This window comes from Aeromonas sp. S16(2024) (genome assembly GCF_041403065.1).
GTDB lineage: Bacteria > Pseudomonadota > Gammaproteobacteria > Enterobacterales > Aeromonadaceae > Aeromonas.
This window is the reverse complement of record NZ_JBGLQX010000005.1, coordinates 1-57,671: the sequence shown is the minus strand read 5'-3', so window position 1 is coordinate 57,671 and position 57,671 is coordinate 1. Positions and strand designations below refer to the sequence as shown.

Here is a 57,671-nt window from a genome sequence, read left to right as displayed (position 1 = left end):
ATGGTGCTGACGATAAGCGGGATCAGGGCCCCGCCCACGTTGTGGGCCGTGTTCCAGGCCGACCACCAGAAGCCGCGCTCGGTCCTCGAGTACCAGCTGGTGAGCAGCTTGGAGCAGGGGGGCCAGCCCCAGCCCTGGAAGAAGGCGTTGGCAATCCAGAGTGCCACAAACATCCAGAGCGCCGACGAGAGGCCGAACAGTATGTTGATGACCCCGGTCGCCATCAGCCCCAGCCCCATGAAGTAACGGGGGTTGGCTCTGTCGCTGATGATGCCGGAGACGAACTTGGAGCAGCCATAGGTGAGGTAGAAGAGGGTCCACATCATGCCGATGTCGGCCTTGTCCAGGATGCCGCTCGCCAGCATGTCCGGCATGGCGAAGTTGAAGCTCTTGCGGGTGAAGTAGAAGACCGCATAGCCCAGGTACATGGTCAGCAGTATGTGGAGGCGCCAATGGCGATAGCTGGCGTCTATCTCCTCTTTATCCCGCATCGGTGGCGCCAGCTGGCGGCTCTTCATAAAGCTCAGCATGGGGCGATCTGCCTTCTGGATCCTGGATCAGTCATGGGACTCCTCCCGTTTGCGGCTGGGGAGGTTGACAGTCAGCTGAGTCCCCTGGGCACAGGAGAGCCGCAGCGTGCCCCCCAGCGCCTGCACCCGCTCGCGAATGCCGAGCAGGCCATAGCCCTGGGGCGTCTGCTCGGGCAGGCCGCAGCCGTCGTCGTCCAGTTGCAGCAGCACCCGATCGGCCTGCTGGCGGGCCAGTATGGTGACAGCGCTGGCATTGGCGTGTTTGACCACGTTGTTGAGCCCCTCCTGACAGACCCTAAACAGGGTGACTCGCTGGGCGTCCGAGAGCGCCTCATCCGCGAGCCCCCACTCCAGCCGGGTGACGATGCCGCGCCGCTCCAGCTCCAGCTCCCGCAGCAGGCCGCGCACCGCCTGCTCCAGGCTCATGTCGTCGAGCTGGCGCGGGCGCAGGCGACCGAGCAGGCCGCGCACCGCATCGTAGATCCCGAGCGACAGGGTCTCGATAAGGGCGCTGCTCTGGCCGACATGGGTGTTGTCCGGCGCGAGGCGGCGCACTATGCCCGCCTGGGTGCGGATGGCGGTGATGGTCTGGCCTATGTCGTCGTGCAGCTCCCGGGCCACCTCCTTGCGGATGCTCTCCTCTGTCTCCAGCAGCCGCTCGGTGAGCTGGCGGTTGTGGGCGAGCTGGCGGGTCAGCGCCTGGTTGAGCTCGCGCTGGCGCTGTATGCCGGCGCCCAGCAGCAGGCCGGTCAGGCTCTGGGCCAGCAGGGAGAGCAGCAGATCCAGGGGATGTTCGTGCCAGGCCTGGCCCGCCATCAGAGCCACCGTATTCATCAGGGTGGCGAGCAGGGCCCCCTGCCAGCCGTAGCGCCAGGCCATGGCCATGATGGGAATGGCGAGGCAAAAGGGGGTGAAGCGCACCAAAGAGTCCGGCAGGCCGAGCTGCAGCCCCAGGCTCAGCACGAACAGCAGTAGATACCAGACCAGATGGCGAAAGCGCCAGTCCACCGGCTGATCCACCAGCGCAGGGCCGAGCGGCACCCAGGTGGCGCGGGTCAGATAGTGCCAGATCAGCATGCAGGTAGAGGTGAGGGTCAGGCCGCCGGTCAGGGTGAGCAGCAGGGCGGTGAGGCCATCTTCCCCGGCCAGATGCCAGAGCAGGGATTGCAGGGCCGCCGCCACAGTGACGGTGGCGAGCAGCACCAGCAGTTGCTGCCAGTCGTCTCGCACCCGTTGGCGGCGGGCGATGAGCAGCGGCAGCAGGGTGAGCAGGCTGCCAGCCAGGATGAGGGGCCACAGGGGCATGCCCACCTCCCGATCGAGCCAGTGGAGCAGCAGGGCTTCACAGAGCAGCAGGGGCGGCCAGTAGGGGAGGGGGCTCTGCAGCAACAGGCCGAGCCGCAGCCCGAAGGGGAACAGCAACACCGCCAGCACCGGGCTCTCCACCAGATGCAGGCCGATGCTCCAGAGGCAGAACCAGCCGGCGGCGAAGATGAAGCAGGCCGCCAGCGAGATGGCGACATAGCTGGCAAGGCGGGAGATCACCAGCTGTCCAGCATGCGGTGGGCCAGCTCCACGTTGTTGTTGACGTTGAGCTTGTCCATCAGGTTGGCGCGGTGCACGTGCACCGTCTTGGGGGAGAGGCCGAGGCGCTCGGCGATGGCCTTCACCTCCATGCCGCCGGCCAGCAGCTGCGCCACCTCCCGCTCCCTGTTGGTGAGGGGATCTCTGTGGCTGCTGGCGAGCTTGTGGGCTATGTCAGGGGTCAGGTAGCAGCCACCCTGGGCGGCGGTGCGCACCGCGGCGATCAGCTCCTCCGGGCTGCAGCGCTTGGAGAGAAACCCCTTGGCGCCGGCCTGCAGAGCCTGCTCGATGAGGGCCGGGCTGTCGTGCACCGACAGCATCACCACGGCGAGGCCGGCGGGCAGTTGCCTGAGCAGATCCAGACCGGATTGATCCGGCATTGAGATGTCGCACACGCACAGCTGTACACCGCTGCCCGGCAAGCCGGCGAGGGCGTCGGCGGCGCTGCCAAATTCGGCGACGACCCGCAGATCGGGTTCGAGATTGAGCAACTGGGCAAAGCCGGAGCGGACTATCTGGTGATCGTCGATGAGGGCAATTTTTATCATGGTGTCAGCCTGAGATCTGCGGCCAGGGCGCTGGCGCGGCCAACAAGATACTCCCGCTCGCCCCCTGGCTCAAGGGGGAGGAGAGCCCCTGCGCAGGAGACGCGGCTATGGGTGCTTCACCTGAGTGCGTGATCCAGGGCGGCAATATAAGGAGAGGCACGCTCTGCTCACCGGGGCGGCAGAGCGTGCCCGGCCCTGTCAGCGGTGCAGCTCGCCCGCCCGCTCCGGCTGATAGACCACTTCCAGTATCTCCACCTGTATGGTGCGCCCGGCCGGGCCGGGCCAGGCGATGCTGTCACCCACCTTCAAGCCCAGCAGGGCGCTGCCGACCGGCGCCAGCACGGAGATCTTCGACTCGTCCCCCTGCACGTCCTTCGGGTAGACCAGGGTCAGGCAGAAGTCATTGCCGCTGTTTTGCATCTTGAAGCGCACAGTGCTGTTCATGGTCACCACGTCAGGCGGCATGTCGGCGGGGTCGCGGATCTCGGCGCGGTTCAGCTCCTCCTGCAGGGCCAGGTGTTGCGGGTGGTTGCCGAGCAGTTGCTCGATGCGATCCAGATCCAGATTGGAGATGACGAGATGTGGCTGTTGCATGGGGTATTCCTTATCAATGGCTGAAAGGACCAGGATGACGGACAAGCTGGTCGAAAAATGGTTCGGATTGTGAGAATAGATCGCAAGCGCGATGCCCCCGAGCGACTCGCTGTCAGGGGCGAGGGCGGGGGCTCAACGGGGTGTGAGCAGACTGGAAAAAATCATGAGCGCTTTCATGGGGATACCATAACCATTCTGAATGGCTTTGGCAAATGCCCGGCCGGGGGTCAGGGCGCCTGGTAATCGTACTGCCGCAGGATGCGCGCCAGGCTGCCATCCTCGCGCATCTCCTCAATCGCCTTGCGCCAGCGCAGCGCCTCGGCCGCAGGAAACTGCGGGCTGGCGGCCAGGTAGAGGGCGCTCTCTTGCAAGGTGTCGCCGCGCACCAGATCCGCCAGGGGCAAGCCGGCCCGTTGCTGGTTGTAGCGGGCCGTGTTCCAGGCCACGGCCCAGCCCTGGATGCGGCCCAGCGCCAGCTTGCTGGCATTGTTGACCTCCTCGGTGACCAGCTCCCGGGTCACTCCCTTGAGGGGCTGGATCAGGCTCTGACCATGAGAGCCGCGCATCGCCCCCAGGGTCAGGCCGGACAGCGCCTTGACCGAGAGGGGAGCCGGGTGGTGCTGGCGGTGGCTGACCAGCACGAAGGCCTCCTCCAGCAGGGGGGCAATCCAGAGGAACAGGGGCTCGCGCTGTGGACTCCTGGCCGGTGGCAGCAGCAGGACGTCCGCCCGATGGCGGGTCTGGCTGAGGGCGCGGGCCAGCGGCATCAGCTCTATCTCAAGCGGCTCCCGAAGGCGGCGGGCAGCCTCCTCCAGCACCTCGATTGCCATGCCGCTCGGGGCCCCCTGTTGGGAGCGAATCACATAAGGGGGAACGTCTGCGGCCAGGACCACCACGGCGTGGGCGCCTGGGCCTGGGAAGAGGAGGGCGCAGCAGAATAGAAGCAATAGGGGAAGACGCATAGAAGACCGGGTCAGGGATGAGTACACAGAGTGTAACATCCCGTAACCCCAAGTCAGTCAACCCATTGGGGGGAGCGGGCCGTCAGTCGAAGAAGTCCCGCAGATCCAGGGTCTGGTAGCTATCGAGCTGCTGCCAGGGCAACTGCCTTGGCAAGGGCTTGAGGGTCACCTCCATCCGGTAGCTGCGATAGCCGTCCAGGCTCGCGGACTCCACCACCAGGGGCAACTGCCATTGGCTCGACCAAAGGATGCGAGTGCGTTGCTTGCCCTCGCGTTTTTCGTACCAGCGGGCCTGCTCGGGAGCCGCCTCGTCGAGGGCGGTCATACCCTGCAGCAGGGCCGGATCCACGAGATGGCGAAGGCGCGCCCAGTCGGGCTTGAAGGCGACCTGGCCATACTCCTCCGACGGCACCTCCACCAGCTGGTTGTGCCAGGCGTCGGCGTAGCGCAGTTGCAGCTCCCCCTCATCACTGCGGCTGACCCAGCGGGCCGCCATCTGGTGGGTGAAGTGCTTGTGGCCCGGAGTGGCATCGTGGCTGGCGTGATAGGCGCGGGCGAGCGGCAGGGGGATGAGCCGCTGGCTCCACACCTGGTTGCCGACCCGGATCCATTTCTCCTGCCAGTGGTTCTCCCGGGCTATGCCGTCGCTGCTGGTGATCCTGTCCTGATAGCGGATGCGGGCGGCCAGATCGGGCGCCTCGTCGGCCAGCAGGGGGAAGCTGAGGGTGCTGCCGAGGAGCCATAACGGAAGTAACAATCGCATCATGGATGATCGCTCGAAAGAAGGGGGCCCGGCGTGACACCGGGCCCTCTTTCTTACAGGCCGAGCGCCTCCCTGAGCTTGCCGAACACCAGGGTGTTGTCGAGGGTGCCCTTGAAGCGGCCGCTGCCGGCCCCGCCGGCAAACAGCATCACATCGCCGCCGCCGTGGGTCTCTGAGCCCAGCTTGACCCCGGTCTCCTGCAGGTAGTCATCCCCCATCACCTGGTTGCTGGTGAGGGTGGGGCGCAGGTCCGCGCGGTTCGGGCCGTTGCCGAACACCAGCGTGGTGAAGGGCTTGCCATCCACGTCGTTCTGGGTGGAGCCGTCGCCATTCTTGACCAGATCCAGCACAGGGTTGCCCTTGGCGGAGTAGCCGTTGATGGTCATGGTGTGGTCGTGATCGGCGGTGACCACTATCAGGGTATCGGTCAAGTCCACCTTGCCGAGCGCCGTCTTGACCGCCTCGTCCAGCGCCACCGCATCGGTCAGCGACCGTTTGGCGTTGGTGGCGTGCAGGGCGTGATCGATGCGGCCCCCTTCCACCATCAGGAAGTAACCCTGGCTGTTCTGGCTCAAGAGATCGATCGCCTTGGCGGTCATCTCGGAGAGGGACGGTTGGGTATTGGCCGCCCCCTTGGCGACGCGGTCCAGCTCGTAGTCGAGGTGGGACTTGGCACTGAACAGACCCAGCACCTTGCCGCTCTCAATCTTGGCGAGATCGCTCTGGGTGGTGACGTACTGATAGCCCTGGGCACTCAGCTCGGCGGTGAGATCCCGGCCATCGACCCGGCCACCCTTGTTGCTGGCGCTGTAGGGGGTCCAGTGATTGGCTCCGCCCCCCATCAGCACGTCGACCCCGTCCCCGAGCGCGGCGTTGAAGCCGGCGCCGCCCGGCACCGCTTGCTCGGCGATGGCGTAGGCCGCATCCCGGTGGCAGATGTGGGAGTAGGTGGCCGCCGGGGTGGCATGGGTCAGCTCGGTGGTGGTGACGGCGCCGACGGATTTACCCGCCGCCTTGGCCAGCTCCAGTATGGTGGGCACAGGCGTGCCGTTGTCGCTGGCGCAGTTGTTGACACCCTTGTTGCCGTTGATGTCCTTGGCCGGCGCCACGGCCTGGGTGTCGCTGCTCATGGCGATCACCTCGTTGTTCATCTTGACGCCCGTGGTGTAGGCCGCCATTGAGGGGGCCGAATCCGTGGTCTGGGCGTCGTTGGAGAAGGTCTTGATGCGCGCGCTCTGGGGCAGCGTCATGATCTCCAGATCCCCCTCTTCCCCCACCTTGAACAGGCGGGTGGCGGTGAGGACGGTGGGGCCCATGCCGTCACCGATAAACAGGATCACGTTCTTGGCGTCGCTTGCCTGAGCCTGGGAAAGCCCACTCAGGGCGCCGAGCAGGGCGGTGCAGACCAGCGTCTTTTTCATGATGATTTTCATCCTATAGTCCCTCACAGCTTGGCCGCAGCCTTGACCTTGCCGAAGACGGCGGTGTTATCGAGTGAGCCGTGGAAGCTGTCAGCCCCCTGGCCTATGGCGCCGAGGAAGACGTCGGTGCCGCCGTGGGTCTCGTTGCCTAGCTCGCCCACCTTGACCACCACCTCCTGGTGATAGTCGTCGGCCGAGACGGTGGCGTCGTCGAGCGGTGCCACGCTGCTGCGCGGGCCATCCACCCGGTTGTAGCCGTTGCCAAAGCCGATGATGGTGTAGGGCATGCCGTCGCTGTCCTTGCTCGGCTCGCCTGTCTCGTAGTTCTTCACCAGCCCGAGCACCCCGGGGTTGCCAGCCGTGGTCTTGCCGGTGCGCTTGGCGTAGCCGTTCAGCACCAGCGTATGGTCATGGTCGGCGGTGACCACTATCAGGGTGTTTTTCAGCTCGGGGTCGGTCTTCTTCACCTCGTCGATGGTGGCCTTGATGGCGTCGTCGAAGGCGAGGGTATCTTGCAGGGCGCGCTTGGCGTTGGTGTCGTGCAGGGCGTGATCGATGCGGCCCCCTTCCACCATCAGGAAGTAACCCTTCTCCTTGTCCTTGAGCTGCTTGATGGCAGCCAGGGTCATCTGGGCAAGGGAGGGCTCGCTGGCGGGCCTGTCCAGGTCATATTTCATGTGGCTGGCGCCAAACAGCCCCAGCAGCGGCTTGCCCGTCTCGGCCTGGTTCAGCTCGTCCAGGTTGCTGGCAAACTGGTAGCCCTTGGCCTGCATCTCGCTGATGAGGTTGCGGCCATCCTCCCGCTTGCCCTTGTCGGCGGTGGGCAGGAAGAAGCTGCTGCCGCCACCGAGCACCACGTCCAGCCCCTCTTTCAGGGCGCCGTTGTAACCGGCACCGCCCGGCACCAGCTGGGCGGCGATGTCGGCTTCCAGATCCCGGTTGCAGATGTGGGCATAGGTGGCGGCCGGGGTGGCATGGGTCACCCGGGTGCTGGTGACCACGCCGGTGCCGCGGCCGTCGGCCTTGGCCAGCTCCAGCAGGGTGGTGACCGGCTTGCCGGCGCTTTGGCTGCAGTCGCTCTCATAGGTGGCGTCGCTGTCCATGCTGATGACGCCGTTGTTGCTCTTGACCCCTGTCATGTAGGCCGCCATGGAGGGGGCCGAGTCGGTGACCTGGGCGTCGTGGGAGAAGGTCTTGATGAAGGCCGTCTCCGGCAGTGTGTCTATGGTGAGGCTGCCCTCTTCCCCCACGCCGTAGATGCGGGCGGCGGTCAGGGTGTTGAGGCCCATGCCGTCGCCGAGGAAGAAGATGACGTTTTTGGCGCTGGGCTCCGGGGTGCTGCTGTCATTGTTGGAGTTGCAGCCGGCGACCAGGGTGGCGCCTATCATCACTGCAAGTCCTGCCATGTTTCTCATTGGGGTTCGCTCCTTGTAAAACCTGAGCGCAGCCTAGAGGGGGCAGATGACACTTTTAGTGAGTCTGGATGACAATACGGTGAAGGCACCGTATAAATGTTATGTTGTATCAACCACTTATTGATTGCTGTCTGCCCTTCTGCCCCAGGCAGTTGCGGTGGCACCGGCGCCGCGGCCGTGCACGCCTGTGGCCACAATGGCCTGTCAAATCGGGGCCGCAGCAGGTAAAATGCGCCCCCTTGCGATGAGTGCCAGCGGTTTGGCGCATCACCAGGCGCCCGCAGCCCCCAGCGGGGGCCAGCATCCCCAATGAGAGAGTAACGGATATGTCCATCAACTGGTTCCCCGGCCACATGCACAAGGCCCGCAAAGAAATTGCCGAGGTCATGCCCCAGGTCGATGTCATCATCGAAATGCTCGATGCCCGCATCCCCTTCTCCAGCGAGAACCCCCTGGTGCCCGAGCTGCGTGGGGATACCCCTGTCATCAAGGTGCTGAACAAGGCGGATCTGGCCGATCCGGCGATCACCGAGCTGTGGGTGGCGCACATGGAACAAGAGAAGGGGATCAAGGCGTTGCCCCTGACCCAGCAGGAGCCGGAGAAGATCAAGGCGCTGCTGACCCTGTGCCACGAGATGCTGCCGGAGCGCAATTTCGACCTGCGCGGGGTGCGGGCCATGATCATGGGCATCCCCAACGTGGGCAAGTCCACCCTGATCAACACACTGGCGGGGCGCATCATAGCCCGGACCGGCAACGAGGCGGGGGTGACCAAGTCCCAGCAGCGGATCAAGCTGGACAACAACGTCATCCTGACCGATACCCCGGGGTTCCTCTGGCCCAAGCTCAACCCGCCCTCCTGCGGCTACCGGCTGGCCATCACCGCGGCCATCAAGGACACCGTTTTTGACTACGCCGACATCGCCATGTTCGCCGCCGATTACTTCATCAAGGCCTACCCCGAGCGCATCAAGGCCCGCTACCAGATAACCGAGCTGCCCGAGACCGAGATCGAGCTGCTGGAGATGATCGCCCGTCAGCGCGCCTTCGTGCGCAAAGGGGGCCTGGCGGATCTGCACAAGGCCTCCGAGATCCTGGTCAACGAGTTCCGCTCAGGTATGCTGGGGCGCATCTCCCTGGAGACCCCTGAGATGGTGAGCGCCGAGATCATACTGGCGGCAGAAGAGGCTGAGGAGAAGGCCAAGGAGAAGGCCGAACGGGAAGAGGAGCGCCAGGCGCGGGCCCGTCGCAAGTACGCCAAAAAGCGTCAGAAATAGCCGATGTTGTGGCAGCTATAACGAAGAGGCGACCCCGGGGTCGCCTCTTCTGTTATGACGCCAATGGCCGGGCCGGGGCAAAACCTGGCTGTGGCTCGTTCAGTGCCGATTGACAATGGCATTGGCGGTGGCATGATGCGCTCGCATTTTGCCTCTCCCCAGAGTTTTATCCATGACCACATACTCCCGGCCAGTGCAGTTATTGCTCTTTGGCCTGCTGCTGTTGACCCTGGCCATAGCAGTGTTGAATACCCTGGTGCCGCTCTGGCTCGCCCATGAGCATCTGCCGACCTGGCAGGTGGGCATGGTCGGCTCCGCCTATTTTTGCGGCAACCTGCTGGGGACTTTGCTGGCGGGGGCGCTGATCAAAGGCGCCGGGTTCAACCGCAGCTACTACCTGGCCTCCGCCCTCTTTGCCGCAGCCTGTGTCGGGCTTGGGCTCACCCTGGGGTTCTGGAGCTGGCTTATCTGGCGATTCATCGCCGGCATCGGCTGCGCCATGATCTGGGTGGTGGTTGAGAGTGCGCTGATGTGCAGCGGCAACGCGCGCAACCGTGGGCGCCTGCTCGCCGCCTACATGATGGTCTATTACATGGGGACTGTGCTCGGGCAACTGCTGGTCAGCACGCTGCCGACCGGTCTGATGGATGTGCTGCCCTGGGTGACTGGCCTGGTACTGGCCGCCATCCTGCCGCTGCTCTTTACCCACATTGTCAACGAGCAGGGCGAGCAGCAGGGGGCAACCCGGGTGTGGCCCATGCTGCGCCTGCGTCAGGCGCGCCTTGGGGTCAATGGCTGCATCATCTCCGGCATAGTGTTGGGGTCGCTCTATGGCCTGATGCCGCTCTATCTGAACCATCAGGGGGTGAGTGATGCCGGTATCGGCTACTGGATGGCGGTCATGGTGAGCGCCGGCATCCTGGGACAGTGGCCTGCCGGCCGTCTGGCAGACAGGTTCGGTCGCTTGCCGGTACTGCGGCTGCAGGTGCTGGTGGTCATCCTGGGCGCCTTGGCAATGCTCGGCAACCTGGCGATGGGCCCGGCGCTCTTCATCCTGGGCGCAGCCGGTTTTACCCTCTATCCGGTGGCCATGGCCTGGGCCTGCGAGAAGGTCGAGCAGCACCAGCTGGTGGCGATGAATCAGGCGCTGCTGCTGAGCTACACCATAGGCAGCCTGCTCGGCCCGGCCTATACCTCGCTCTTGATGCAGCACCTTTCGGACAAGCTGCTGTTTATCATGATCGCCAGCGTGTCCTTTATCTATCTGCTGATGCTGCTGCGCCCCGTGGGTGAGCATCCGACCCCGGTGGCACATGCCTGATGACGAGTGTCTGATGGAAAAGAAGCGCAGAGAGCCATGGATGACGCCCTGCCCTGTCTCTGGTGACAGGCGCTGCAAAACGCAGCTGTGCCCTATATAAGAAGAGGCGGCCCCGGGGCCGCCTTGTTGTTATCAGGGGTTGGCAAAGGGGCTGTGGCGCTAGCCATAGCGCTTTTTCGCCTCTTCGAACAGGGAGAGGTGCAGCGGGATCAACTGCCGCCAGTCGCGCCTATAACCGCCCCCAGGTACGGCGGCGATGGGCAGGCCGTGGCTTATCGCACAGTCAAACACCATGGCGTCCCGCTGGCGCACCCCGGCGTCGCTCAGGGAGAGATAGCCGAGCTCATCGGCCTGGTGCACGTCGACCCCGGCCTGGTAGAGGATGAGGTCGGGGCGGTAGAGGCGCAGCGCCAGTGACAGCGCCTGGGTCAGGGTCTCGAGGTAGGCGTCGTCCTGCATGCCGCTTGGCAGGGCAAAGTCCAGATGGGAGGCAGGTTTGTGGTGGGGAAAATTGTGCTCGCCATGCAGGGAGAGGGTGATGATGTCCCGGCTCCCCGCGCACAGGGCGGCGCTGCCATCCCCTTGATGGACATCGAGATCCACGATCAGCACCTGCTCGCAGTGCCCCTCGTCGAGGCAGGCTCTGGCCGCTATCACCAGATCGTTGAACAGGCAGAAGCCGCTGCCAAAGTCCCTGTGGGCGTGATGATAGCCGCCGGAGACCTGCAGGCCGCAGCCCTGCTCGAGGGCGTGGCGGCTGGCGGCTATGGTGGCCCCGACCGAGCGCAGGGTGCGTTCAATCAGCATGGGTGACCAGGGAAAGCCGAGTCTGCGGATGGCGCCGTCATCCAGGGTGCCGGCAAGGGCCGCCGCCACATAGTCGGCGTCGTGGACCCGGGTTATCTGCTCGCGGCTCGCGGCGGGCGCTTCTGCCAGCGGATAGCCCTGTGTTGCCAGGATCTGGTAGAGCGCCTGGTACTTGGCCAGGGGAAAGCGGTGGCGCTCGGGCAGCGTCAGGGAGGAGTAATGGGGGTGATAGAAGATGCGCAGGGACATGGCAATTGGCCTGAACTGATATGAAAAAGGGGAGCCAGGCTCCCCTCTATGCATAAAGCGACGCGCTGCGCCTTATTGCTGCTGGATCACCCAGATCTGGAAGGCTTTGCGGGTTTCCGCATCGGCCTTGTTGTACCAGTTTTGCAGCTGGGTCAGGGCTTCCGGATTGCTCTGGGCTTTGCTCGGCGCCACTTCGACCGGCGCGCTGGCGGCGGCCATCACGGCAGCGGTGGAGACGGCAACGGTCGCTGGCTGGTTGAAGGCCTTGCCCATCTTGAGCAGCTCCTGCTGGTAGTCACGGGTCAGCTGGAAGCCACCCACTTTCGGCATGACGAACTGCTCGCTGGCCAGGGCCTGACCGCTGACCTTGTCCTTGAGAACGACCTTCTGCTCTTTCACGAACGCCTTGGCTTCGTCTTCGTTACGGGGCTTCTTGAAATCCAGCACCAGGGTCTGGTTGTCGGCGGCGGTGAAGTTGATCACCAGAGGCTCGGCGGTCACCAGCTTGATGTCGTTGCGGTTGGAGTAGTTGCCCTCGAAGGCCACCACCAGCTGGTGCTTGCCGGCGCTGATGGGGAAGCTGCTGGTCTTCTCCAGCAGCTTGGGATTGATGGACTCGCCATCGATCAACTGCACCACATAGGGATTGTGTATTTCCAGTTGGCTATCAGCCAGGGCGCTACCTGCCCACAACAGACCAGCCAGAGCCGGCACCAGAACAGTCAGTTTCATTTCATCTCCTTGAACAGTCAGGCGATTGCCCACTGAAAAATAGGGGCTCATTTTTACAGGTTTGCCCCAGAGCGGCAATAGCCGTTTGTGGCGCCGCCCGGCAGGCAGCTTGCTGACTTATCTGTCAAATAAACCCGGCATGGCTCACTCGATACGCCGGGTGAAGGGGGGGAGGGCGTCGAGCAAGCCCTTGCCGTAGCGTTTGGTAAGAAGGCGCCGATCGAGAATGGTTACTCGGCCCCGATCGGCCTCCTTGCGGATCAGACGACCACAGGCCTGAATGAGTTTTCGGGACGCTTCTGGCACCGTCAGCTGCAGGAAGGGGTTGCCACCCCGTTTCTCGACCCACTCGGCGGTCGCCTCTTCCACCGGGGAGTTTGGCACCGCGAAGGGGAGCTTGGTGATCACCAGGTTGGTGAGGTAGTGACCGGGCAGGTCCAGCCCCTCGGAGAAGCTGCCGGTACCAAAGAGGATGCTGGCCTGGCCGCCGTCGCACTTCTGTTTGTGCAAGGTCAGCAGGGCGTTGCGCGACGCTTCCCCCTGCACCAGCAGGGAGAGCCCCTTGGCCCGCAGCCCCACCGCCACCTCGTTCATCTGCCGGTAGGAGGAGAAGAGCACCAGGCTCGCCTCCTTGCCCGCCAGCAGCCGGGGCAGGGCATCGACCAGCTCCTGGGTAAAGCCGGGAGCGCTGGGTTCATGGGCCATCTTGGGCAGATAGAGCTCGGCCTTGTGATATTCAAAAGGAGAGCGCAGACGCAGATAGCGGGTGCCGTCATGCTCCTTGAGCCCCACCTGGTGGCGGAAATAGCTGAAAGAGGAGAGGGCGGTCAGGGTGGCCGAGACCAGCACGGCGCCCAGGCACCTAGACCAGAGCCACTCCTCCAGCAGATAACCCACCTCTATGGGGGAGGCGTGCAGCCAGATGTCTCCATCCTCGCTCCTGGCCATCCAGCGGGCCAGCGGTGTCTTGCCCGTCGGCACGTGGCGACTCAGCATCTCCCACAGGGCGCAGAAACTCTCCAGCCGCTGCAGGTGAAAACCGCTCTCCGCCAGCAGGGGCTCGGCCTCCTTGCGACGGATTTCGCCGTCTTTGAGCGCCTCGCCGATGGCGCCCTGCATCCTGTCCAGCGCCCGCAGCGCCTTCTTGCTCGCCTCCTTCAGGTTCTCCGCCAGCATGGGCAGGGGATCGGGCAGCACCCCCTCGGCAAACCTGTGGTGCTGCTCGGTGCCAAACAGCTGATCGTTGCCGGCGAGCCACTGCTCCAGCGCCTTGAGATCCGGTTGCAGGGAGGCCAGGGCATCCTGCAGCTTGAGTTGGGGGTCGAGCAGGCTCTCCTTGTTCAGCGCCCTGGCCAGCTTGCCTGCGCTCTGCACCAGTTTTTCCAGCCAGCGGCGAGAGCCCTTGACGCTGGCAGAGGCGGCGCCGTGATCCCGGGCTATGGTCGGCAGGTGGTGAGCCTCATCCAGCACATAGATACACTCGTCCGGTGGCGGCAATATGATGCCGCCGCCCATGGTGAGATCGGAGAGCAGCAGGGCATGGTTGACCACCAGCACATCGGCGGCGTCCATGTCATTCCTGGCACGGTGGAAGGGGCAGTGCTGGTGGTGGCTCAGCGCCTTGTTGCAGCTGTGGCGATCGGCGGCGATGCGATCCCAGCACAGATCCGGAATCGGCTTGGACCAGTTGTCCCTGTCCCCGTCCCACTTCCCCTCGGTGTAGGCCTGCCACAGCGCCTGATAGCGCTCCTTGTCAGAATCTGACGGCTTGTGTTTGCTCAAGCTGCCGAAATCGAGTTCGAAATTGGCCATATCGGCGCCGCTTGCCGCTTGTTCAAGCAGATGTTCGCAGCAGTAACGCTGGCGCCCCTTGACCAGCATGAAGCGAAACGGCAGCTCGCTGTGGCGATGGTAGAAGGGCAGGTCCTTGTGGATCAACTGCTCCTGCAGGGCGACGGTGGCGGTGGAGATCACCAGCTTCTTCTGGGTGAGCCGCGCCACCGGGATGGCGCCCTGGGCATAGGAGAGGGACTTGCCGATGCCGGTGCCCGCCTCGGCCACCAGGATGCGGCGACTCTTTTCATACTCTCCGGTGAGGGTCTTGGCGATTTCGGCCACCAGAAAATTCTGCTCCTTGCGCGGCACAAAACCGGGTAAACCATCGGCAATCTGTCGATAGGTATTGCGAATGGTGGCTTTGAGGCGAGTCGATAGCATGAATGGGGCGTGACCGTGTCTGGAATGAATGGTCACAGGATACCCGCAACAGGCGGCCTGGGTCGAGGCAAGGTGAGGCAGGGGTTATGGGCCGGGATCCGCACTTATGTCATCGGGTGGATTGTGCGTGCAATAAACCACCAAAAAAGGGCGTTTCAGGCAGCGCGTATCGCTGTAAACGTTTTCCCTGAGAGGGCAAACAATATGGGATTCAGCTCACAATTTTTTCCCTATGACTATGGTTTTCTCAAAAAGTTCCAAGTTTTTTCGTTGCGGATCGGAAAACCCGGTGATAGTCTCGGCGGCATAGTGATGCAAAGAACATCGCTAACACAGGGAATAACAAGGACTTAGTGTTTAATTACAGTAGGCATTGGAAACAACTATGAAAAAGACAATTCTGGCTATCGCTATCCCGGCTCTGTTCGCATCTGCCGCTAACGCCGCAGTCGTTTATGACAAAGACGGTACCTCTTTTGATATCTACGGCCGTGTTCAGGCTAACTACTATGCTGACGCTGACGACGCCAGCCCCATCACTGCCAGCAACGCTGGTGATGCCGAGCTGATCGGTTCCTCCCGTCTGGGCTGGTCCGGTAAAGTTGCGCTGAACAACACCTGGTCCGGTATTGCCAAGACTGAGTGGCAGGTTTCCGCCGAAAACTCCGACAACAAGTTCAACTCCCGTCACATCTGGGTTGGCTTCGACGGTACCCAGTACGGCAAGATCATCTTCGGCCAGACCGACACTGCGTTCTACGACGTGCTGGAGCCGACCGATATCTTCAACGAGTGGGGTGATTACGGTAACTTCTACGACGGTCGTCAAGAAGGCCAGATCATCTACTCCAACACCTACGGTGGTTTCAAGGGCAAAGTGTCCTACCAGACCAACGACGACGAAGCCGTCAAGGTTTCTGACATGGGTGGCCAAACCGTCACTACCGTATTCCCGGACCTGAAGCGTAACTACGGCTACGCAGCTGCCATCGGTTATGACTTCGACTTCGGTCTGGGCCTGAACGGCGGTTACGCTTATTCCGACCTGGAAAGCACCACCAGCACCAACACTGGTGACAAGTCCGAGTGGGCCCTGGGCGCACACTACGCCATCAACGGCTTCTACTTCGCCGGTGTCTACACCGAAGGCGACCTGAAGAACGACACCACCGGTTACAAGGGTGAAGGTCGTGGCTACGAGCTGGCTGCTTCCTACAACGTTGATGCCTGGACCTTCCTGGCTGGCTACAACTTCAAGGAAGGCAAGGACAACTCTGCCGGTTCTTCCTACGAAGACATGGTTGACGAAACCCTGCTGGGTGTTCAGTACAACTTCACTTCCAAGCTGAAGGCGTACACCGAGTACAAGATCCAGGGTATCGATGACATGGACGACGAGTTCACTGTTGCCCTGCAATACAACTTCTAATCCAGTCTTAGTACGGATTTAGTTGATAAACGGCCAAGCTTGCTTGGCCGTTTTGTTTTATCTGCCTTTCACCTTCCTCATTCCCCGCCGTTTGGCCCTGCGCCAGGTCACGTTGTCTCTTTTCCGCCCTTGGCTCCTTAGTCGTAAATCGCTAGATTATTCAATTCGTTGAAAGATGGTCTGCCGACAGGGAAGGATGCGTGTGATCGATTTCAGTCACCCCGAGTGGCGAGCGCTGGCTCAGCAGTTGCTGGACGAGGCGCCCCAGGTTATCCGCGGTCGCCAGTGGCAGCCCCTTATCGGCATGCTCAGGGACAATCAACTGCTGCTCCCCCTTGGCAATCACCGCTATGAGCTGACCCCGGCCGGACGGCGCTATCTCACCCGTGAGCTAATGCTGGCCGAGCTGGCCTGTGCCCCCCCCGAGCCCGAGGAGTGGCTCCATGCCCAGGGTTGGCAACTGGGGGAGCGGGTCAACGAGCGGGTGCTGGCGGCGCTCTATCGCAAGGGGGAGGCGAGCTTCAGTCCGGTCGAGCAGATCAACTTCGAAGACAAGGGGATACGGCTGTGCAGCGATCTGCCGCTGCGCCTACGGGCCGCTCGCCCGTTCAGCCTGTTCTTCAGCGGCGGCACCCTGCTCGATGCGGCCCCCTGGCTGCACACCCTGGGAGAGGTGGCGCTGCCCGCCCGCACCCTGGCGGGGCTTGGCAAGATCCTCTGGGGCGAGGGGGAGATCCAGCGGGTGATCAGCACCGACTCCGTCGGCGTCTTCGCCGAGTTGAGTCTCCCGGACGACGCCTTGCTGGTCTGGCTTCCTGCCCAGGATCCCGGCGCCCTGCAACCCCTGATTGCGGCCTTGCCGCCCCAGACCCTCTGGAGCCACCTCACAGCCCTGGATCCGGCCGGTGTCGACAGGGTCCTGGTATTGGCCCAGAGGCTGGGACGCCCGGCCAGCTGGTGGCTGCCCCGGGACCTGGCTCCCATCAAGGAGGCCTATGCCGCCCCTATGCAGGACGCTCGCCCCTGGGAGCCGAGCCGGATCCCTCGTCCATTGCGGGCCCTGTGCAGCGATCTGGTGGAGTCCAACCGCGGCCTGTCGGCCGAGGTATGCGCCCTGGCATCGGGCTGGCATGCCATCGGCTGAAGGGGCCCGTCATCACCCTTGAGAAAGCGGTTTTCCCCTATGGAAGGCAGTGGTATAAAGAGTTGACGGAGCGCTCGCCAAAGGAGCGCTTTTGTTTGCCAACCTGCTTTGCCAGCCAACGAACTCAACGGAATACAGGGAATACCATGTTTGAAAAGGTTGTTGCCGCCCCAGCGGATCCGATCCTGGGCCTGACCGAAGCCTTCCGTGCCGACTCTCGCAGCCACAAGATCAATCTGGGGGTCGGGATCTACAAGGATGAGACCGGTGCCACTCCTATCCTTCATTGCGTCAAGAAAGCCGAGCAGAAGCTGCTCACCGACGAGAAGACCAAGAACTACCTCGGTATTGAAGGCAATATCGAATATGGCCGCATAGTGCAGCAACTGCTGTTCGGGCAGGATTCCACCCTGATTGCCAGCGGCCGCGCCAAGACAGCCCAGGCGCCGGGCGGTACAGGTGCCCTGCGCATCGCCGCCGAGTTCGTGGTGCGCAACGGTCTGGCCAAGACCATCTGGATCTCCGATCCCACCTGGGCCAACCACGTCAGCGTGTTCCAGGCCGCCGGCCTCACCGTCAAGTGGTACAAATACTACGATGCGGCGACCAAGGGTCTCGACTTTGCCGCCATGCAGGCCTCGCTCTGCGAAGCGCAGGCCGGCGATCTGGTGCTGCTGCACGGTTGCTGCCACAACCCGACCGGTATTGACCCCACAGCTGATCAGTGGCGCGCCCTGGCCAAACAGAGTGCCGCCGCCGGCTGGTTGCCGCTGTTTGACTTCGCCTATCAGGGTTTTGCCCGTGGTATAGAGGAAGATGCCGAGGGGTTGCGCATCTTCGCCGAGTGCCATGACGAACTGCTGGTGGCGAGCTCCTTCTCCAAGAACTTCGGCCTCTACAACGAGCGGGTCGGTGCCTTCACCCTGGTCAGCGCGACCAAGGCGATTGCCGATGTGGCCTTCACCCAGGTCAAGACCGTCATCCGAGCCAACTACTCCAACCCGCCGTCACACGGCGCCGCCGTGGTGACCACTATCGTCAGCGATCCGGCCCTCTATGCCGAGTGGGTGGAAGAGGTGGCGGCCATGCGGGTGCGCATTCGCGAGATGCGCGAACTGCTGGTAGAGAAGTTGGCTGCCCTCGGTGTGAGCCAGGACTTCAGCTTCATCCGCGAGCAGAACGGCATGTTCTCCTTCTCCGGTCTCTCCAAGGATCAGGTGGAGCGTCTCAAGAGCGAGTTTGCCATCTACATCGTCGGCTCCGGCCGGATCAGCGTGGCCGGTATTACCCGCGCCAACATAGATCCCCTGTGCGATGCCATCGCCAAGGTGCTGTAAGCACAACCATCGGCATCCGCTCAGTAAAAAGCCCGCCATGTCGGCGCAATGCTGTTCACTTAAGCGGAGCCGCATTGCGATTTACCGGAAAACGGGTCTTTGATATCTTCACCGCCCTGGGTCTCGATGGCCTGGGGCGTTTTTCTATGAACATGACGCCTATGCAGCCCCGCAACTCCGCCAACCTCCGTGGCGTATGGGCTGGCGATAACGCGCCCGCCATCACTGCCATCTGGTTCGCGATGAACTGACAGGCAAACTTAAAGCTCACCTCATTGGGCGCTCGCTGATGGGCTACGGCGGCCTGGCTGGCCTCCCGCCTGACCAGATTGTATCCAAGCAGCAATCCCCACAGCTCCTGATAGACCAAGTCCACTTTCTTGCTTCTCAGCGTGATGGCGTTGTGCTGCATCGCGCTTTTGATATCCCGGTATCCCAGCTCGATTTCCCAGCGCTCGTGGTACAGGGTCGCCACCTGAGCTGCGCTGAATCGCGCCACGGGCAGGGAGGTAAAGACCGTTTTCTCCTTGCCTGCCACCTCATAGGTCACTGCGCGAACTTGCCAGTGTGTCGGCAACGCCGGGTTTTTCTTGCGAGCCTGAGGCGAGACCGTCATTTGCAACAGACGGTCACCGTCGCCATAGCGCTCAAGTTCCGTGTATACCAGCCCCTTGCGTTCCGGGATGAGCCAGTGACGGTCGGTGTCTTCGGCCTGAATACGCAGCAACAGGTCGGCACCGAAGAAGCCTTTATCCAGCAGGGTCACTGACTTGTCCGGCAATGAGTGAATGAACTCGCTGGCCAGGGGGATTTCCCCTTTGCGGTACGGGCTGATGGCCGCGTTGGCAATGACATGCGAGCGGACATTCATGAGCGTGACCAACCGCAGCATCGGGTAGGGTGTCTGCCGGTTGGTTGAGGTGTTACCCGAGCCGAAATGTGCTCTGAGTTCAGGCATATCCTGGGTTCGGAACAGGGCCCCATCGATGGCAAAGACCTGTAAACCGTGCCAATGGTCTTCAGGATAACGTTCCCGCCCCCACACATCGGCGCACTGTTTGAACAGCCACTCGAGCGGCTGTTTGCCGAGTCGCTGACGGGCCTGAGACAGGGCACTGTCCGCGAGCAAGGCATCATTGGCCAACCCTTCTGCACAGATGTTGAGGCGCCGAGCGACCTCGGAGATGGGCTCATTGCGGAAAAAGGCCATCCCCACGACGAGCCACAAGACCATATCAGAAGGTAAGCGGCGTCGGCGGATAGTGGCCTTTTCAGACAAGGCGGCAGCGGCAGTAATCCATTCGTCGGGAATATGGTCGGCAAAAATGGCCAGCCGAGCCAGCATGTCGCCAGATGCCTCAACAACATCGTTCAGATCGTTTGCAATAGACATAAAAAATCCGGAACCAGTGATTGGTTCCGGATTGTCCTACAGCAGAAGGATCGGTCAATGGATCCTTAACTGATCAGCATTGCGCCATGTCGGCGGGCTTTTTCATGCCTGTTTTCCGGCATCAGCGGCGCCGTTTGCTGCCCCCCAACAGGGAGCCGAGTACGCCCCGTACCAGCTGGCGCCCCACCTCGTTGCCCAGGGTACGGGCCACGCTCTTGGCGGCGGTCTGCACCACGCCGTCATGCTGGCCACCGCGCGGGCCTGTGCGACCGAACAGGATACCGTTGAGGGCATCGAGCAATCCGCCCCCCTGCTCCGACGGGGTCTGGGAGACATCATCCGAGGCGGCTGGTGCCCCGCCATTGAGGCGCTCGAAGGCGGATTCGCGATCCTCGCGGGTCTCGTATCGGCCGTGGAGCACGGATCCCTGGATCAGGGCCTGCCGCTCGGCGTCGCTCAGGGGACCTATGCGACTGGCGGGCGGGGCGATAAAGGCGCGCTCCACCACGCTTGGGCGCCCCTTCTCATCGAGCAGGGAGACCAGGGCCTCGCCCACCCCGAGCTCGGTGATGACGCCGGCCGCGTCGAAGGTCGGGTTGGCCCTCAGGGTGTTGGCGGCGATGCGCACCGCTTTTTGGTCGCTCGGAGTAAAGGCGCGCAGGGCGTGCTGCACCCGGTTGCCGAGCTGCCCCAGCACGCTGTCAGGAATATCGGCCGGGCTCTGGGTCACGAAATAGACGCCCACTCCTTTCGAGCGGATGAGGCGCACCACCAGCTCTATCTTTTCCAGCAGCGCCTTGGGGGCGTCGTTGAACAGCAGATGGGCCTCGTCGAAGAAGAACACCAGCACGGGTTTATCGGGATCCCCCACCTCGGGCAGCTGCTCGAACAGCTCAGACAACAGCCAGAGCAGGAAGCAGGCATAGAGGCGGCTGGACTGGGTGAGCTTGCCGGCCGCCAGCACATTGATGTGGCCGTGGCCGGCCCCGTCGGTCTGCAGCAGATCCTGAATGTCCAGCATGGGCTCGCCGAAGAAGTGGTCCCCTCCGGCGCTCTCCAGGGTGAGCAGGTTGCGCAGTATGGCGCCGATGGAGGCGGTGGACACATTGCCATAGCGGGTGGTGAGGGATTTGGCGTTGTCCCCGGCAAACTGCACCATGGCGCGCAAATCTTTCAGATCGAGCAGCAGCAAGCCCTCGTCGTCCGCCACCTTGAACACCAGCTCCAGCACCCCGCTCTGGGTGTCGTTGAGGCCGAGCAGGCGGGCCAGCAGCAGGGGGCCTATGTCGGAGACGGTGGCCCGCACCGGGTGTCCATGCTCCTCAAACAGGTCCCAGAGCAGGGTCGGACTGGGGGCGAAGGCGGGGGCCGGGATGCCGAGCTGGGTCAGCCGGGCATCCAGCTTGCTCGACGGGGTGCCGGCAGCGCCAAGGCCGCTGAGATCCCCCTTCACATCCGCCAGAAAGACCGGCACCCCGAGGCGGGAGAACCCCTCTGCCAGCACCTGCAGGGTGACTGTCTTGCCGGTCCCCGTGGCACCTGTGATGAGGCCGTGGCGGTTGGCCATGGCGGGCAGCAGTGAGATGGGTTGGCCATTGGCATAGGCCAGCGTCAGGGGGTGGGCCATGGTGAACTCCTTGTCTTTGCAGGTAGCGGCAAGCTGAGGACTACAAGGAGTGTGGTGGCAGAGCCAAACGATGGCAAGGCGGCGCGAATTGCGCCCTGTGGCTAAGCCGAAGGACGGGCAGGAGGCTCAGCGGGCGCCGGTCAGTCTGCCCAGTTGCAGCATCATGAGGGTGAGCAGGGCCCCAGTGGCGGCGGTCAGCACCGCCAGCAACAGGCTGCCGAGCAGGAAGGGGGCACCAGGGTCGCCGCCTCGTGCTCCAGCCAGTGCAATGACCAGGTGAGGTGGAAGGGCTCGGGCGTCTGGTGCAGCACCAGGCAGCCGGTGCGATAGGCATAGAGGTACATGAAGGGCAGCGTCAGCGGGTTGTTGAACCAGACCGCCAGCAGGGCCAGCGGCAGGTTGAGGCGAAACGCCAGCGCCAGTCCGACCGCGACGAGGGAGTGCATGGGGATGGGGATCCAGCTGGCGAAGAGGCCGGCCGCCACGGCGCCGCTGAGCGCCCGGGTGCCGCCCTGCCAGAGGGCGGGGGTCAGCAGGCGCTCACCAAAGAGGGCGAACCACTTCTGCTGGCGCAGGGTGTCCGGGTCTATCTTGATACGGGCCAGCCAGCGGCTCAGCATGCCCGCGCCTCCTTGCGCTTCTGCCATTGGCGCACTGTGTTGATGCGCCAGAAGGTGCGGATGAAGGCGTAACCCATCAAGGAACTCAGCAGCGCGAGCACCAAGGAGCCCAGCAGCAGCGGCGGGGCCAGGGTTTCAAATACCGAGACAAGCCACTCCCAGGTGAACTGGATATCGATGTGCTGGGCGGGGTGCCCGAGCAGCTGGCAGCCCACCAGGTAGGCGCCATAGAACAGCGGCGGCATGGTGAAGGGGTTGGAGAGCCAGACCAGGGCGACCGAGAGGGGCAGATTGACCCGAAAGAGGATGGCGCCACCGGCCGCCAGCAGCATCTGACAGGGGAGCGGGATCCAGGCCATGAACAGGCCGACCGCGAAGGCACCGGCGGCGGAGCGGCGGTTGAGGTGCCAGAGGTTGGCATCGAGCAGCAGCTTGCCGAACAGCCGCAAGTGCTTGTGTTCCTTGAGCTTGTCCTGATCGGGCAGCCAGCGTTTTATGAGTCGTTTGGGCATGTTTGAAACCTTGCTAAATACTTGCTCCATGGATCTGCGTCTGTTGTCGTTTGCCCTGGGGGCAAGCTCCTCACTGCTCTGGCCCTGGTTACCCTCTACTGCATGGGGCGGCGCGCTGCTGGCCCTCGCCATCCTGCTCGCCCATGGCCGTCACTGGCGGCTCTTGTTTCTGGTGCTCGGCGTGCTCTGGATGCAGCTGAACCTGCAGTATCGGTTGGCCTGGCTGGACAAGCTGGAGACACAGACCAGCCACATCATAACCGCACGGGTGCAAAGTACGGAGTCCTCGGGCGATAAACCGCGAGATAAATTTGCCCGCCTGCTGCTGCGGGCCGAGACGCTTGACGAGCAGTCCCTCGCGATATCCCCCCTGGTCAGGATCAATGCCTACCAAGGGTTGCCCCCTTTGCCGGCCGGTAGTCGCATCACCCTGGTGAGCTCCCTGAAGCCCGCCCATGGGCTGGCCAACGAGGCGGGCATGGATGGGCGGCGCCTGCTGCTTGGCAAGGGGATCACGGCGACCGGCAACCTGCTCCGTCTCATCGAGGTCCAGGAGGCGGCCCCCGGGATACGGGAGCGCTGGCTGGCCGCAGCCAGCAGCGCCTGGCAGGGGCTGGAGCAGGCCCCCTTGCTGGCGGCGCTCAGCTTCGGGGAGCAGGGGGGGATCACGGATGCCCAGTGGGATCTGTTTCGCGGCAGCGGCCTGACCCACATCATCGCCATCTCGGGTCAGCATATCGCCCTGGTGGCGGTGCTCGGCTGGTGGCTGGGGCGGCTGCTGGGGTTGCGGGGGGCCATTGTGGTCTCCCTCTTGTTTGCCGCCGTCTACAGCTGGCTGGCGGGATTTGCGGTGGCGACCGAGCGGGCCCTCATCATGGTGCTGGTGTGGAGCCTGCTGCGCTGGCGCAAACGGGACTGGCCCAGCCACCGCATCTGGCTGTGGGCCTTCGTGGTGATCGTGCTCTGGGATCCCCTAGCCCTCTACTCGGCCGGTTTCTGGCTCTCCTTCATGGCGGTGGCCCTGCTGTTGCTGGCGAGCCTGCTGCACGCGCGCCCCGGGCTGGTGCGGCTGCAGATCCTGCTGCTGCTCGGCCTGCTGCCCCTGCAACTGCTGCTGTTCGAGGGCATGGCCCCATTGGCGCTTTTGCTCAATCTGCTGGCGTTGCCGCTGTTCTGTCTTGGCATCATTCCGCTGGCGCTGATCGGCGTGCTGTTGGTGCCGCTCTCCACCGCCCTGGCTCATGCTCTCTTCTGGCTGTCCGATCTGGGGCTGACCTGGGTGTTGTGGGGACTCGGCCTGCTGGCGGACCATCTGCAGCTCTGGTGGCCTGTTCCCGGCTGGCTGATGCCCGTCAGCGCCTTGCTGGTGCTGCTGTGGGCGGCCTGGCAACTGCCGGGAGGGCGCGGCTTGCTGCTCCCTGTGGGGGCCGCCCTGCTGCTGGGAGTCTGGCCTGCTCCCACTCCCTGGCAGGTGCGGGTGCTGGATGTGGGGCAGGGCTTGTCGGTGCTCGTCACCCGGGGCGAGCGCGGCATCCTCTATGACACCGGGAATAGCTACCCCGGCGGTTACAACATGGCGGAGGCCGCCATACTGCCCGTGCTGAGCCGCCTCGATGTGCGGGTGCTCGATGCCCTCATCATCAGCCACAAGGACAGGGATCATGCGGGCAACAGGCGCGCCATGCTGCAGGCGATGCCGGTGCGCCGCGAGCTTTCCTCGTTCGGCTTCGCCCGCAGCACTGCGCTGTGTCGCCGCGGTCAGCGCTGGCACTGGCAGGGGCTGGAGGTGCGCGTGCTCTGGCCCGAGCGGCCGGGGGCGGGGCGCAACAACGACAGTTGCGTGGTGCAGATAAGCGACGGCCGGCATCGCATCCTGCTCAGCGGTGACATAGAGCAGGGGGCGGAGCGCCGCCTGCTGGCCCTGGAGAGTCAGGGAGGGGGAGAGGAGCTCGTCAGCACGTTTTCCAGCATTTACCTCAGCACCCTCTCCAGCACTGTGCTGGTGAGCCCTCACCATGGCAGCCGCACCTCCTCGACCCCGGGCTTCGTGGCGGCGGTGAACCCGGATGTCGTCATCCACAGCGCCGGCGACAGAAACCAGTGGCAGTTTCCCCGCCCCGAAGTGGTGGCAAGATACCAGGGGGCCCGTCAGTGGGTGACGGGGCAGGATGGCGCCATCCTGATCGAGGCGGGGGAGGGGGGGCTCAAGATCCGGGCCGAACGCGAGCAGGGCCCCTGGTACAGGCGCAATGGCCACTGGTGGCAGCCCAGGTTATGGCGCTAGGGCCACCCCCTTAGCCGTCATTTCGCTTTGGGATTGGGCCGGGGCTATGGCAACGCCTGGTGTAATCCTGCGCTTTGGCCAGGGCAATAATCCGTCATTTCCCTTTGAGGAAGGGGTAGGGAGATGGTCAGGCTATGGCAACGCTTGGTGTAATCCTGCGCTTTGGCCAGGGCAATAATCCGTCATTTCCCTATGAGTAAGGGGTTGGGAGATGGTCAGGCTATGGCAACGTTTGGTGTAATCCTGCGCTTTGGCCAGGGCAATAATCCGTCATTTCCCTATGAGGAAGGGGTAGGGAGATGGTCAGGCTATGGCAACGCTTGGTGTAATCCTGCGCTTTGGCTAGAATACCCCGTCATTTCCCTTATTAACGGCTATTCATGCAACAAGAAACCTCACAAGAGAGCTGGCCCGTCTTCAAACGCCTGCTCGGTTATGTCCGGGATCGCAAACTGGGGCTGGTGGGCGGCATCATCGGCATGCTGGGTTATGCGGCCGTGGATACCACCTTCGTCTACTCCATCAAGCCGCTCATCGATCAGGGCCTCAACGGCAACGACAGCAGCGTGCTCAAGTGGATGCCCTTCTTCGTGCTCGGCATCGTCGCCCTGCGCGGTTGCGCCGCCTTCCTCTCCAACTACTGCATGGCCTGGGTCGGCAACCATGTGGTGATGCGGCTGCAGCAGCAGGTGTTCAGCCACCTGATGGCCATGCCCATGAGCTTCTTCGACCGCCAGAATACCGGCAACCTGCTCTCCAAGGTGACCTATGACGCCGGTCAGGTGTCGTCCGCCGCAAGCTCGACCCTGGTGTCGCTGGTGCGCGAAGGGGCCACCGTCATCGGCCTGCTCGGCCTGATGTTCTGGCACTCCTGGCAACTGTCGGTGATCTTCCTGGTGGTCGGCCCCGTGGTGGGTGTGCTCATCGGTCTCATCAGCCGTCGTTTTCGCAAGATCAGCCGTCACATCCAGCAGGCGGTGGGTGACATCACCACCTCCACCGAGCAGATGCTCAAGGGCCATAAAGAGGTGCTGATGTTCGGTGGCCAGCAGGTGGAGGACAAGCGCTTCTTCACCGTCAGCAACCGGATGCGCCAGCAGACCATGAAGATGGTGGCGGCCGACGCCATCGGCAGCCCCATAGTCCAGATGGTGGCCTCGGTCGCCCTGGCGGTCTTCCTCTATGTGGCGACCATAGACTCGGTCAAGGCGACCCTGACTGCGGGCACCTTCACCGTCATGGTCACCTCCATGATGATGCTGCTCAAGCCGCTGAAAAGTCTGACCGACGTGAACAACCAGTTCCAGCGTGGCATCACCGCCTGCCAAAGCCTGTTCGGTCTGCTGGACTCCACCCCGGAGCAGGACACCGGCACCCGCACCCTGGAGCGGGCTCGCGGGGAGATAGAGTTTCGCAACGTCACCTTCACCTACCCGACCAAGGAGACCCCGGCGCTGCACAACATCAGCTTCAAGGTGGAGGCGGGCAAGTCAGTGGCCCTGGTGGGTCGCTCCGGCTCCGGCAAGAGCACCATCGCCAGCCTGCTGACCCGCTTCTACGACATAGAGCAGGGGGAGATACTGCTGGATGGCGTCAACATCCGCGAATACAAGTTGAGTGAGCTGCGCAAGCAGTACGCCCTGGTTTCCCAGCATGTGCACCTGTTCAACGACTCCGTGGCCAACAACATCGCCTATGCGGCAGAAGAGAAGTACAGCCGGGAAGAGATCCAGCATGCCGCCCGCATCGCCCATGCCGACGAGTTCGTGCGCAAGATGCCGGAAGGCTATGACACCGTCATCGGCGAGAATGGCGCTTCGTTGTCCGGTGGTCAGCGCCAGCGCATCGCCATCGCCCGCGCCCTGCTGCGTGACTCCCCGGTACTGCTGTTGGACGAGGCCACCTCGGCCCTGGATACCGAGTCCGAACGCCACATCCAGGCGGCCATCGACGAACTGTGCAAGGCGCGCACCTCCCTGGTGATCGCCCATCGTCTCTCCACCATAGAGAAGGCGGACGAGATCCTGGTGATCGACGAGGGTCATATCGTCGAGCGCGGCAACCATGACGCCCTGATGGCCCAACAGGGCACGTATGCCCAGTTGCGGGCCATTCAGTTTGGCAACGTCGCTGTGAGCAACAAGGGCTGATGCTGGAGCGTCTCTGGTACGGCAAGAGTGGCTGGCGCTGGGCACTGGCCCCCTTGGCCCTGCTGTTTGCCCTCGTCAGCGGCGGGCGCCGCTTCGCCTACCGGCGCGGCTGGTTCAGCACCTATCGCGCCAGCCTGCCGGTGATCGTGGTGGGCAATATCTCGGTCGGTGGCAACGGCAAGACCCCTGTGGTGGTCTGGCTGGTGGAACAGCTTCAAGCCCGTGGCTGGCGCCCCGGCGTGGTCAGCCGGGGTTACGGTGGCAAGGCGCCCCATTACCCTTACCGGCTGGGTACCAGCAGCACCACCGCCCAGGCGGGGGATGAGCCGGTGCTCATCGCAAGGCGCTGCGGCTGCCCCCTGGTGGTGGCCCCCAAGCGCGCCGATGCGGTGCGTCTGCTTGAGCAGAGCGGCGAGGTGGACATCATCATCACCGACGACGGTCTGCAGCACTATGCCCTGGCCCGGGACATCGAACTGGTGGTGGTGGATGGGGCCCGGCGCTTCGGCAATGGCTGCCTGCTGCCCATGGGGCCGCTGCGGGAACCCATGACCCGCCTCAAGCGGGTCGATGCCATCATCTGCAACGGCGGGACCCCGGCCCAGGGGGAATACCCCATGGCACTGGTGGCGGCCGCGCCGCGCCGCGTATGCGACGATGCCCCCCTCGAGGCTCCCCTCGCCGGACCTGTGGACGCATTGGCGGGCATAGGCCATCCTCCCCGCTTCTTCGCCACCCTGACCGGACTCGGTTATGAGCTGGCAGAGAGTGTCGGTTATGCGGATCATCAGGCCTTTGATCGGGATGAGCTGCTCGCCCGCTTCGGCGAGCGCCCCCTGCTGATGACGGAGAAGGATGCGGTCAAGTGCCGGGCCTTCGCGCCGGCGCACTGGTGGTATCTGCCGGTGAGCGCCGAGTTGCCCGCCTCACTGCTCGACACCCTGTTGCAGCGGTTGACCCCGCCGCAAGCGCCCGGCCCTGACCATGCACATTGAATGGCACAAGATCATCGCCTGCACGGCATCATAGCCCGTGCGGCGCCGTTGCAAGGAGCCGGCTTCCGGCTCCGGCGATGGACCATTAAACTGCTCGGCTGCATAGCCCGCTCGAGATCGTCGCTTGCTCGACATCGTTGAAGGAGTTTCGTTTTGGCACTGGATATCAAATTGCTCGACATCATCGCCTGCCCGGTTTGCAAGGGGAAGCTGCACTATCAACCGCAGTCGGACAAGGCCGCCCATGAGCTCATCTGCCGCTTCGACAGACTGGCCTATCCGCTGGAGGAGGGGATCCCCGTCCTCTTGGAGAACCGGGCGCGTCATCTGCCCCTGGAAGAGCTGAAGCCATGAGTTTCGTCGTCGTCATTCCGGCCCGCTACGCCTCCACCCGCTTGCCGGGCAAGCCGCTGGCGGACATCCATGGCAAGCCCATGGTGCAGCACGTGGTGGAGAAGGCCCTGCAATCGGGCGCCGATCGGGTGATAGTCGCCACCGACGATGAGCGGGTGCAGCAGGCGCTGCAGACCACCGGCGTCGAGGTGTGCATGACATCGAAGGATCACCAGTCCGGCACCGAGCGTCTGGCCGAGGTATGCCGTCACTACGGCTTTGCCGCCGATACTATCGTGGTCAACGTGCAGGGGGATGAGCCCCTGATCCCGCCCGCCATCATTCGCCAGGTGGCGGACAACCTGGCCGCCGCCACGGCGCCTATGGCCACCCTGTCCGTGCCCATCCAGGACGCCGAAGAGGCGTTCAACCCCAATGCGGTCAAGGTGGTGACGGACAAGGATGGCTACGCCCTCTACTTCAGCCGGGCCAGCATTCCCTGGGACAGGGATCGCTTTGCCAAGAGCCGGGAGCAGATTGGCAGCCACTATCAGCGCCACATCGGCATCTACGCCTATCGCGCCGGCTTCATCCAGCGCTACGTGGACTGGGCGCCGAGCGCGCTCGAGCAGGTAGAGGCGCTGGAGCAGCTGCGGGTGCTCTGGTACGGGGAGAAGATCCACGTCGCCCAGGCCCTGGAGGCCCCCCCGGTCGGGGTGGATACCCAGCAGGACCTGGACAAGGTGCGTGCGCTGCTGGCCCACTGAGGCTGGCGACACCAAAGTTGACCGATACGGCGCCTTCAGGCGCCGTTTTTTCGTTGATTATTTATATAATAAGTTGATTTAAAACGGCTTTTACGAGCGATTTCAAACTTTTCCCGGCCATGGTTTGCCAAATCATCGAGTTTGGTTATGATGCAAGACGCCGTGTTAACCCTAACTGGCATATAACGAGATAAAAAACGGGGTGTTTGGGTGATTAATGTATTCCTGGTCGATGATCATGAGTTGGTGCGTACAGGGATAAGACGCATTTTGGAAGATGTCCGCGGGATCAAGGTGGTGGGCGAGGCACAGAGCGGGGAAACCGCCGTGGCCTTCTGTCGGCAGCATCACCCCGACGTGATCCTGATGGACATGAACATGCCGGGCATCGGCGGTCTGGAAGCGACCCGCAAGATCCTGCGGCTGCGCCCCGATGTGCGCATCATAGTGCTGACCATTCATTCCGAGAATCCGTTCCCCACCAAGGTGATGCAGGCGGGTGCCGCCGGATACCTCACCAAGGGGGCCGCGCCGGACGAGATGATCCACGCCATTCGCCTGGTGCACTCCGGCCAGCGTTACATCTCCCCCGAGATAGCCCAGCAGATGGCTCTCAGCCAGTTTGCCTCGGCGGACGAGAACCCCTTCAAGTCCCTCTCCGAGCGCGAGTTGCAGATCATGATGATGATCACCAAGGGGCAGAAGGTGACCGACATCTCGGAGCAGCTCAACCTGAGCCCGAAGACGGTCAACAGCTATCGCTACCGCCTGTTCAGCAAGCTCAACATCAATGGCGATGTTGAGCTGACCCATCTGGCCATTCGCTATGGCATGCTGGATGCCGACACCCTGTAAGGGGTCGTGTGGACACCAAAGGCGGCACCGGCCGCCTTTTGCTTTTTCAGCCCCTTTTGCTTTTCAGTCTGTGGGCGCAGTATGCTTCCCCCGTCTTTTTGCATTCATCCGTTGAGTCGAGTTGCCGATGACCCTCTCTCCCGAGCCCCTTTTTGACAGCAAGGCCTTTCTGAGTGCCGTGACTCACCAGAGCGGCGTCTACCGCATGTATGACGGCGGTGGCACTGTCATCTACGTGGGCAAGGCCAAGGATCTGAAAAAACGGCTCGCCTCCTACTTTCGCACCAATGTCGACAGTATCAAGACCCGCACCCTGGTGCGCCAGATAGCCGACATCCAGGTCACTGTCACCCACACAGAGACAGAGGCGCTGATCCTCGAGCACAACCTCATCAAGCAGTACCAGCCGCGCTACAACGTGCTGCTGCGGGATGACAAGTCCTACCCCTGGATCATCATCACGGCGCACCAGCATCCCCGTATCGGCGTGCATCGCGGTGCCCGCAAGGTAAAGGGGGAGTACTTCGGTCCATACCCCTCCGGCGGCGCGGTGCGAGAGAGCCTGCACCTGATGCAGAAGATCTTCCCGGTGCGTCAGTGCGAGGACGCCGTCTATGCCAACCGTACCCGCCCCTGCCTGCTCTATCAGCTCAAGCGCTGCGCCGGCCCCTGCGTGGCTGGGCTGGTGAGCGAGTCGGAATATGCCCAGCAGGTGGAGCTGGCCAAGCTGTTCTTGGCGGGCAAGAACCAGCAGGTGATAGGGGAACTGGTGGGCAAGATGGAGTCCGCCAGCGGCGATCTGCGCTTCGAGGAGGCGGCCCGCTACCGGGATCAGATCCAGGCCCTGCGCCGGGTCACCGAGCAGCAGTCGGTGAGTGGCAACGTGCTGGACGAGCTGGATGTGGTAGGGGTGGCCTTCGATCAGGGGGCGGCCTGCATCCATGTGCTCTTCATCCGTCAGGGCAAGGTGCTGGGTTCCCGCAGCTACTTCCCCAAGGTGCCGAGCGATACGCCGCTGGAGGAGGTGGTGCAATCCTTCCTGCTGCAGTTCTATCTGTCGGGGCAGGGGGGACGGCAGATCCCGAGCGAGGTGCTGCTGGATGTGGCGCTGGAAGACGAGGCGGTGATCGCCGAGACCCTGAGCCAGACCGCAGGTTACAAGGTGCGGGTGCAAAGCCGCACCCGCAGCGAACGGGCCCGCTTTATCAAGCTCGCCTCCATCAACGCCCAGACGGCGCTGCGCTCGCGCCTGGCCCACAAGAGTACCATCACAGCCCGCTACGACCAGCTGGAGGAGTTGCTGGAGCTCGAGACCCCCATCGCCCGCATGGAGTGTTTCGACATTTCCCACACCATGGGGGAGCGCACCGTCGCCTCTTGCGTGGTGTTCAACCGGGAGGGGCCGCTCTCATCGGAATATCGCCGCTTCAACATTGACGGCATCACGGGGGGCGATGACTACGCCGCCATGGAGCAGGCGCTGGAGCGCCGCTTTGGCAAGCAGCAGGAGCCGGACAAGGTGCCTGACGTGCTCTTCATCGACGGCGGCCTCGGCCAGCTGCGCCGCGCCGAGGAGATCCTGACTCGCCAGCTGGAGTTTCTCGGCGGCAAGTACCCGCTGCTGGTGGGCATCGCCAAGGGGGTGACCCGCAAGGCGGGGCTGGAGACCCTGATCCTGGGGGAGAGCCACGAAGAGCTGCACTTGCCGGCAGATATGCCCGCTTTGCACCTTATTCAGCACATTCGCGATGAATCCCACCGTTTTGCCATCACAGGCCACAGGGCCCGCCGTGCCAAGGCCCGCACCACCAGTACTCTGGAGGACATTCCGGGGGTGGGGCCCAAGCGGCGGCAGGCTCTGCTCAAATACCTGGGCGGTCTGCAGGAGGTGAAGAAGGCGGGGGTGGACGAGCTTGCCAAGGTGCCCGGCATCAGCCAGGAGCTGGCACAGTCCATTCACGACGCCCTGCACTCGCTCTGACCCGGGATAAAGATTGTTGTTCAGAAGAGGCAAGACCCAGGAGCGGGTCTGACCCGGGCCACCTTGAGTGGGTGGCATTTGATGTGGATCCCGCAAACCGGCCCCGGCAGCACAAGAGCCGTGACGCAGGGGGCCCGCAAATGCCATAATGGCATGCATCATGAGGTTATTGATGGATTAATAGACCAAGGCGGGCGCCTGTCCGGTTGCAACGGTGATCGGCTTGGGGCTACCATGTAGCGGCATACAAGAAGTGGCTGAAAATAATGACAAATATTCCTAACCTGCTGACGTTTTTTCGGATTTTGCTCATCCCCGTCTTCGTCATCCTGTTCTACCTTCCCTATCAGTGGTCCTACATGGCGGCTGCGCTTGTCTTCATCCTGGCGGCCGCGACTGACTGGTTTGATGGCTATCTCGCCCGCAAGCTGAACCAGTCCACCGCCTTCGGTGCCTTCCTCGATCCCGTTGCCGACAAGATCATGGTGGCGGCTGCTCTGGTGGTCATCGTCGAACACTACAACACCATCTGGGTCACCATACCGGCCATGACCATGATTGGCCGCGAGATCATCATCTCCGCTCTGCGGGAATGGATGGCGGAGCTCGGCAAGCGCTCCTCGGTGGCGGTCAGCTGGATTGGCAAGTGGAAGACCATGATCCAGATGGTGTCGCTCACCGGCCTCATCTGGCAATACGACATCTGGATGGTATGGCTCGCCTACGTGCTGCTCTATGTCGCCACCGTGCTCACCTTCTGGTCCATGTTCCAGTACATGAAGGCCGCCTGGGGGGATCTGACCTACCACTCCCGCTTCTAGTCCGCCCATGGGCAAATGGCCGTTTCCTTGCCGTTGGGGCAGAGAAACGGCCATGAGTGGCAAAAGTGTGGGAGAAGGGCAAAAAATGCCCGAACGATCAGAGTATTAAATGTTTTTGGTTGACTGGACGAGGAACATCGCTAGAATGCGTTCTCGTAGTTAGGCAGTCAGCCAGACCGATGCGGGAATAGCTCAGTTGGTAGAGCACGACCTTGCCAAGGTCGGGGTCGCGAGTTCGAGTCTCGTTTCCCGCTCCAAATTCAGACAATAGAGAGCCAACTCTCTTTTGCATGGCGCGTTAGCAAAGCGGTTATGCAGCGGATTGCAAATCCGTTTAGTCCGGTTCGACTCCGGAACGTGCCTCCATATTGACAAGCCCGCGGCGCGGACTTGATACCGATTGCGGTGCCCGAGTGGTGAAATCGGTAGACACAAGGGATTTAAAAGTGCGCCTGTAGAGGGCGTAGTGACGATGATGTAGGCATACATCCCCACTGAAAGAGAAGTGGGTAAACCAGCATCTTACCTGAGGGGGAAATCCCCAAGGGGACAGTAGCATGATGCGAAAAGTCATAAGGTGAAGGGGTATTTACCTGAGCCCATGGCAGGTATAAAGGATATGGTAAAAGCTAAACTGCTTGAACTCTAGCTTGAGCGCGGGACACCCTCCCGATGGGAAACAAATACTGAGATCCCATTGCAAGAAGATATAAATCAAGATTTTAAGGATTTATATATCTTTCCTTCTTGCCGCAGCCCTAATGAAGGGACTAAAAAGCGAAAGGAGTACCTAAGTCCTGAGCAACGTCATTACGTTAACGCAGGGATGGCCTAAGTTACGCGAGTAATATGGTCACAGAGTAGTCGTAGTAGAGTTGTGCCACGATGGTGAAATTGGTAAACACAGCGCATTTAAAATGCGCCGCTAATGGCCTGCGGGTTCGAGTCCCGCTCGTGGCACCATTATTTCCTTAATCGGAAAGGGGTTTAGCACATGCAAGTGTGTCTAACTCAGAAGGGCTACAGGTAAGTGAGGATAGCCGAGCTATGGTAGAATCGGAGGATTCATGAATATCAAAGCAAGGTTAGAGACTCTAAAGAAGTTAAACCACAATCCCTTGTGGGTCAACGATAATCTCTTCAAACTGATCTGCTCTCCGCAGTTAGCCGTTATAGCCTACGAAAGCATCAAATCCAAGCCGGGAAATATGACGGCAGGGGATGATGGGTCTACTCTTGACGAAATATCCCTTACTAAGATTGGTAATTTATGTAAGTCCATACAGGATCAGTCATATAAACCAATCCCTGTGAGAAGGAAATTTATCCCCAAAGCCAATGGTAAACAAAGGCCACTAGGGATTCCTTCGCCGAAGGACAAAATTGTACAGGAAATGCTTCGAATAATACTCGAAAGTATTTATGACTCAGAAAAACCTACCTTCGAAGACTCAAGCCATGGATTCAGAGCTAACAGAAGCTGTCACACGGCGCTAAAGGAGTTCCAATGCTGGCAAGGTACTAGATGGATCGTAGAGGGAGATATTTCAGGCTTCTTCGACAATATTAACCACCATATACTCATATCTCTTCTTAGGAAAAGAATTGAGGACGAGAGGTTCATAAATCTAATCTGGAAATTCCTTAGAGCGGAAATTAGAGAAGAAAATAATTCTCTGACCAAAAGCTTAAAGGGAACACCGCAAGGGGGCGTAATTAGCCCAATACTTGCCAACATATACTTACATGAGTTCGACCTTTGGGCATCAAATCTCAGAGACGAGCTTAATAAAGGTAAGAAAAGGAAGCCTAATCCGGACTGGCGTAAGTTGAACAGACGCAGGCTATATGTCCTAGATAAGAACGGCGGAGTCGAAACCGAAGAGACTATTGAGTTAAAGCGACAGGCTGACGAAATGCCATCGATAATGACAGATGATCCTGATTTCTGTCGCATCTACTATGTTAGGGAAGGTGCGAACAAGTCCCTGATATGAGATCATGTTTGTCATCTGGAGCCATGAAAAAGGGTTCATCATGAGTCATCAGCTCACCTTCGCCGACAGTGAATTCAGCAGTAAGCGCCGTCAGACCAGAAAAGAGATTTTCTTGTCCCGCATGGAGCAGATTCTGCCATGGCAAAACATGGTGGAAGTCATCGAGCCGTTTTATCCCAAGGCTGGTAATGGCCGGCGACCTTATCCGCTGGAAACCATGCTACGCATTCACTGCATGCAGCATTGGTACAACCTGAGCGATGGCGCGATGGAAGATGCTCTGTACGAAATCGCCTCCATGCGTCTGTTTGCCCGGTTATCCCTGGATAGCGCCTTGCCGGACCGCACCACCATCATGAATTTCCGCCACCTGCTGGAGCAGCATCAACTGGCCCGCCAATTGTTCAAGACCATCAATCGCTGGCTGGCCGAAGCAGGCGTCATGATGACTCAAGGCACCTTGGTCGATGCCACCATCATTGAGGCACCCAGCTCGACCAAGAACAAAGAGCAGCAACGCGATCCGGAGATGCATCAGACCAAGAAAGGCAATCAGTGGCACTTTGGCATGAAGGCCCACATTGGTGTCGATGCCAAGAGTGGCCTGACCCACAGCCTAGTCACCACCGCGGCCAACGAGCATGACCTCAATCAGCTGGGTAATCTGCTGCATGGAGAGGAGCAATTTGTCTCAGCCGATGCCGGCTACCAAGGGGCGCCACAGCGCGAGGAGCTGGCCGAGGTGGATGTGGACTGGCTGATCGCCGAGCGCCCCGGCAAGGTAAGAACCTTGAAACAGCATCCACGCAAGAACAAAACGGCCATCAACATCGAATACATGAAAGCCAGCATCCGGGCCAAGGTGGAGCACCCGTTTCGCATCATCAAGCGACAGTTCGGCTTCGTGAAAGCCAGATACAAGGGGTTGCTGAAAAACGATAACCAACTGGCGATGTTATTCACGCTGGCCAACCTGTTTCGGGCGGACCAAATGATACGTCAGTGGGAGAGATCTCACTAAAAACTGGGAATAACGCCTTAAATGGCGAAGAAACGGTCTAAATAGGCTGATTCAAGGCATTTACGGGAGAAAAGATCGGCTCAAACTGAAACCTGATTACCCATGATTAGCAGTCAGTTACCACGAACTATACTGATCTTACGTACAGTTATCGAGGTGCGAGATCATGGCCAAAAGCAAAATCCAATTCCAGAAAGGCTACAGCCTGTTTGAGTTTCTCAAGGACTATGGCACTGAGGCTCAGTGCGAAAACGCGCTGTTCACTTGGCGTTTTCCTAACGGCTTTGTCTGCCCTGAATGTGCCAACAAGACCTGTTGTCGCCTGAGAAGGCGGCCACGTGTGTGGCAATGCAATCACTGCCGTCACCAGATGTCATTGACTGGAAACACGATTTTCGCAAACACCAAGCTCCCACTGACCAAGTGGTTTCTGGCAATGCACCTGTTGTCACAAACCAAAACAGGCTTGTCAGCGATGGAGCTAAAGCGCCAGTTGGGCGTCAAATATGACACCGCCTGGATGCTCAAGCACAAGCTGCTGCAAGCCATGAAAGAGTCCGATGACAAGCAGCCCATCAGCGGCATCATTCAGCTCGATGATGTCTACTGGGGTGGCGAGCGCCGTGGTGGCAAACGGGGTCGGGGCGCGGCAGGCAAGACGCCGTTTGTGGCAGCAGTGGCCCTGAACAAGGAAGGACATCCAATCAAGATGCGGATGACGGTGGTCGATGGTTTCAAAACCAAGTCCGTTGCTGATTGGGCAAAACGGCATATTGCCAGTGGTAGCGCGGTGATATCCGATGGATTGGCCTGTTTCAAAGCGGTCAAGGAGGCCAATTGTGAGCACCTGGGTGTTGTCACTGGGGGCAACCTGGACTGGCTGGATCATCCGGCATTCAACTGGGTAAACACGATGATAGGAAATGTGAAAAACTCGCTGCGGGGCAGTTGCCATACGCTCGGAGCGAAGCATTTACCAAGGCATCTTGCGGAATACTGCTTCCGGTTTAATCATCGTTTTGACCTCAAGAGCATGTTGGTTGAATTGGGGCATGCAGTCGTGGCAAGCCCTCCGATGCCATATCGGCTCTTGAAGCTGGCTGAGGGTCATGGGTAATCAGGAACTGAAAAAATGAAATGACTGAGTCAGCCGAGAAGAATTTCCCCGCTTATTCGCACCTTCCTAAGCTCTCCTGGGTAATGTATATTCTCCAATACTCGTGCATTATGACAATCGCTCATAAACGCAGGGTGAGAGTTCCTAAGGTGATTCAAAAATACGGTGTTTTCCCAAAGGTTAGTTACCAAAGTGGAAGTGGTGAAGCTAGATTTGTACAATTCTGGAAACCGGAACAGTGGCAGAAGGAAATAATTACAAACATTGCGCCAGATGATATTGAAATAGTCTTGGCGAAGATGTATAGCTTAACCAGATCGAAGCTGGGTAATAATTGCATGGTGTGCGGTACAAGAGACAGTATCGAAATGCACCATGTAAGAGCCCTCAGAATAGGCAATAAGAGGGTTACTAAAGGGTTTAACCAGATAATGAGCGCGATTAATAGGAAGCAAGTACCACTCTGTGCTAAATGCCATGATAATGTCCACAACGGAACTTATGATGGAATTAAGTTATCGGAACTAGCTTATATTCCACAATAAAAAATCGCAAAACTTACTGGAGAGCCGGATGCTATGAAAGTCGCACGTCCGGTTCGGTGGGAGCCTCTTCGATTTCTTCCTGAGAAGCGGGGAGGCGACCCAATTCCCTCGACGTTCGCGTCGTGCCGGTTCGATTCCGGCCTCGGGCACCATTAAAATTGAAGAAAAAAGCCTTACAGATTAAACAGATACGACGCTTCATTGCGTCGTTTTTGTTTCTGCTCCCCAGCGTTTCCCCTCTCTCACTTTTCCTTTCTTGTCCATTTCTTGTCTAAGCGACTTACTACTTCCTGCTACTCGTTGCGAACAACCTGCTCAGTCTTCCAACATAGCCAAGGACGTTTGGTAGGCTACTGCTCCGGACTTTTCCGGGGTCTGTCTCTGGTACTAAGGCAAGCGTGGCGTGCTGTTACGTCTTGACCGCGCACTTCCCAAACCCGCATTGAATCCCCTTTGAAACAGATATTAATCCCATGATCTAACCCATCATCGGAGGTATCTATGCAGACCAAATTTCGCTTTACCAATGCAGCCATCAAGGCTTTGTCCGCACAACAACGAGAGGCTGGCGCTACTGAACTGGAGTTCTCCGATACAGAGGTCATCGGCTTAAAACTCTTGTCAGGAAAAAGCCAGGGCAGTAAGCGTTTCCTACTGCGCTATACCCTCCAGGGCAAGAAGCGCAGCATCGCTTTGGGACGATTCGGCGATATCGACGTGAGCCAGGCCAGGACCATTGCCCGCAAGTACAAGGCGATGTTGGCAGAAGGCATTGACCCGGTAGCAGAGCGGGATAGCTACAAAACCGAGCCCACCCTTTCGGAGTTCTTCTGGCAGACCTTTTTGCCGCACCTCAAGACCATCGGCAAACGGTCGATCAACAGCGACATTCAGCGGTTCAAACACAACATAGAACCACGCTTTGGTGCCATGCGTTACCGGCAACTCAAGGCGATGGATGTCCTGCAGTTGCAATCGGAGATGGTTCACCCCAACAACCCTCAGCAGACGGCCTACGCACCGAGTACCGCCAACCGGGTTCTGGCCCAGTTAAAGACCATGGGCAGCTATGCGGTGCGCTGGGGCATTCTGGACACCAACGAGGCGGCCAAGATCAAGCTGTTGAAGGAGGACAATGCCAGGACGCGTTTCCTATCGATTGAAGAGATGAAACGGGTCATTGAGGTGGCATTGCAGGATCGCAATCAAGCCGCAGGCAGCTTCATCGCGATGCTCTACCTGACGGGGGCAAGAAAATCAGAGGTGTTACTCGCTAAATGGGAACATGTGAACTGGGAGGATAAGACGCTCTTCGTACCCCTAACCAAGAATGGCAAGAGCCGGATCATTTACCTGAGCACATTGGCTATCGATATTCTGGAGAAGCTCCCCAGAATAGCCGGTAATCCCTATGTGTTCGCGAGTCAGCACATTCGCTGTCAGGGCAAGCCCATCGGTGAACCAAGGTGCGCCTATGAGAGGGTGTTGGAGAAAGCCGGTATCGAAAACCTTGATGAGGTCTGCTTCCATACGGCTCGCCATTCGGTCGCCAGTGCCTTGGTCTCTTCCGGGCAATACAGCCTGTATGACGTCAAGGCGCAATTGGCCCACGCCAGCATTCAATCCTCCCAGCGGTATGCAAAGCTGACCTCTGAGCGCAGTCGCAATATCAGCGAAGGTCTCTCGTCGATGATCCAGGCGGAGTGACCGAAAAGGTATTGTTTATAAACAGATATTAATAACCAGACAGCGCTGTTACATAGGCTGTTGGTCCACATTTCACAGTTCCCAGGCCCTTAAGTTCATCTGAACTTAAGGGCCTTTTTGTTGGAGAGAAACACGATGAAAACTTGTATGGAATGGCCGGAGGAGACATTGCTCGCGGCCTACCCGGCACTCCATGTCTCGGTCATGGAGCAAATTATCGAGCCCTTTTCATCAGTAGAGGAGGCGAGGGCATTCTGGGACGCGACTGGCTGCTGCCTGATCATAATCGAGATGACGGCCTCGATGAGTGAGTTCCAGATCATGCCACAGCACACTCAGAATCAGGTGATGTTCGGTTTGCGTTACCCGGAGCAAGAGTTCGCCATATCCGAAGATTGGCGTCTGTTGCTGGCCATCCTCAACGATGAGGGAGCGGGCATTTACCTGCTGATCCACTCAGATGCACCGCTGCTTCCCACCCTGGAGGCGATGCACCATGAGTAACCCCAGCCATAGCGACATCATGCGCAAGTTAAAAGAGATCAAGGGGATTAAGGAACTGCTGGAAAAGGCCGTGCTGTTGTATGTCCTGCTCACGGATGGCGATCTGCCGGTCTGGTGCTATGCGCTCATCATCGGTGCGCTGGCTTATCTGGTAAACCCGTTCGACGTGGTACCAGATCCCATTCCATTTGCCGGTTATCTCGATGACTTATCGGTCATCACCTCGGCATTAGCCGCATTACCGGTTAAGTCACATCATCGTCAATCTGCCAAGGATCGGATGAGATCACTGTGACAGTGATGGAGTCGGTCCTGTCGCGCTATCGCGTTTTCTATGACCCTTTATCTATGACCCATCTACCGATGATCTGGCGATCGCAATCACCGGTTATCTAATGACGTTGTAAGGAAACTATCATGACAAGACCCCGTAAACACCGCGTTGAAGAAACCCCTAAACCAGCCAGCACCACGCCAGCCGACGAAAGCCCTCTCACATCCGGAGCAAGCGACTGCGCCGACCCCCTCTCGCCAGCCCTTGCGGCTGACGCCGACAAGGCCAGGCCTGGACCCGGCGACACCGCAGACTCCGTGCCCGGCGGCCCTGCGCCCATACACACCTTGCTCAACCATACCGCCGAGAAACTCAGTGCCCGATCAGAAGGTTTGATTTTCTATGCCATTGGTCGTCATGAAGAGAGTGGCGAGCTGTTCCTGAAAATTACAGGCAATCAGGGCGGGGGTCTGCATAGCAAGGAGTGGATTGCGATGTCGGCGATTGACGATGTGTTGCGTTCCTTGCCCGCAGACAAGCCGTTTAAATCCAGCGTCATGAAGCGACTGTTTAATGGGGGCAGCGCCAATAACGCCGGATTCTTATCAGCCATTCTGCGTTCGGATGGGCTGAAGTTGATCCAGAAGGCAGACGGCAATCCGATGCTGCACGAACTGGTGCCTGATTACCTTGAGCGCTTGGGTTCGCTAACCAATGAGCTCTGTACCGTAACTTCTACCATCGAATAACCCCTGCATAGTGCTCACCTGTCCAAGGGTGATCCCCCCCAAACAACCAATCTGAGGTGATTATGACGATCCCATTTGCGGGCGATTTTGCCCTGCCTGTCAGTCAGGCATTGATGAGTATTCTGGATCAGGAACTGGTTAGATCTGGAATGGTGCTGAAGGGAAAATCCAGTCTGGTCTTCAACTTCCGAGACCCGGATTACGGCCCGGTTCGTGGCGGGTTTCATCCGGTGGAAATTCGGCTGCTAAAGCGTAAAGACCAGTGGCAGTTCGATTACGTGACGGACTTTAGCTATCAGGGGCCGGAGGATATGGCGGAGTTGGTCAAAGAGATCGACTTCAACTTTTTGAGCGAAGAATACTACCTGCTCCGTTACGGCCAGATGGGGCCAGCGTCGGCCAGGGATCTCTATACGATGTGGGAGTCGAATTTCGTCAGTTACTACCAGATGGGCGTGTTTACCGTCTCAGTGGCTGCGTAACCGTCGCACCGGACAGGAGAGGAACAGGAACAAGCGGCGGTTTGGTTCTGGCAGTGGTGCTACTGTGTTCACCTTTCCATGCAGGGCAAGGAGCCATGGACTAACCCAACTCGAAACCGGTCAGCGGCTCAGTAGGTTAGTCCATCCTTCGGCTGCTTCAGGTGTCTCTCTCAGCCACCATCCCCAAAACAAGTATCCCCCGGCCTGTGGCTGGGAGGCTTGTTTTTTTGTCATCGGCGGGGAGGGAGAAAGACAGATATGTGTGTATCCCCAATAGCGTTATTCCACCAAGCCTGATTTACATTAATTATCAGTTAGTTATGTGGTCATCATCTTATGCAACAGGGGTCGGTTGCGCAGTCAGTCCCAAAGCGTCTCTGTCCATTGAACGTCGACAACAAAGAAAGTTCGAGCATCTTCTCATTGTGTGATGGCCGCAAATGTCCATCAGCTCAATGAGGTGATAAGGTAGGACTCCCTCGCATCATGAGTTAGTGTTTGTCACAACCTGAGGTCTGAGCAATCTGGTAGCGACAGCCAGGATGGCAGCGTTGATTGCCACATTAGAGCAACGAGATCGTGCATTGCATTGCATAAGTATGAAGCGTGTTTGGGGCGCTCATACTATATGGCATCCGCCAACGTAAATACGTGTGGCACTGCTCGGTATCTGGCTACTGGAGACTACAGAATTGCCATAGTCTGTTTCGAACGGATAACAAGAGCGGTCCATAGACTGAGGTTTGCATTGTCCATAAGGCTAAGGGTCATTTGGAGTTGTTGATGGATTGGGAAGACCTGCTGCATAGCCTGAGGGACTTGCTGGCTCAACGTGGCAGCACAGAGTCGGAAAAACATGTTCTGGATCTGTTGAAGGAGCGTACAACCGATAATGAGTTGTACTCGCGTGGTCAGACTGAATCGCCCCGGGTTTTCTAGACACTCTGTTGTTGAACATTGAACTGCTTTTCAAACTCTACCGGCGACAGCCCATCATTGGAACCATGGCGCCTGATTGGGTTGTAAAACATCTCGATATAATCAAATACGTCGCTGCGGGCTTCGTCTCTTGTCGGGTAAATCCTGCGCTTGATCCGCTCCCGTTTGAGTAACTGAAAGAAGCTCTCGGCGACAGCGTTGTCGTGACAGTTACCACGTCGGCTCATACTGCAACTCAGGTTGTGGGCCTTCAGAAAGTCCTGCCATTCACCACCGGTAAACTGACTGCCCTGATCCGAATGCACCAGTACCGGCTGCTTTGGCTTGCGCCGCCAAACCGCCATCAATAACGCATCAACCGCCAAGTCTGCCGTCATGCGTGGCTTCATTGCCCAGCCGACGATCTGGCGAGAAAACAGATCTAGCACTACAGCCAGATACAGCCACCCTTCTTGAGTACGGATGTAGGTAATGTCGGTCACCCAGGAGATATTGGGGGCTGGGGTCTTAAACTGACGAGCCAGCATGTTCGGAGCAGCCTGCGGGCTCTTACCCCCATAATGCCCCTTACGGCGCTGATAGCCGGTTTGCGAACGCAGTCCTTCTCGCCTCATTAATTTGGCCACACGGTGCTTGCCGCAGACTTCCCCCAAGTCACGAAGGTCACGATGGATCTTGCGATAACCATAGACAGCACCACTTTCCAGCCAGGATTGCTTGACCAACCCCGTTAGTCGCTCGTCCTCGTGCTGTCGTGGCGATGTAGGCTGTTTCAGCCACGCGTAGAAGCCACTTCGGTGAACCCCCAGGGTCTGGCACAGGGTAGCGACACTGTACCGGTCGAGTCGGGAGGTTATGAACGCGTACCTTTCCTTGACTCGCTGGCAAAGTACGCGGCGGCCTCCTTTAAAATGTTGCGCTCATCGGTGACTTGGCGTAGTTCGGCTTTCAGACGGCGGATCTCGGCTTGCAAGGCTGACTCTTCATGCTGTTGGTCAGCGGGCTTACCGTACTGTTTGAGCCAGGCATACAGGCTATGGCTGGATACCCCGATGGCTCGTGCAACGTCAGCCACCGGCCGCCCGCGCTCGGTGACTTGTTTAACAGCTTCGATTTTGAATGTTTCTGGATAACGCTGACGGGTCATAACACCTCCAATAGTTGCCTCATTTTAAGGCTGCGAGGTGTCTAGGGAACTGGGGGCGATTCAACTTAAGGGTCCCGCGCATTCCCGCGTTGAGCTGACGGCCACCGTCCTCAGCATCACGGTCTTGCATCAAATTGATCGAGATCTCGTTGGCTCCGATCGTATAGGTTGCGCTGTAATCACCGCAAATGCTGTCGGTTACACATTCAAAAAACGGCACCGACTTATCCTTTATTGTGCGGATGATCACCGGCTTGACTTTCAAGGTATTGGTCGCCTGACTGACTAATTCCTCGAAGTCTGCCTTAGCCTGTCTGACAGAAGCAACGGAGTCGTCTTGGTACGACGCTAGGGTACCGCCGAAGGAGAACACTTTATGTTGGTAGACCGCATAGTAATAATCACCCGTAGCTGGTCGTCCTAAGAATCCCTCGCCCACCTTGGGTTTGCCGCGAAAATCTTCATCAATGTCACTACGCCAGTCGTAGCGTATCAGACCTTCGTTGACCGCTTGGAGTGTGGTGATGGGCAGGCCGACAGTCAGGGTTTTGAAGCCCGTGTTTGCGGCAATGGCCGGTGAGGCAATGAGACTGACGGCACAGGACAGTGCAGAGAGCAGCAGGGTTTTATGGGTCAAGGTGACTCCTTATGTAGATAGTTGGTTGATGTGGGGTGAATCGCCACCAGCGATCTAGACACTTCCCAGCCATAACGGCTTGCGATTCACTCTCGGTTTGCTAGCAATAATGTCAATTACGCCTTTGCCTGACGCCACTTAGTTAGCCATCGATACTGTTCGGGATGAATGCGCAACAGTTCTGCGATAACTGCTTCACGCTTATCGGCTGTCATCCGGGTAAGAAGCGACCTGACATCCGACATAATACTGTCACGACCAGCGCCTCTGGCTTCCGCCTTGCAATACCACTCATGTCCCTCACTAATGTTGCCAAGCTCTATACAGACTGCACCAAGAAGTGTGCAGGGGCGAAAGTTGTTGGGTTGAAGGCGGTGAGCTTCAGCGCCCATGCTCAATGCGGCAGTATGTTCGCCATGGTCACGCATCGCACCACCATGCGTGGTGAGAATGGCTGATTTCAGCTTTGGCTGACCCTGCCTCTTGGCTGGGATGGCACTTAGCAGCGCAATCGCCTCATTCGATGCTGCGCATTTACGCAAGTGTCCGCTGGCATTGACTGCACTCCATGGGTTCTTGCTGTTGCGGTACTCCGCTAGCCAGTGATCCGCTTCGAGTCGGTTGTAGGTATGCAGAATCTCCTTTGTCTCGTACTCACGGCCATTGCTCTTGAGCCAGATGGTTTCAGTCTCCAGTAGCCGTGTACCTGCATCCAGCTTGAGAAGGATTGCCATGAGCTGTTTGAGGTGATGTGATTCGACATATCCAGTTACACCATACTTCTCCCTGAGTGCTTGGTTCTTCATCCGTGCGATGTACTTGGGGTCACTTTCACGCTGAATTCGCTCAGCCTCAAGTCGCACACTTCGGGCTTTCTGCTCGGCTTTATAACGTTCTTCATCTGCGGCCTTCTGAGCGGCGATCTCGCGTTGTTTCTGTTGCGCAAGCTCGTTTCGTTGCTCCTGTTCCGCTTTCCCTTTTTGGTCGAAGTGCTCTTGGGAGAGTTCGCCGGTCAAGAAGCACAGCAAGGCATTCAACCCTCTGTTCAAGAGAAATTGTCTGTTAGCTGCTGATATCGTCGCGCCTTGTCCAGCAGCGACAAGGAGGCTGTACAACCTGGCACCGCCCGTGATCGCACTGGTGATATCATCCACCCAGAATTGTCTGGCCAGTTCATGCGGGGGGAGGGACACAGAATTCTGGCCATCGGCCAGACCATTTTTGATCCGGAATTTCTGCAGGTAATCCCAAGTGGGATTTTGACTGGTCTTCTCTATATGAGGCTTGTCGTCTAGCTGACCAGCCAAGGGCTTCGTAATTGAAGGTTGGTAGCGATGCACAATCTTTCGGCCCTTATAGTAAAGAGATTTAGAACGGCGCAGCTCTTGTTCTACCCCAGATTGGCGTCTGAACTCAGGGAGAGTCATATCGCCGTTGATAAAGCCCCTCAAGGCGTTGAGATCGTAGCTGGCTAGAATGTCGTAGCGGGGCGAAGTCAGAGGCTCATTCCTGAATATGGCTACGAGCAAACTATGGAGGTTATCGCCTATCGATAGGGCAGCAGGAATGTCATCGACACCGTAATAAGTTGCGAGATCCATGGGCGAGATAGACATCGAGCACACTCCTTGTGCAAAAAAAGAATTAGTACAATAGCGCCGCTGGCTTTTTACCCGCAATGGGTGGCTTCAAATTCATCGCTGCGAATCCCCCTGTGTTCCCCTATAGCTCAAAGCCTCAAACCGAGGGGCATTCAAGGGAGGGGTACTTTTGCCGACTGATGCAAAATCAGTCGGCAATACAGTCTTGTTAGCCTGCTTTGGCGACGTCCCGTACTTTTTGCTCTACTTGGTGCGCGATGGCTTGAATCTGGGCCAGTTCTAGTGAGCCGGCCCGAAATTGGGGGAGTTGCTTGGGGAGTGCAGCGGCACTGACGATGTAGGGGAAGGTGATCTTCTGGCGTAAATCCACAAACCAGCCAGGTAGAACCAGAACGCCACCTACCGGGACTTCGGTCCCAGTTGCACTGTTGAGCCAGTTACGCACTGTGGTGACGTTACGGCGGACCTGTTCGAGCGGCGCTTTTTCAACATGGTTTGGGAAGTGAAGCGCATCATTTTCGACCCGAACCTTGAACTGTTTTTCGCCATTGTTGATGGGTTTGGAGCGGCCTTTAGTCTCGATGACAAAGACCCCGTTAGGGCAGATGATCAAATGGTCGATATTGAATCCATCAAACGGGATATCGTGGTAAACCCGATAGGGGTGGTGTTGGGGCCTAACGATTTGGTCCAGCTCCTGGCCAACCGCAAGTTCACAGGAGTAACCCAGCTTGAGGTGCTGAACCTTGTTGGCCATTTTGTAAGTTTTGGTTGTGCCATAGATAAAGATACCCAGCATCACGATCCCGGAAATCAGCATCACAGTCGTGCTCATAGCCCTCTTATCGATATAGCTCTGTAACAAGAGGTAGAACCCGATCATCATCAGGGTCAATGGCGTGAATAGCATTTGGGAAAAGAGATCTATTTGTAGGTCCTGGATTTGCTGTTGCAGGGTGTGACCCGCTGGCCTGAGCAGGTCGGCGGTCAACGGGCTGACCCTATGTGAGCGAAGCCTTTTTCTTATTAACAAGATGATCCCGACAGATAAGAAAATCGGGCCCAAGAACAAGCCAGAAGTTGCCAGAATAGATACCGCGAGCGACGAGAATTCCATTTCATGCATCTTTTGGGGATGTGGTGAGGACAGGTTAGCTGACCTATAGGAGTCTATCCATTGGGATGTGGGGCAAGTATCACAGTATCTGATTATCCCCCAATGGAGATCTTACACCTTGTGGTGTTAGTGAGATAAAACAGAGAGTTACTGCGCCCCCTTTGTGCGCAAATGGGGTTCGTTGCGCTTGGGTTTACTTGGCTGGTTGTATGTCTACTGATACAACCCGGAAGCTGGGCGGCTGTAGTAACACACTCGGTGGCCTTAGCAAGCTGTCCTATGACAACACTTCCCATTGCCCACCCTTGCGCGGACCAACAAAGCGTAATCGTCCTGCCTTAACCAACGCCGCCGCCGCTCGCTCCACAGTGCTGGTCGATCTGCCTATCCGCTCGGCTACTTGTTTAAGGGTCAAGGTCGGCTCAGCCACCAAGATAGCCAACACCGCATCCGGCGTTTTTACCCGCATTTCTACCGGCGTTTCTACCCGCATTTTTTCCAGCTGTGTGAACTGTGATGCCGGTTGTGCGGCAATCGCCTCGGTCAACGCATCTCGCAGCGCCTCTAGCAGAAACAGAATAAAATCGGTGCAGTCACTCAGCCTGTCGGCCAGACTTAATTGGTGGTAGTAGTGCTCTTGGCGCTCTTTGATGATCGCTTCCACCGGCAGGAAGGCCATCACTGGTTGCCAACGGCTCAAGATCACCGTTTGCCACAAGCGCCCCATACGACCATTTCCATCGGAAAAGGGGTGGATAAACTCCAACTCGTAGTGCAAGGCACAAGAGGCGATCAAGGGATGGGCCTCTGTTTCTGCCAACCATTGCATCAGTTGTTCCATCAGACGCGGAACCTGAGTCGCGGGGGGAGCCATATGTACTAATTGCTCACCCCGATAGATGCCGACCCCAGCACTACGCCATTGCCCTGCATCGTCGCATAACCCGTGCATCAAACGTTCATGGGCCCTGAGCAAATCCGCAGAAGAGGTAGGGGCCCAAGCCGACATTGCTTCATAAGCGGCAAAGGCATTGCGCACCTCCTGGATCTCACGGGGTAATCCCAGTACAGGTTTGCCGTCGATCACTGCCGTGACTTGATCCAGGCTCAGGGTGTTGTGCTCGATAGCCAGGGATGCCTGGATGGTGCGGATCCGGTTTTCCCGGCGTAGCATGGGCACTTGCGAGCTCTGCGTCGAGCGCCATTGCCCCACCAATTCTGCGATCTCCGCCACCCGGCTCAACATGGCGTGGGTCAGGGTGAAGGGAGGGGAATAGGCTGCCATGGGGGACTCCGACTGAAACGATTGCAAATGCGAAGGCTCAGAGATTATCAGATCGGGGGCAAGACCAACACGCCGGCGTATCTTTGCGAATTCTGTGATAAGCGGTATGCGATGTTCTATGACGGGGTGCGATTTGTTGCGAACTTGCGGTGTTACTCGCTCCATCTGCTTGCTATTTCATGCAATGAGATGCAAACGAGTTCCTTTGATTTAAAATCCCTCGACGTTCGCGTCGTGCCGGTTCGATTCCGGCCTCGGGCACCAGTTATTGAAGAAAGCAATCAAAGACTTACGAAGGCCACTAGCGATAGTGGCCTTTTTGTTTTTCCTCCGTGTCCACCTTTGATCCAGATTGCATTGTTCAGCCCCTTCTTTGGGTCATTGTGCCCGTGGTCGTCGGGCAGGGCATCACTGATTGGCGAGACGAAAAGCGCCGGCGGGCTGCCGGCGCTTTCTGGTCTTGTTGTATTTGATGCCGTGGCCTGGCTGAGCCTCGGTTTGCAGGAGATGGCCTCGTTAATAGGTCAGGTAGCTGCTGCCACCCCCGCTCTTGCCGCCGGCGTTGCTGCCGTCGTCCCCGGTCGGGGGAGGGCCTGCACCGTCGGAGGAGGCGCAGGCAACCAGCATGAGCTGCGCTGCTATCAGGCAGATTTTCCATATTTTCATGATGTTGTCCTTTACTGCTTGGCCTGTCCCGCGGCCGCTCTGAAGGGGTCGGTCAAGCCGGACACGCAAGCATGAGTTTAGCCCACCGCCTCTTTTTCATCTGTGGCTCACCCCGCTCAGGCCATGCCCCAGGCGGCCCATGAGAGCCAGTCCCATGGGCCAACTGCAGTCATGGCTCTCCCCTTGACCGGCGCTCTCCCCTTGATGGAAGCTGGGCCCTTCTCACAAAAGGACGAAGACATGGTACTGATACTGGGCAAGGGGTCGTCAATCAATGTGCGCAAGGTGTTGTGGGCCTGCGCCGAGCTGGATCTCCCTTTCGAGCGGGAGGAGTGGGGGAGCGGTTTTCAGTCCACCCGGAGTGCCGAGTTCCTGGCGTTGAATCCCAACGGTATGGTGCCGGTCATGAGAGATGGGGACTTCACCCTGTGGGAATCGAACAGCATCATCCGATATCTGGCGACGCGCTATGGTGACGGCTCGCTCTATCCCGCCGAGGCACGAGCGAGGGCCAGGGTCGATCAATGGATGGATTGGCAGTCGTCGGACTTGAACCGCGCCTGGAGCTACGCCTTCATGTCGCTGGTCAGGCACTCCCCCGCCCATCAGGACAGCCAGGCGATGGAGGCGAGTTGTGCCGAGTGGTCCAGGTACATGCAGATCCTGGACAGGCAGCTCGAGGCCACCGGCGGCTATGTGGCCGGGAGCCGCTTCTCGCTGGCGGACATTCCCGTCGGCCTGTCGGTGAATCGCTGGTTCCATACCCCCTTCGAGCGCCCGCCACTCGCGGCGGTGAGCGATTACTACGCGCGATTGAGCGAGCGCCCCGGCTTCTGTCTGTATGGCAATAACGGGATGCCATAAGCAGAAGCGCGAGATCTGCGCCAGTGCCGCACCCGCCAACCTCTATACGTCAGCGCCTCGCGCCAGAGCCCAGGCGCCTGGGTTGGGCTGCCAGCTGCGCCGGAGGCGAAAGGAGTGGCTCGCCCATAAAAAATCCGAAACCCAAGGTTTCGGATCCTTGCCCGGGGGGCATACACATCGAGTGCTGCAAGAAACGGATTCAGCCGCTCAGCTGCGGATCTTGTTGTAGAAAAACAGCACTATCAAGGCACCCACTGTGGCGATAAGTATGCTCGGCAGGTTGAAGCCGGTCACCGTTCCCATGCCCAGCAGGGTGCCGATGTAACCACCCACCATGGCGCCTATGACCCCCAGGATCACCGTCATGAAGAAACCGCCCCCATCCTTGCCCGGCATTATCCATTTGGCCAGGATGCCGACGATCAATCCCAATACAACCCAGGTAAGAAATCCCATCATCTAGTCCTCATTTGTGTGCAGAGATACAGAGTATATGCAGGGTTCGGCGTTGCATCCTGCTCGGGGAGGGGGTGGGACAGAAGTTGTCATATGGGCATCCCTCATCCCCGAGGGGGACCGTCACTCGGGGAGGGGACGGCTCTCGAGGCGCTGGCCCTGCGGGGAGCAGCTCAGCACGGATCCTTGCTCGAACCAGTCTCCCAGCACGATGCGCCGCGCCGGCTTGCCGTCCAGCATGAAGTCATGGACTGCGGGCCTGTGGGTGTGGCCATGGATAAGCAACTGGCAGCCATGCTGGCGCAACAGCGCATCGACCGCCGCCGGGGTCACATCCATGATGGTCTGTGGTTTGCCGGCATTCTCCATCTGGCTCTGGCCCCGCATCTTGCAGGCGATGGCCTGGCGGCGGCTGAGGGGCAGGCGCAGGAAGAGCCAGCGCAGCCATTTTTGCTGGGTGATGCGGCGAAACTTCTGATAGCCCTCATCCAGGGTGCAGAGCAGGTCCCCGTGGCTCAGCAGCACCCGCTCCCCGTAGAGATCGATGACGCAGGGGTCGCCGAGCAGCGTCATGCCCGCCCGTTTGGCAAAGGCCTTGCCCAGCAGGAAGTCGCGATTGCCGTGGATGAAGTAGATGGGCACGTCCTGCCGGCTCAGGGCCAGGAAGGCCTCGGCCACCTGGCTGTGGAGCGGGTTGGGATCGTCGTCGCCAATCCAGAATTCGAACAGATCTCCCAGCACATAGAGGGCATCGGCCTTGGGGGCGTCGCGCTCGAGAAAACGCACCAGTGCGGCTGTCATGTCGGGCCGCTGGGCGCACAGGTGAATATCACTGATAAAAAGGGTGCTCATGATGTGGGATGAGTGCTCTTGATGGGTTCCGGGCAAAGGGGGGCAGGGGAGTCTGCCGGGGTGGACGAGTCGCATTGGGACGGTGCCTGCCAGTGGAGCGCGGCAAGATCGCGCCCCTCCAGGGTCAGCAGCGCGGCGTAAGGATCGCCGCCAAGGCCAAGCAGACGGCAGATGGCCGCCTCTCCCTTGAGCCCTGCCTCGAGGCGAAGGCGCAGCACGGCCTGATAGAAGTCGTGGCCAAAGTGCCCCAGCAGGGCGGCCATCAGGCTGAGGTGACGCCAGCCGTTGAGCGTCTCAAGCGGGGCTTGGGTGACATAAAGCTCCACCGGCCAGCGCGCCTGGTCCGGGCCTGTCAGGGTCTGCTCCAGCAGCCACACCTGGTGCCCCTTGTCGCTGGCCGTCCAGCCCTGCTCACGCAAGAGGGCGGCGAGGCGCGCGGGATCAGGGTGCTGGCAGAGGATGTCGAGATCGCTGCCGGGCTTGTCGAGCCCGATGGCGACGGTGCTCACCAGCGCCAGGTCCTGGCACAGGCGTTCAAGCGCATCCCAGCATCCTGCGTTGAGCAGGGCATAGGCGGAACGCTGGCGGGGATTGCCCTGGGCCAGATAGTCGAGGCGGCGCCAGTTGGCGGGGGTGGCCTGCGCAGATGGAAAAACTGCGGCCGGGGCCGCAGTTATATCAGTGCGCAGAAGGCGACAATCACTCAGCAAGGGTCACCTTGGTGATGACGACGTCTTCGGTCGGCACGTCTTGATGCATGCGGCCGTAGTTGCCGGTCTTGACGCCCTTGATCTTGTTGACCACGTCCATGCCGGCGGTGACTTCACCGAACACGCAGTAGCCGAAGCCCTGGGTGGTGGGGGACTTGAAGTCCAGGAAGTCGTTGTTGTTCACGTTGATGAAGAACTGGGCGCTGGCGGAGTGCGGCTCCGAGGTGCGGGCCATGGCGATGGTGCCAATCTTGTTGGACAGGCCGTTGGCCGCCTCGTTCTTGATGGAGGCGCGGGTCTCTTTCTCTTCGAAGCCCGGGGCATAACCGCCGCCCTGGATCATGAAGCCGTCGATGACGCGGTGGAAGATGGTGTTGTCGTAGTGACCGTCACGGCAGTATTGCAGGAAGTTGGCCACGGTCTCGGGGGCTTTTTCCGCGTTCAGGGTCAGGGTGATGTCGCCGTGGTTGGTGTGCAGAGTAACCATGATATGTCCTTTCAAATGTTGCGCGAGCACGAAGCCGGCTCGCGGCTGTTGCATGGGCTATGGCCTAAAGTGGTGGCAATTCTAGCCCATCAAGGGGCTGCGGCATAGATGGCATGGGGGATCCGGCGCTTTTTCTGCCTCGTTTTCTCCACCGGATGCGGTTAGAATGTCAGGCCATTTTACTCACAGGCAGTGGTCATAAGATGCTGAAGATATACAACACACTCACTCGTCAAAAAGAAGAATTCAAACCTATCCACCCGGGCAAGGTGGGCATGTATGTGTGTGGCGTCACCATCTACGATCACTGTCATATCGGCCACGGCCGCACCTTCGTCTCCTTCGATGTGGTGGCCCGTTACCTGCGTTACGCCGGTTACGATCTCACCTATGTGCGCAACATCACCGACGTGGATGACAAGATCATCAAGCGCGCCGCCGAGACCCGGGTCACCTGTGACGACCTCACCGAGCGCCTGATCGGCGACATGCACCAGGACTTTGACGCCCTCGGCATGCTGCGCCCGGACATCGAGCCCCGCGCCACCCAGCACATCCATGAAATCATCGCCCTGGTCGAAACCCTGCTGGAAAAAGAGCACGCCTACGTGGCCGACAACGGCGATGTGATGTTCATCGTCGAGTCCTTCGCCGACTACGGCAAGCTCTCTGGCCAGGATCTGGAGCAGCTGCAGGCCGGTGCCCGGGTCGACGTGGTCGAAGCCAAGCGCAACCCGTTGGACTTCGTGCTGTGGAAGATGTCCAAGCCCGGCGAGCCGACCTGGGACAGCCCCTGGGGCCCGGGTCGTCCCGGCTGGCACATAGAGTGCTCCGCCATGAACTCCAAGCACCTTGGCAACCACTTCGACATCCACGGCGGCGGCTCCGATCTGCAGTTCCCCCACCACGAGAACGAAATAGCCCAGTCCTGCTGCGCCCACGGTGGCGACTACGTCAACACCTGGATGCACAGCGGCATGGTGATGGTAGACAAGGAGAAGATGTCCAAGTCCCTCGGCAACTTCTTCACCATCCGCGACGTCCTGGCCCATTTTGACGCCGAAACCGTGCGCTACTTCCTGATGTCCGGCCACTACCGCAGCCAGCTCAACTACTCGGAAGACAACCTCAAGCAGGCCCGCGCCGCCCTGGAGCGGATGTACACCGCCCTGCGCGACCTGCCGGTGGCTGTCGCCGCCGGTGGTGACGAGCAGGTGGCTCGCTTCGTCGATGCCATGGACGACGACTTCAACACCCCGGAAGCCTACTCCGCCCTGTTCGATCTGGTGCGCGAGATCAACCGCCAGAAAGCCGAAGACATCAATGTCGCCGCTGGCCTGGGTGCCCGCCTGCGCGAGCTGGGCGCCGTGCTCGGCATACTGCAACAAGACCCGGATGCCTTCTTGAAGGGTGGCGAAGCGGACGACGAAGTGGCCGAGATCGAGCAACTGATCGCCCAGCGCAACCAGGCCCGCGCCGACAAGAACTGGGCCGCCGCCGACGCCGCCCGCAACCGTCTCACCGAGATGGGCATAGTGCTGGAAGACAGCGCCGGCAAGACCAGCTGGCGCCGTGCCTAAGGCCAGTTGCCCTGTTGGTGCCAACAGGTTGAGCCAATAAAAAAACCGCAGCCCTTGGGCTGCGGTTTTTGTTTGTGGTCTGCCGGAGGGCTGGTACTTTCTATATATTTTGAATATCTGTGATCTTTGCGAATATCTGTAATTGAATGGTAGCTGTTTTAATTTTTGAAAAAACTAGATGAATGTCCTAAATACCTATCTCCAAAGAGCTGAAATATCAATATCATCGCTGTCAGGTCTACTACCCTCAGCCATCTCGTTGAACTGAACAACCATTGGAATATCGAAGGATGTTCCAGTTATAACAGCACATCCTTTTGCTAGATTAGGTATCATCTGTCTTGATAAATCATCGAGTGAGCTAATAGTACTTTCAAGTAACTTAAGGTCTCGTTCATTAACTAATCTATGGATAAAGAAGTTATGTAGTTGAGACATTATTGTCGGAGATATATCAGCAGGTCTTTGGCTTGATAAAGTTAAAAAGAAGCCAAACTTACGACCTTCTTTTATTATTTCCTCGAACAACTCTAACCTGTAGTCTTTCCAGCTTTCACTTTCTCGATTGGACTGCGTTGAGAGGATATTATGAGCCTCATCTATAATCATGTGAAAGGTGTGTTTAGGGGGACTTTGATTAATGACTTTATGTTTGTGTGAACCATAGTAATACTTGGCAAGTAATAATGGTAATATCTTTTTTATTTCTTGGTTTGTCTTTCTAAGAGATATAACTGTCAGCAATTTGTTTGACGGTGGTTCATCACCAATGCTGAATACCCGTTCAAGTGCAATCAATGACGCTTCCACTCTCTTTAAAAGAGGCTGGATATGTTCAAATTGTACATAACCACTGATGAGGTCGGAAAGTAGTTGAGCGTTAATTCTTAGCCTTAGCTCACCAAATGATGATAATTGGTTTATGTTAATAGCATCAATATGTTGCTTACAATACTGATTGTAAGTTTCATCGTTATCGCCACCATTGAAATACTTCTGATAATTTGGAAAGTAGAGCTTTTCCTGATTACTATGCCAACCCATCTGTTCTGCAAGTTGCTTCATATTGTGAGAGTTTATAAGTTTTGATATTTCGAAAATTATATCTACAAACTCTTTTTTCTGAGCTGTGCTAGTTAGGGCTTTACGTAATGTCGACTTGACGTAATTAGTAAGACTATCGGGGGTGTTTTTGAATTTATTTCGTCCGGAAACAAGCCGCTTTAAGAATGGTTTTTGAGTGTTTTCTGTAGCTTTGAATAGTATCCCAAATAGTTCCTCATCCCAAAATACGTCAGTCATTAGTGGGAATTTATTGCCTTCATTATTACTGGTATCGAGCTGGTATATTTCTTTGAAATCAGCATTTGGAATTAATTGGTTTCGAGTATATTCACCATTGAAATCTATTACGATAAAATTACTAATATTCTGGATGTTATTTATTTTGTTCTTAAATAGAGTTGTGTAGAGATTTGTTAATGTATTCGATTTTCCACTGCCAGTATTTCCAAACACGCCGATATGAGTATTGAAAAGCTTAGCCCAAGGAAGTGATATTGGTACTTCTTCAGTGAGCGTTTCACCGACAATAAAATTACCATCTGGTTTACCAAAGAGTGACTTCACCTGATTGTCACTCATTAAGTAAGCTGTATCTCGTATCATTGGTAAGTGTTTGATACCTTCATGGAAAATATCGAAATGAAAGTATCCTATAGGCACTAACTCAATTTTACGAATGTAACAATTATTTACCTCATCCCTCACTCTCTCATCCAGATATTGTAACCGTTCACCGGCCCCGGCTTGACTAAGCCGAGGTCAGGTTGAATACGTCAGGATAGGGCTGGCCTGTCATGACCGCTGTGACGATCCGGCACAGCACTTCGAGTGCCGACAGCTGGCGCTTCTTGCTCGTCTCAATCACCGACAGCACCCGCGAGCGGAACTTGTCTCCCCGGTCTGAACTCGTGCCGAAACAGATCTTCCGCAGGATCACACTGCCGCGAATACACCGCTCCGCCTCGTTGTTGGTCAGCGGTGTCCCTGGATGCTGCAAGAATACCCACAGCCCGGTTTCATACTTGAGAATATGCTGGCAGCGACCGGCATAACGTCGCACGGGAACCTCGGCACCCTTGCACAGTACCGTCTTGATACTGCGCCGTAATCGCTCCATCCGTCTGAGTCTGATCTGTTCACCGATCAGCCCCGACTCGTAACGGTGCTGGGTGCGAAAGACCGTCTTCAACAGCACGACCAGCCGATGTCCTAGGTAGGCTGTCTGACCGCCGCCGCCATAATCCGCCATCTCTTGCAGGTTGCGCTGGACATGCGCCAGGCAGAATTGATGCCGTGTCGGATCCAGCCAGTGGTAACTGGCGCACTGGTCGGTAACCACAACGCCGTGGGGTGCCGAACCCAGCAGATGCTTGGCATTGTCCTGACTGCGGAAGTAACGAATGTTCTGGAACACCGCATCGTTGCTGGCCATCAACCACAACCACCGGGTATTCGACTCGCCATTGCGCTGATGCGTGGTCTCATCGGCATGGATGATCGGCGCCTTCTGAATATGTTGCTTCAGCGCTTGATGGATGGGGGTCAGCATCGAGCTGATACGCCCCTGGGCTTCCGAGATGGCGCCCACCGAAAAGGTCATGCCGTACTGATCGTGCAGCAAACTCTGAATTTTGCGCACACTCAGATGATATTTCCCTGCTAGCACGGCGATATGGCTAAGCAACCGCGGTCCCATTTGGCCGTTGGGTGCCGAATTGGGCAGTTCGCCTTTGCTGAGCGCATCGCAGTGCTGACAGTGGCCGTGGAATACCTGGTATTCGGTGATTTCCAGCGGCAACTTGGGCAGTTCAAACACCTGGTGACGGAAGGATGGCGCGGCATTGGCCACGACCTCTCCGCCACATTCAGCGCAGCAGGATGCCGGTTTGCAAGCAACCACCTGATCGGTGGATTGCAGCAGACTTAGTTCTCGTCGATGCCCCGGGTGTCCAGGTTGAGCGCCAACCTGATTTCGGCCACGAGGCGTCGCAACTTTTTTCGCTCCGCCTTAGCCGCGGGCGAGTCGGAGGATGGTGATTTGGACGAGTTACGAGAAGAGAGAGCCAGACGGTCCTCGTACTCGCGTAGCTTGTTCCATAGCTCCTGGATGATGCGGTTGGCATCATGGAGGTCGTGCGCCTGAGGCGCTGCATTTTCGAAGAGTTTTTTCTTGTTCATGGACTTATGTTGACGGACTGGGAGGATCTATCAACCCCCGAAAGTGGATCAAGAGATGATCGTCATATTTGACTGTCAACGGGGGGCTGGTGAACGGTTACCAGATATTCACCTTGTACTCTGGCAACGATATCTCTGAATCCTCGACGGATTAAGATAAACTCCTGAATTGACACACCATTGAATTTTTCTCCAAAATAGAAAAGAGTTTCTTTATTGGATTCTTCATAAAGTGCTACGATGATATTTGTGCCTCTAACAGAAATAACTTCACCAATAGCAATGCTCATAGACTACCACCCAATTCTACAGCTTCAGTTTCATTGGGTTGTGCAGCTGCTTCTTTGTCACGTTCTTTTTTTTGTGGCACTAGGGTGGAAATTGAACGATTAAATTTGCTGAAATTTAGAAAACCACTATCAGAATAAATGAACTTTACATTTTGATAGCCATTGAATTTATCTTTCATCCACCTTAATTCCGACTCATTAAAGCATGATACGTACATTGTCAGTGATGGATTAGACAAAGAGCGCTGTACTAGGGTGAGGATATGTTCATCAGCAAAAGAGAAGCCAAATGTTACAAGAACTGAATTTTGCCTCTCTAATTCATAGCTCAAATGGCGTAGGATTTGATAGTAGGCTTCTTCAAAAACAGTTTCATGGAATTTCCACTTTGTTGGATTAACAATAGGTATTTTATTATATTCTTGCCAAAAAACATCGATATTTAAAGATGTTAAGTCCTCCGTTTGATAAAATGCATCTATGTCAATGTTTGTTTTATCGGCGTCGTACAAAATGCTTCTAAAGCGATCGACCAATTTATTTTCATTTTCATCAAATGTAATATTGTAATTACTTGATCCATAATTAAGTTCAATTTCGCCATCTCTACCCCCCTTTTCCCCAGGGCGGGAGCACACTTTGTTGATATTTTAACCAAAGAATAACTGAGCCCGATAGTCGTCATTCCAGCCGGCTCTTTTTAGCTTGTTTCTCTGACTTCGAGCACCACAAT

52 protein-coding genes, 3 tRNA genes and 1 pseudogene (1 of these 56 running past the window's edge) are annotated in these 57,671 nt (G+C 58.6%); 27 read left to right on the top strand and 29 right to left on the bottom strand.

What is annotated here, in order from left to right; all coding sequences use genetic code 11:
• From ACB030_RS05380 to ACB030_RS05345, 8 genes are all read right to left on the bottom strand, one after another.
• Positions 1-530 carry the 5' portion of an MFS transporter gene (locus ACB030_RS05380; RefSeq protein WP_371158548.1) on the bottom strand. The gene continues 805 nt to the left of window position 1, outside the view, so the window shows 530 of its 1,335 coding nt (coding positions 1-530); its start codon is at positions 528-530; the stop codon falls past the left edge of the window.
• Between the two features lie 27 nt (positions 531-557).
• Positions 558-2,075, bottom strand: a complete 1,518-nt coding sequence (uhpB, locus tag ACB030_RS05375; protein WP_371158547.1) for a signal transduction histidine-protein kinase/phosphatase UhpB — start codon at positions 2,073-2,075, stop codon at positions 558-560.
• On the bottom strand, positions 2,072-2,662 hold the full coding sequence (uhpA, locus tag ACB030_RS05370) for a transcriptional regulator UhpA (protein WP_139437025.1): 591 nt from the start codon (positions 2,660-2,662) through the stop codon (positions 2,072-2,074). Before uhpA ends, uhpB begins: the two co-directional genes overlap by 4 nt.
• Positions 2,663-2,860: 198 nt before the next feature.
• Positions 2,861-3,256 carry a nucleoside diphosphate kinase regulator gene (rnk, locus tag ACB030_RS05365; protein WP_025327497.1) on the bottom strand — a complete coding sequence of 132 codons (396 nt, stop codon included), beginning with the start codon at positions 3,254-3,256 and terminating at the stop codon, positions 2,861-2,863.
• 227 nt (positions 3,257-3,483) lie between these two features.
• Positions 3,484-4,218: an ABC transporter substrate-binding protein gene (locus ACB030_RS05360; RefSeq protein ID WP_240453241.1), complete on the bottom strand. Its 735-nt coding sequence runs from the start codon at positions 4,216-4,218 to the stop codon at positions 3,484-3,486.
• 82 nt (positions 4,219-4,300) lie between these two features.
• On the bottom strand, positions 4,301-4,984 hold the full coding sequence (locus tag ACB030_RS05355) for a hypothetical protein (RefSeq protein WP_371158546.1): 684 nt from the start codon (positions 4,982-4,984) through the stop codon (positions 4,301-4,303).
• 50 nt (positions 4,985-5,034) lie between these two features.
• Complete coding sequence (locus ACB030_RS05350; RefSeq protein WP_371158545.1) at positions 5,035-6,402, bottom strand: alkaline phosphatase; 1,368 nt, start codon at positions 6,400-6,402, stop codon at positions 5,035-5,037.
• Positions 6,403-6,425: 23 nt separating this feature from the next.
• On the bottom strand, positions 6,426-7,817 hold the full coding sequence (locus ACB030_RS05345; RefSeq protein ID WP_371158544.1) for an alkaline phosphatase: 1,392 nt from the start codon (positions 7,815-7,817) through the stop codon (positions 6,426-6,428).
• Positions 7,818-8,143: 326 nt separating this feature from the next.
• Between ACB030_RS05345 and ylqF the strand changes: the two genes are divergently transcribed.
• The gene (gene ylqF, locus ACB030_RS05340; RefSeq protein ID WP_371158543.1) at positions 8,144-9,094 is read left to right on the top strand and encodes a ribosome biogenesis GTPase YlqF; all 951 of its coding nucleotides are present in this window, start codon (positions 8,144-8,146) and stop codon (positions 9,092-9,094) included.
• 172 nt (positions 9,095-9,266) lie between these two features.
• Positions 9,267-10,415 carry an MFS transporter gene (locus ACB030_RS05335; protein WP_371158542.1) on the top strand — a complete coding sequence of 383 codons (1,149 nt, stop codon included), beginning with the start codon at positions 9,267-9,269 and terminating at the stop codon, positions 10,413-10,415.
• Between the two features lie 159 nt (positions 10,416-10,574).
• Here ACB030_RS05335 and ACB030_RS05330 read toward each other — a convergent pair whose 3' ends face one another.
• The 3 genes from ACB030_RS05330 to dinG form a co-directional block, all read right to left on the bottom strand.
• On the bottom strand, positions 10,575-11,471 hold the full coding sequence (locus ACB030_RS05330) for a histone deacetylase (RefSeq protein ID WP_371158541.1): 897 nt from the start codon (positions 11,469-11,471) through the stop codon (positions 10,575-10,577).
• Positions 11,472-11,543: 72 nt separating this feature from the next.
• On the bottom strand, positions 11,544-12,203 hold the full coding sequence (locus ACB030_RS05325) for a DUF2057 domain-containing protein (RefSeq protein ID WP_106886398.1): 660 nt from the start codon (positions 12,201-12,203) through the stop codon (positions 11,544-11,546).
• Positions 12,204-12,347: 144 nt separating this feature from the next.
• Positions 12,348-14,420: an ATP-dependent DNA helicase DinG gene (gene dinG / locus ACB030_RS05320; RefSeq protein ID WP_371158540.1), complete on the bottom strand. Its 2,073-nt coding sequence runs from the start codon at positions 14,418-14,420 to the stop codon at positions 12,348-12,350.
• 385 nt (positions 14,421-14,805) lie between these two features.
• Here dinG and ACB030_RS05315 point away from each other — a divergent pair, with 385 nt between their 5' ends.
• From ACB030_RS05315 to ACB030_RS05305, 3 genes are all read left to right on the top strand, one after another.
• On the top strand, positions 14,806-15,849 hold the full coding sequence (locus ACB030_RS05315) for a porin (RefSeq protein ID WP_106886400.1): 1,044 nt from the start codon (positions 14,806-14,808) through the stop codon (positions 15,847-15,849).
• Positions 15,850-16,051: 202 nt separating this feature from the next.
• On the top strand, positions 16,052-16,993 hold the full coding sequence (locus ACB030_RS05310) for a hypothetical protein (protein WP_371158539.1): 942 nt from the start codon (positions 16,052-16,054) through the stop codon (positions 16,991-16,993).
• A 146-nt stretch (positions 16,994-17,139) separates the two neighbouring features.
• Complete coding sequence (locus ACB030_RS05305) at positions 17,140-18,330, top strand: amino acid aminotransferase (RefSeq protein ID WP_262110802.1); 1,191 nt, start codon at positions 17,140-17,142, stop codon at positions 18,328-18,330.
• A gap of 55 nt (positions 18,331-18,385) precedes the next feature.
• On the opposite strand, the gene ACB030_RS05300 is transcribed toward ACB030_RS05305, so the two are convergent.
• From ACB030_RS05300 to ACB030_RS05285, 4 genes and pseudogenes are all read right to left on the bottom strand, one after another.
• The gene (locus ACB030_RS05300) at positions 18,386-19,723 is read right to left on the bottom strand and encodes an IS4-like element ISAeme15 family transposase (protein ID WP_041205253.1); all 1,338 of its coding nucleotides are present in this window, start codon (positions 19,721-19,723) and stop codon (positions 18,386-18,388) included.
• A 121-nt stretch (positions 19,724-19,844) separates the two neighbouring features.
• Positions 19,845-21,350: a helicase HerA-like domain-containing protein gene (locus tag ACB030_RS05295; RefSeq protein WP_371158538.1), complete on the bottom strand. Its 1,506-nt coding sequence runs from the start codon at positions 21,348-21,350 to the stop codon at positions 19,845-19,847.
• Positions 21,351-21,476: 126 nt separating this feature from the next.
• A pseudogene (locus ACB030_RS05290) lies at positions 21,477-21,970 on the bottom strand (DUF2062 domain-containing protein).
• Positions 21,964-22,482: a DUF2062 domain-containing protein gene (locus ACB030_RS05285; protein WP_025327482.1), complete on the bottom strand. Its 519-nt coding sequence runs from the start codon at positions 22,480-22,482 to the stop codon at positions 21,964-21,966. Before ACB030_RS05285 ends, ACB030_RS05290 begins: the two are co-directional and overlap by 7 nt.
• 28 nt (positions 22,483-22,510) lie before the next feature.
• Between ACB030_RS05285 and ACB030_RS05280 the strand changes: the two genes are divergently transcribed.
• The 20 genes from ACB030_RS05280 (at position 22,511) to ACB030_RS05185 (ending at position 41,064) form a co-directional block, all read left to right on the top strand.
• Positions 22,511-24,766, top strand: a complete 2,256-nt coding sequence (locus ACB030_RS05280) for a DNA internalization-related competence protein ComEC/Rec2 (RefSeq protein ID WP_371158610.1) — start codon at positions 22,511-22,513, stop codon at positions 24,764-24,766.
• Positions 24,767-25,146: 380 nt separating this feature from the next.
• The gene (msbA, locus tag ACB030_RS05275; RefSeq protein WP_371158537.1) at positions 25,147-26,916 is read left to right on the top strand and encodes a lipid A ABC transporter ATP-binding protein/permease MsbA; all 1,770 of its coding nucleotides are present in this window, start codon (positions 25,147-25,149) and stop codon (positions 26,914-26,916) included.
• Entirely contained in the window at positions 26,916-27,911 is a 996-nt protein-coding gene (gene lpxK, locus ACB030_RS05270) for a tetraacyldisaccharide 4'-kinase (protein WP_371158536.1), read from the top strand. Before msbA ends, lpxK begins: the two co-directional genes overlap by 1 nt.
• Positions 27,912-28,064: 153 nt before the next feature.
• Positions 28,065-28,265, top strand: a complete 201-nt coding sequence (locus ACB030_RS05265) for a Trm112 family protein (RefSeq protein WP_005331987.1) — start codon at positions 28,065-28,067, stop codon at positions 28,263-28,265.
• Positions 28,262-29,011, top strand: a complete 750-nt coding sequence (kdsB, locus tag ACB030_RS05260) for a 3-deoxy-manno-octulosonate cytidylyltransferase (RefSeq protein WP_168235365.1) — start codon at positions 28,262-28,264, stop codon at positions 29,009-29,011. The genes ACB030_RS05265 and kdsB overlap by 4 nt, the downstream gene beginning before the upstream one ends.
• A 210-nt stretch (positions 29,012-29,221) precedes the next feature.
• Entirely contained in the window at positions 29,222-29,866 is a 645-nt protein-coding gene (gene uvrY / locus ACB030_RS05255; protein WP_106886408.1) for a UvrY/SirA/GacA family response regulator transcription factor, read from the top strand.
• A 127-nt stretch (positions 29,867-29,993) separates the two neighbouring features.
• Positions 29,994-31,847 (top strand): excinuclease ABC subunit UvrC, encoded by a 1,854-nt coding sequence (uvrC, locus tag ACB030_RS05250; RefSeq protein ID WP_371158535.1) that lies wholly within the window; start codon positions 29,994-29,996, stop codon positions 31,845-31,847.
• Between the two features lie 266 nt (positions 31,848-32,113).
• On the top strand, positions 32,114-32,668 hold the full coding sequence (pgsA, locus tag ACB030_RS05245) for a CDP-diacylglycerol--glycerol-3-phosphate 3-phosphatidyltransferase (RefSeq protein ID WP_025327475.1): 555 nt from the start codon (positions 32,114-32,116) through the stop codon (positions 32,666-32,668).
• A gap of 181 nt (positions 32,669-32,849) precedes the next feature.
• Positions 32,850-32,925 (top strand) — tRNA-Gly (locus ACB030_RS05240).
• A gap of 35 nt (positions 32,926-32,960) precedes the next feature.
• Positions 32,961-33,034 (top strand) — tRNA-Cys (locus ACB030_RS05235).
• 513 nt (positions 33,035-33,547) lie between these two features.
• Positions 33,548-33,631 (top strand) — tRNA-Leu (locus ACB030_RS05230).
• A 104-nt stretch (positions 33,632-33,735) separates the two neighbouring features.
• Positions 33,736-34,665 (top strand): reverse transcriptase domain-containing protein, encoded by a 930-nt coding sequence (locus ACB030_RS05225; protein ID WP_371158534.1) that lies wholly within the window; start codon positions 33,736-33,738, stop codon positions 34,663-34,665.
• A gap of 40 nt (positions 34,666-34,705) precedes the next feature.
• The gene (locus ACB030_RS05220; RefSeq protein ID WP_000019402.1) at positions 34,706-35,686 is read left to right on the top strand and encodes an IS5-like element IS5 family transposase; all 981 of its coding nucleotides are present in this window, start codon (positions 34,706-34,708) and stop codon (positions 35,684-35,686) included.
• 166 nt (positions 35,687-35,852) lie between these two features.
• Entirely contained in the window at positions 35,853-36,803 is a 951-nt protein-coding gene (locus ACB030_RS05215; protein WP_005342491.1) for an IS1595-like element ISKpn3 family transposase, read from the top strand.
• Positions 36,804-36,823: 20 nt separating this feature from the next.
• A complete protein-coding gene (locus ACB030_RS05210; protein WP_371158533.1) occupies positions 36,824-37,348 on the top strand; it encodes an HNH endonuclease signature motif containing protein in 525 nt (174 codons plus the stop codon).
• A gap of 501 nt (positions 37,349-37,849) precedes the next feature.
• Positions 37,850-39,055, top strand: coding sequence for a tyrosine-type recombinase/integrase (locus ACB030_RS05205; protein WP_371158532.1), 1,206 nt, complete (start codon positions 37,850-37,852; stop codon positions 39,053-39,055).
• A gap of 147 nt (positions 39,056-39,202) precedes the next feature.
• Positions 39,203-39,559, top strand: a complete 357-nt coding sequence (locus ACB030_RS05200) for a hypothetical protein (protein WP_290017384.1) — start codon at positions 39,203-39,205, stop codon at positions 39,557-39,559.
• Positions 39,552-39,854, top strand: coding sequence for a YkvA family protein (locus ACB030_RS05195; protein WP_025201450.1), 303 nt, complete (start codon positions 39,552-39,554; stop codon positions 39,852-39,854). Before ACB030_RS05200 ends, ACB030_RS05195 begins: the two co-directional genes overlap by 8 nt.
• A 122-nt stretch (positions 39,855-39,976) precedes the next feature.
• The gene (locus tag ACB030_RS05190) at positions 39,977-40,582 is read left to right on the top strand and encodes a hypothetical protein (protein WP_371158531.1); all 606 of its coding nucleotides are present in this window, start codon (positions 39,977-39,979) and stop codon (positions 40,580-40,582) included.
• 62 nt (positions 40,583-40,644) lie between these two features.
• Positions 40,645-41,064 carry a DUF2787 family protein gene (locus tag ACB030_RS05185; RefSeq protein WP_371158530.1) on the top strand — a complete coding sequence of 140 codons (420 nt, stop codon included), beginning with the start codon at positions 40,645-40,647 and terminating at the stop codon, positions 41,062-41,064.
• 935 nt (positions 41,065-41,999) lie between these two features.
• Here the strand turns inward: ACB030_RS05185 and ACB030_RS05180 are convergent.
• From ACB030_RS05180 to ACB030_RS05155, 6 genes are all read right to left on the bottom strand, one after another.
• A protein-coding gene (locus ACB030_RS05180) for an IS3 family transposase (protein WP_242377828.1) occupies positions 42,000-43,150 on the bottom strand; the annotation gives its coding sequence in 2 pieces (ribosomal slippage) (positions 42,000-42,922 and positions 42,922-43,150; 1,152 coding nt in all).
• A gap of 19 nt (positions 43,151-43,169) precedes the next feature.
• Positions 43,170-43,787, bottom strand: a complete 618-nt coding sequence (locus ACB030_RS05175) for a hypothetical protein (protein ID WP_371158529.1) — start codon at positions 43,785-43,787, stop codon at positions 43,170-43,172.
• A gap of 116 nt (positions 43,788-43,903) precedes the next feature.
• Positions 43,904-45,403 (bottom strand): hypothetical protein, encoded by a 1,500-nt coding sequence (locus ACB030_RS05170; protein WP_371158528.1) that lies wholly within the window; start codon positions 45,401-45,403, stop codon positions 43,904-43,906.
• A gap of 193 nt (positions 45,404-45,596) precedes the next feature.
• Positions 45,597-46,505, bottom strand: coding sequence for a nuclease-related domain-containing protein (locus ACB030_RS05165; protein ID WP_371158527.1), 909 nt, complete (start codon positions 46,503-46,505; stop codon positions 45,597-45,599).
• Positions 46,506-46,782: 277 nt separating this feature from the next.
• Positions 46,783-47,790 (bottom strand): Fic family protein, encoded by a 1,008-nt coding sequence (locus tag ACB030_RS05160; protein WP_041206994.1) that lies wholly within the window; start codon positions 47,788-47,790, stop codon positions 46,783-46,785.
• 516 nt (positions 47,791-48,306) lie between these two features.
• A complete protein-coding gene (locus ACB030_RS05155) occupies positions 48,307-48,456 on the bottom strand; it encodes a hypothetical protein (protein ID WP_162520054.1) in 150 nt (49 codons plus the stop codon).
• 240 nt (positions 48,457-48,696) lie between these two features.
• On the opposite strand from ACB030_RS05155, the gene ACB030_RS05150 reads away from it, so the two are divergent.
• Positions 48,697-49,320, top strand: a complete 624-nt coding sequence (locus ACB030_RS05150) for a glutathione S-transferase family protein (RefSeq protein ID WP_371158526.1) — start codon at positions 48,697-48,699, stop codon at positions 49,318-49,320.
• A gap of 207 nt (positions 49,321-49,527) precedes the next feature.
• Here ACB030_RS05150 and ACB030_RS05145 read toward each other — a convergent pair whose 3' ends face one another.
• From ACB030_RS05145 to ACB030_RS05130, 4 genes are all read right to left on the bottom strand, one after another.
• Positions 49,528-49,776, bottom strand: a complete 249-nt coding sequence (locus ACB030_RS05145) for a GlsB/YeaQ/YmgE family stress response membrane protein (protein WP_025327423.1) — start codon at positions 49,774-49,776, stop codon at positions 49,528-49,530.
• Between the two features lie 123 nt (positions 49,777-49,899).
• On the bottom strand, positions 49,900-50,628 hold the full coding sequence (gene lpxH / locus ACB030_RS05140) for a UDP-2,3-diacylglucosamine diphosphatase (RefSeq protein WP_371158525.1): 729 nt from the start codon (positions 50,626-50,628) through the stop codon (positions 49,900-49,902).
• Positions 50,625-51,338, bottom strand: a complete 714-nt coding sequence (locus tag ACB030_RS05135) for a DUF4269 domain-containing protein (protein ID WP_371158524.1) — start codon at positions 51,336-51,338, stop codon at positions 50,625-50,627. Before ACB030_RS05135 ends, lpxH begins: the two co-directional genes overlap by 4 nt.
• Positions 51,328-51,825, bottom strand: a complete 498-nt coding sequence (locus ACB030_RS05130) for a peptidylprolyl isomerase (RefSeq protein ID WP_025327420.1) — start codon at positions 51,823-51,825, stop codon at positions 51,328-51,330. The genes ACB030_RS05135 and ACB030_RS05130 overlap by 11 nt, the downstream gene beginning before the upstream one ends.
• Positions 51,826-52,028: 203 nt before the next feature.
• Here ACB030_RS05130 and cysS point away from each other — a divergent pair, with 203 nt between their 5' ends.
• Complete coding sequence (gene cysS / locus ACB030_RS05125; protein ID WP_371158523.1) at positions 52,029-53,405, top strand: cysteine--tRNA ligase; 1,377 nt, start codon at positions 52,029-52,031, stop codon at positions 53,403-53,405.
• A 195-nt stretch (positions 53,406-53,600) separates the two neighbouring features.
• On the opposite strand, the gene ACB030_RS05120 is transcribed toward cysS, so the two are convergent.
• The 4 genes from ACB030_RS05120 to ACB030_RS05105 form a co-directional block, all read right to left on the bottom strand.
• Entirely contained in the window at positions 53,601-55,175 is a 1,575-nt protein-coding gene (locus ACB030_RS05120; protein WP_371158522.1) for an ATP-binding protein, read from the bottom strand.
• A 43-nt stretch (positions 55,176-55,218) separates the two neighbouring features.
• A protein-coding gene (locus ACB030_RS05115; protein ID WP_103244595.1) for an IS66-like element ISAeme23 family transposase occupies positions 55,219-56,648 on the bottom strand; the annotation gives its coding sequence in 2 pieces (ribosomal slippage) (positions 55,219-56,462 and positions 56,462-56,648; 1,431 coding nt in all).
• Between the two features lie 62 nt (positions 56,649-56,710).
• Positions 56,711-56,938: a hypothetical protein gene (locus ACB030_RS05110; protein WP_371158521.1), complete on the bottom strand. Its 228-nt coding sequence runs from the start codon at positions 56,936-56,938 to the stop codon at positions 56,711-56,713.
• The gene (locus ACB030_RS05105) at positions 56,935-57,576 is read right to left on the bottom strand and encodes a hypothetical protein (protein WP_371158520.1); all 642 of its coding nucleotides are present in this window, start codon (positions 57,574-57,576) and stop codon (positions 56,935-56,937) included. Before ACB030_RS05105 ends, ACB030_RS05110 begins: the two co-directional genes overlap by 4 nt.
• Between the last annotated feature and the right edge of the window lie 95 nt (positions 57,577-57,671).

Coding starts and splice junctions, on each gene's coding strand:
- kdsB (WP_168235365.1), top strand. CDS start 28,262: ATGAGTTTCGTCGTCGTCATTCCGGCCCGCTACGCCTCCACCCGCTTG.
- ACB030_RS05200 (WP_290017384.1), top strand. CDS start 39,203: ATGGAATGGCCGGAGGAGACATTGCTCGCGGCCTACCCGGCACTCCAT.
- ACB030_RS05280 (WP_371158610.1), top strand. CDS start 22,511: ATGGATCTGCGTCTGTTGTCGTTTGCCCTGGGGGCAAGCTCCTCACTG.
- ACB030_RS05325 (WP_106886398.1), bottom strand. CDS start 12,203: ATGAAACTGACTGTTCTGGTGCCGGCTCTGGCTGGTCTGTTGTGGGCA.
- ACB030_RS05155 (WP_162520054.1), bottom strand. CDS start 48,456: ATGAAAATATGGAAAATCTGCCTGATAGCAGCGCAGCTCATGCTGGTT.
- ACB030_RS05165 (WP_371158527.1), bottom strand. CDS start 46,505: ATGGAATTCTCGTCGCTCGCGGTATCTATTCTGGCAACTTCTGGCTTG.
- ACB030_RS05195 (WP_025201450.1), top strand. CDS start 39,552: ATGAGTAACCCCAGCCATAGCGACATCATGCGCAAGTTAAAAGAGATC.
- ACB030_RS05185 (WP_371158530.1), top strand. CDS start 40,645: ATGACGATCCCATTTGCGGGCGATTTTGCCCTGCCTGTCAGTCAGGCA.
- ACB030_RS05330 (WP_371158541.1), bottom strand. CDS start 11,471: ATGTCCCTGCGCATCTTCTATCACCCCCATTACTCCTCCCTGACGCTG.
- ACB030_RS05190 (WP_371158531.1), top strand. CDS start 39,977: ATGACAAGACCCCGTAAACACCGCGTTGAAGAAACCCCTAAACCAGCC.
- ACB030_RS05335 (WP_371158542.1), top strand. CDS start 9,267: ATGACCACATACTCCCGGCCAGTGCAGTTATTGCTCTTTGGCCTGCTG.
- ACB030_RS05205 (WP_371158532.1), top strand. CDS start 37,850: ATGCAGACCAAATTTCGCTTTACCAATGCAGCCATCAAGGCTTTGTCC.
- ACB030_RS05145 (WP_025327423.1), bottom strand. CDS start 49,776: ATGGGATTTCTTACCTGGGTTGTATTGGGATTGATCGTCGGCATCCTG.
- ACB030_RS05285 (WP_025327482.1), bottom strand. CDS start 22,482: ATGCCCAAACGACTCATAAAACGCTGGCTGCCCGATCAGGACAAGCTC.
- lpxK (WP_371158536.1), top strand. CDS start 26,916: ATGCTGGAGCGTCTCTGGTACGGCAAGAGTGGCTGGCGCTGGGCACTG.
- ACB030_RS05345 (WP_371158544.1), bottom strand. CDS start 7,817: ATGAGAAACATGGCAGGACTTGCAGTGATGATAGGCGCCACCCTGGTC.
- ACB030_RS05295 (WP_371158538.1), bottom strand. CDS start 21,350: ATGGCCCACCCCCTGACGCTGGCCTATGCCAATGGCCAACCCATCTCA.
- uvrC (WP_371158535.1), top strand. CDS start 29,994: ATGACCCTCTCTCCCGAGCCCCTTTTTGACAGCAAGGCCTTTCTGAGT.
- pgsA (WP_025327475.1), top strand. CDS start 32,114: ATGACAAATATTCCTAACCTGCTGACGTTTTTTCGGATTTTGCTCATC.
- ACB030_RS05215 (WP_005342491.1), top strand. CDS start 35,853: ATGGCCAAAAGCAAAATCCAATTCCAGAAAGGCTACAGCCTGTTTGAG.
- ylqF (WP_371158543.1), top strand. CDS start 8,144: ATGTCCATCAACTGGTTCCCCGGCCACATGCACAAGGCCCGCAAAGAA.
- ACB030_RS05355 (WP_371158546.1), bottom strand. CDS start 4,984: ATGATGCGATTGTTACTTCCGTTATGGCTCCTCGGCAGCACCCTCAGC.
- uhpA (WP_139437025.1), bottom strand. CDS start 2,662: ATGATAAAAATTGCCCTCATCGACGATCACCAGATAGTCCGCTCCGGC.
- lpxH (WP_371158525.1), bottom strand. CDS start 50,628: ATGAGCACCCTTTTTATCAGTGATATTCACCTGTGCGCCCAGCGGCCC.
- ACB030_RS05225 (WP_371158534.1), top strand. CDS start 33,736: ATGAATATCAAAGCAAGGTTAGAGACTCTAAAGAAGTTAAACCACAAT.
- msbA (WP_371158537.1), top strand. CDS start 25,147: ATGCAACAAGAAACCTCACAAGAGAGCTGGCCCGTCTTCAAACGCCTG.
- ACB030_RS05350 (WP_371158545.1), bottom strand. CDS start 6,402: ATGAAAAAGACGCTGGTCTGCACCGCCCTGCTCGGCGCCCTGAGTGGG.
- rnk (WP_025327497.1), bottom strand. CDS start 3,256: ATGCAACAGCCACATCTCGTCATCTCCAATCTGGATCTGGATCGCATC.
- ACB030_RS05305 (WP_262110802.1), top strand. CDS start 17,140: ATGTTTGAAAAGGTTGTTGCCGCCCCAGCGGATCCGATCCTGGGCCTG.
- ACB030_RS05170 (WP_371158528.1), bottom strand. CDS start 45,403: ATGTCTATCTCGCCCATGGATCTCGCAACTTATTACGGTGTCGATGAC.
- ACB030_RS05300 (WP_041205253.1), bottom strand. CDS start 19,723: ATGTCTATTGCAAACGATCTGAACGATGTTGTTGAGGCATCTGGCGAC.
- ACB030_RS05110 (WP_371158521.1), bottom strand. CDS start 56,938: ATGAGCATTGCTATTGGTGAAGTTATTTCTGTTAGAGGCACAAATATC.
- ACB030_RS05150 (WP_371158526.1), top strand. CDS start 48,697: ATGGTACTGATACTGGGCAAGGGGTCGTCAATCAATGTGCGCAAGGTG.
- ACB030_RS05130 (WP_025327420.1), bottom strand. CDS start 51,825: ATGGTTACTCTGCACACCAACCACGGCGACATCACCCTGACCCTGAAC.
- cysS (WP_371158523.1), top strand. CDS start 52,029: ATGCTGAAGATATACAACACACTCACTCGTCAAAAAGAAGAATTCAAA.
- ACB030_RS05360 (WP_240453241.1), bottom strand. CDS start 4,218: ATGCGTCTTCCCCTATTGCTTCTATTCTGCTGCGCCCTCCTCTTCCCA.
- ACB030_RS05160 (WP_041206994.1), bottom strand. CDS start 47,790: ATGGCAGCCTATTCCCCTCCCTTCACCCTGACCCACGCCATGTTGAGC.
- dinG (WP_371158540.1), bottom strand. CDS start 14,420: ATGCTATCGACTCGCCTCAAAGCCACCATTCGCAATACCTATCGACAG.
- ACB030_RS05210 (WP_371158533.1), top strand. CDS start 36,824: ATGACTGAGTCAGCCGAGAAGAATTTCCCCGCTTATTCGCACCTTCCT.
- ACB030_RS05315 (WP_106886400.1), top strand. CDS start 14,806: ATGAAAAAGACAATTCTGGCTATCGCTATCCCGGCTCTGTTCGCATCT.
- ACB030_RS05220 (WP_000019402.1), top strand. CDS start 34,706: ATGAGTCATCAGCTCACCTTCGCCGACAGTGAATTCAGCAGTAAGCGC.